Origin of the sequence: Pseudomonas sp. NFPP07 (assembly GCF_900115645.1) — a bacterium.
Lineage (GTDB): Bacteria > Pseudomonadota > Gammaproteobacteria > Pseudomonadales > Pseudomonadaceae > Aquipseudomonas > Aquipseudomonas chlororaphis.
Genome location: NZ_FOXG01000006.1, coordinates 399,268 through 456,469 on the forward strand (window position 1 = coordinate 399,268; position 57,202 = coordinate 456,469).

51 protein-coding genes, 2 tRNA genes and 1 riboswitch (2 of these 54 running past the window's edge) are annotated in these 57,202 nt (G+C 62.8%); of the genes, 37 read left to right on the top strand and 16 right to left on the bottom strand.

The features are described from left to right. The 4 genes from BM019_RS17700 to BM019_RS17715 all read right to left on the bottom strand — a co-directional run. Nucleotides 1-752: the 5' portion of a hypothetical protein gene (locus tag BM019_RS17700; RefSeq protein ID WP_009041879.1), read on the bottom strand. It extends 220 nt beyond the left edge of the window; only the first 752 of its 972 coding nucleotides appear in the window; the start codon lies at nt 750-752; the stop codon falls past the left edge of the window. Between the two features lie 41 nt (nt 753-793). Beyond that, nucleotides 794-1,606 carry an aldo/keto reductase gene (locus BM019_RS17705; protein WP_009041880.1) on the bottom strand — a complete coding sequence of 271 codons (813 nt, stop codon included), beginning with the start codon at nt 1,604-1,606 and terminating at the stop codon, nt 794-796. Further along, nucleotides 1,603-2,778 (bottom strand): NAD(P)/FAD-dependent oxidoreductase, encoded by a 1,176-nt coding sequence (locus BM019_RS17710; RefSeq protein ID WP_009041881.1) that lies wholly within the window; start codon nt 2,776-2,778, stop codon nt 1,603-1,605. Before BM019_RS17710 ends, BM019_RS17705 begins: the two co-directional genes overlap by 4 nt. Before the next feature lie 180 nt (nt 2,779-2,958). Then, nucleotides 2,959-3,291, bottom strand: coding sequence for a DMT family transporter (locus BM019_RS17715; RefSeq protein ID WP_007921448.1), 333 nt, complete (start codon nt 3,289-3,291; stop codon nt 2,959-2,961). Nucleotides 3,292-3,400: 109 nt separating this feature from the next. Here BM019_RS17715 and BM019_RS17720 point away from each other — a divergent pair, with 109 nt between their 5' ends. After that, nucleotides 3,401-4,285 carry a LysR family transcriptional regulator gene (locus tag BM019_RS17720; RefSeq protein ID WP_162235116.1) on the top strand — a complete coding sequence of 295 codons (885 nt, stop codon included), beginning with the start codon at nt 3,401-3,403 and terminating at the stop codon, nt 4,283-4,285. Between the two features lie 23 nt (nt 4,286-4,308). Further along, nucleotides 4,309-5,580 carry a lipid IV(A) 3-deoxy-D-manno-octulosonic acid transferase gene (gene waaA / locus BM019_RS17725; protein ID WP_092419075.1) on the top strand — a complete coding sequence of 424 codons (1,272 nt, stop codon included), beginning with the start codon at nt 4,309-4,311 and terminating at the stop codon, nt 5,578-5,580. A 124-nt stretch (nt 5,581-5,704) separates the two neighbouring features. Here the strand turns inward: waaA and BM019_RS17730 are convergent, their stop codons facing one another. Next, nucleotides 5,705-7,144 (bottom strand): TolC family outer membrane protein, encoded by a 1,440-nt coding sequence (locus BM019_RS17730; RefSeq protein WP_062823857.1) that lies wholly within the window; start codon nt 7,142-7,144, stop codon nt 5,705-5,707. A gap of 197 nt (nt 7,145-7,341) precedes the next feature. Continuing rightward, nucleotides 7,342-7,446: riboswitch (TPP riboswitch) on the top strand. Between the two features lie 175 nt (nt 7,447-7,621). Here BM019_RS17730 and thiC point away from each other — a divergent pair. Beyond that, nucleotides 7,622-9,511 carry a phosphomethylpyrimidine synthase ThiC gene (gene thiC / locus BM019_RS17735; RefSeq protein ID WP_087089871.1) on the top strand — a complete coding sequence of 630 codons (1,890 nt, stop codon included), beginning with the start codon at nt 7,622-7,624 and terminating at the stop codon, nt 9,509-9,511. A 96-nt stretch (nt 9,512-9,607) separates the two neighbouring features. Beyond that, nucleotides 9,608-10,897, top strand: a complete 1,290-nt coding sequence (cytX, locus tag BM019_RS17740; RefSeq protein ID WP_092419163.1) for a putative hydroxymethylpyrimidine transporter CytX — start codon at nt 9,608-9,610, stop codon at nt 10,895-10,897. Here cytX and BM019_RS17745 read toward each other — a convergent pair. Continuing rightward, nucleotides 10,866-11,612 (bottom strand): RsiV family protein, encoded by a 747-nt coding sequence (locus BM019_RS17745; RefSeq protein WP_009041886.1) that lies wholly within the window; start codon nt 11,610-11,612, stop codon nt 10,866-10,868. The genes cytX and BM019_RS17745 overlap by 32 nt on opposite strands. Nucleotides 11,613-11,835: 223 nt before the next feature. Between BM019_RS17745 and BM019_RS17750 the strand changes: the two genes are divergently transcribed. The 9 genes from BM019_RS17750 to BM019_RS17790 all read left to right on the top strand — a co-directional run bounded on the left by BM019_RS17750 (nt 11,836) and on the right by BM019_RS17790 (nt 21,149). Beyond that, nucleotides 11,836-12,453: an NUDIX domain-containing protein gene (locus tag BM019_RS17750; RefSeq protein ID WP_007921427.1), complete on the top strand. Its 618-nt coding sequence runs from the start codon at nt 11,836-11,838 to the stop codon at nt 12,451-12,453. Further along, nucleotides 12,444-12,896, top strand: a complete 453-nt coding sequence (locus tag BM019_RS17755) for a DUF1249 domain-containing protein (RefSeq protein WP_009041887.1) — start codon at nt 12,444-12,446, stop codon at nt 12,894-12,896. The genes BM019_RS17750 and BM019_RS17755 overlap by 10 nt, the downstream gene beginning before the upstream one ends. A 99-nt stretch (nt 12,897-12,995) precedes the next feature. Continuing rightward, complete coding sequence (cpdA, locus tag BM019_RS17760) at nt 12,996-13,811, top strand: 3',5'-cyclic-AMP phosphodiesterase (protein WP_053259410.1); 816 nt, start codon at nt 12,996-12,998, stop codon at nt 13,809-13,811. 116 nt (nt 13,812-13,927) lie between these two features. After that, nucleotides 13,928-14,536, top strand: a complete 609-nt coding sequence (locus BM019_RS17765) for a YqiA/YcfP family alpha/beta fold hydrolase (protein WP_092419078.1) — start codon at nt 13,928-13,930, stop codon at nt 14,534-14,536. Nucleotides 14,537-14,578: 42 nt separating this feature from the next. Beyond that, entirely contained in the window at nt 14,579-16,486 is a 1,908-nt protein-coding gene (gene parE, locus BM019_RS17770) for a DNA topoisomerase IV subunit B (protein ID WP_009041889.1), read from the top strand. Further along, the gene (locus BM019_RS17775; RefSeq protein WP_092419080.1) at nt 16,486-17,469 is read left to right on the top strand and encodes an esterase-like activity of phytase family protein; all 984 of its coding nucleotides are present in this window, start codon (nt 16,486-16,488) and stop codon (nt 17,467-17,469) included. Before parE ends, BM019_RS17775 begins: the two co-directional genes overlap by 1 nt. Further along, on the top strand, nt 17,466-17,987 hold the full coding sequence (locus BM019_RS17780) for a retropepsin-like aspartic protease family protein (protein ID WP_062823852.1): 522 nt from the start codon (nt 17,466-17,468) through the stop codon (nt 17,985-17,987). Before BM019_RS17775 ends, BM019_RS17780 begins: the two co-directional genes overlap by 4 nt. 10 nt (nt 17,988-17,997) lie before the next feature. Further along, nucleotides 17,998-20,256 carry a DNA topoisomerase IV subunit A gene (gene parC / locus BM019_RS17785; RefSeq protein ID WP_009041892.1) on the top strand — a complete coding sequence of 753 codons (2,259 nt, stop codon included), beginning with the start codon at nt 17,998-18,000 and terminating at the stop codon, nt 20,254-20,256. Between the two features lie 179 nt (nt 20,257-20,435). Beyond that, on the top strand, nt 20,436-21,149 hold the full coding sequence (locus BM019_RS17790; RefSeq protein WP_007921414.1) for a PqiC family protein: 714 nt from the start codon (nt 20,436-20,438) through the stop codon (nt 21,147-21,149). A 206-nt stretch (nt 21,150-21,355) separates the two neighbouring features. Here the strand turns inward: BM019_RS17790 and BM019_RS17795 are convergent, their stop codons facing one another. Beyond that, entirely contained in the window at nt 21,356-22,900 is a 1,545-nt protein-coding gene (locus BM019_RS17795; protein WP_092419082.1) for an AhpA/YtjB family protein, read from the bottom strand. A 134-nt stretch (nt 22,901-23,034) separates the two neighbouring features. Between BM019_RS17795 and serB the strand changes: the two genes are divergently transcribed. Beyond that, a complete protein-coding gene (serB, locus tag BM019_RS17800; protein ID WP_009041895.1) occupies nt 23,035-24,249 on the top strand; it encodes a phosphoserine phosphatase SerB in 1,215 nt (404 codons plus the stop codon). Between the two features lie 71 nt (nt 24,250-24,320). On the opposite strand, the gene asd is transcribed toward serB, so the two are convergent. The 3 genes from asd to BM019_RS17815 are packed head-to-tail and all read right to left on the bottom strand — an operon-like array spanning nt 24,321 to nt 27,596. After that, entirely contained in the window at nt 24,321-25,181 is an 861-nt protein-coding gene (asd, locus tag BM019_RS17805) for an archaetidylserine decarboxylase (protein ID WP_092419084.1), read from the bottom strand. Nucleotides 25,182-25,198: 17 nt separating this feature from the next. After that, the gene (gene rhdA, locus BM019_RS17810; RefSeq protein WP_009041897.1) at nt 25,199-26,014 is read right to left on the bottom strand and encodes a thiosulfate sulfurtransferase; all 816 of its coding nucleotides are present in this window, start codon (nt 26,012-26,014) and stop codon (nt 25,199-25,201) included. 43 nt (nt 26,015-26,057) lie between these two features. Beyond that, nucleotides 26,058-27,596, bottom strand: coding sequence for an HDOD domain-containing protein (locus tag BM019_RS17815; RefSeq protein ID WP_092419086.1), 1,539 nt, complete (start codon nt 27,594-27,596; stop codon nt 26,058-26,060). 166 nt (nt 27,597-27,762) lie between these two features. Between BM019_RS17815 and motA the strand changes: the two genes are divergently transcribed. Both motA and motB read left to right on the top strand, forming a co-directional pair. After that, nucleotides 27,763-28,614 carry a flagellar motor stator protein MotA gene (gene motA / locus BM019_RS17820; protein WP_007921402.1) on the top strand — a complete coding sequence of 284 codons (852 nt, stop codon included), beginning with the start codon at nt 27,763-27,765 and terminating at the stop codon, nt 28,612-28,614. Between the two features lie 3 nt (nt 28,615-28,617). After that, nucleotides 28,618-29,658 carry a flagellar motor protein MotB gene (motB, locus tag BM019_RS17825; protein ID WP_009041899.1) on the top strand — a complete coding sequence of 347 codons (1,041 nt, stop codon included), beginning with the start codon at nt 28,618-28,620 and terminating at the stop codon, nt 29,656-29,658. 87 nt (nt 29,659-29,745) lie between these two features. On the opposite strand, the gene rsgA is transcribed toward motB, so the two are convergent. Then, entirely contained in the window at nt 29,746-30,777 is a 1,032-nt protein-coding gene (gene rsgA / locus BM019_RS17830; RefSeq protein ID WP_007921400.1) for a small ribosomal subunit biogenesis GTPase RsgA, read from the bottom strand. A 107-nt stretch (nt 30,778-30,884) separates the two neighbouring features. Here rsgA and orn point away from each other — a divergent pair, with 107 nt between their 5' ends. Beyond that, nucleotides 30,885-31,427, top strand: a complete 543-nt coding sequence (gene orn / locus BM019_RS17835; RefSeq protein ID WP_009041900.1) for an oligoribonuclease — start codon at nt 30,885-30,887, stop codon at nt 31,425-31,427. Nucleotides 31,428-31,597: 170 nt separating this feature from the next. After that, nucleotides 31,598-32,212 (top strand): trimeric intracellular cation channel family protein, encoded by a 615-nt coding sequence (locus BM019_RS17840; protein WP_169915460.1) that lies wholly within the window; start codon nt 31,598-31,600, stop codon nt 32,210-32,212. Here the strand turns inward: BM019_RS17840 and queG are convergent. Beyond that, the gene (gene queG / locus BM019_RS17845; protein WP_007921396.1) at nt 32,194-33,273 is read right to left on the bottom strand and encodes a tRNA epoxyqueuosine(34) reductase QueG; all 1,080 of its coding nucleotides are present in this window, start codon (nt 33,271-33,273) and stop codon (nt 32,194-32,196) included. The two genes, BM019_RS17840 and queG, sit on opposite strands and share 19 nt — an antisense overlap. Nucleotides 33,274-33,336: 63 nt before the next feature. Between queG and BM019_RS17850 the strand changes: the two genes are divergently transcribed. The 12 genes from BM019_RS17850 (at nt 33,337) to BM019_RS17905 (ending at nt 47,690) form a co-directional block, all read left to right on the top strand. Then, nucleotides 33,337-34,197 carry an NAD(P)H-hydrate dehydratase gene (locus BM019_RS17850; protein WP_092419088.1) on the top strand — a complete coding sequence of 287 codons (861 nt, stop codon included), beginning with the start codon at nt 33,337-33,339 and terminating at the stop codon, nt 34,195-34,197. Next, a complete protein-coding gene (gene tsaE / locus BM019_RS17855) occupies nt 34,185-34,655 on the top strand; it encodes a tRNA (adenosine(37)-N6)-threonylcarbamoyltransferase complex ATPase subunit type 1 TsaE (protein WP_009041903.1) in 471 nt (156 codons plus the stop codon). The genes BM019_RS17850 and tsaE overlap by 13 nt, the downstream gene beginning before the upstream one ends. A gap of 3 nt (nt 34,656-34,658) precedes the next feature. Beyond that, nucleotides 34,659-36,086 (top strand): N-acetylmuramoyl-L-alanine amidase, encoded by a 1,428-nt coding sequence (locus BM019_RS17860; RefSeq protein ID WP_202949036.1) that lies wholly within the window; start codon nt 34,659-34,661, stop codon nt 36,084-36,086. Then, nucleotides 36,083-37,993 (top strand): DNA mismatch repair endonuclease MutL, encoded by a 1,911-nt coding sequence (gene mutL, locus BM019_RS17865; protein WP_085533622.1) that lies wholly within the window; start codon nt 36,083-36,085, stop codon nt 37,991-37,993. The genes BM019_RS17860 and mutL overlap by 4 nt, the downstream gene beginning before the upstream one ends. After that, entirely contained in the window at nt 37,993-38,964 is a 972-nt protein-coding gene (gene miaA / locus BM019_RS17870) for a tRNA (adenosine(37)-N6)-dimethylallyltransferase MiaA (RefSeq protein ID WP_053259423.1), read from the top strand. The genes mutL and miaA overlap by 1 nt, the downstream gene beginning before the upstream one ends. 93 nt (nt 38,965-39,057) lie before the next feature. Next, complete coding sequence (gene hfq, locus BM019_RS17875; protein WP_007921378.1) at nt 39,058-39,318, top strand: RNA chaperone Hfq; 261 nt, start codon at nt 39,058-39,060, stop codon at nt 39,316-39,318. Between the two features lie 12 nt (nt 39,319-39,330). Next, the gene (gene hflX / locus BM019_RS17880) at nt 39,331-40,632 is read left to right on the top strand and encodes a ribosome rescue GTPase HflX (RefSeq protein ID WP_007921372.1); all 1,302 of its coding nucleotides are present in this window, start codon (nt 39,331-39,333) and stop codon (nt 40,630-40,632) included. A 96-nt stretch (nt 40,633-40,728) separates the two neighbouring features. Next, a complete protein-coding gene (gene hflK, locus BM019_RS17885; protein WP_007921369.1) occupies nt 40,729-41,898 on the top strand; it encodes an FtsH protease activity modulator HflK in 1,170 nt (389 codons plus the stop codon). Next, nucleotides 41,898-42,767 carry a protease modulator HflC gene (gene hflC, locus BM019_RS17890; RefSeq protein ID WP_007921367.1) on the top strand — a complete coding sequence of 290 codons (870 nt, stop codon included), beginning with the start codon at nt 41,898-41,900 and terminating at the stop codon, nt 42,765-42,767. Before hflK ends, hflC begins: the two co-directional genes overlap by 1 nt. A 315-nt stretch (nt 42,768-43,082) precedes the next feature. Next, entirely contained in the window at nt 43,083-44,270 is a 1,188-nt protein-coding gene (locus BM019_RS17895; RefSeq protein WP_009046692.1) for an ATP phosphoribosyltransferase regulatory subunit, read from the top strand. Between the two features lie 54 nt (nt 44,271-44,324). Next, complete coding sequence (locus BM019_RS17900; protein ID WP_009041907.1) at nt 44,325-45,617, top strand: adenylosuccinate synthase; 1,293 nt, start codon at nt 44,325-44,327, stop codon at nt 45,615-45,617. A gap of 138 nt (nt 45,618-45,755) precedes the next feature. After that, nucleotides 45,756-47,690, top strand: coding sequence for a methyl-accepting chemotaxis protein (locus tag BM019_RS17905; protein WP_009041908.1), 1,935 nt, complete (start codon nt 45,756-45,758; stop codon nt 47,688-47,690). 64 nt (nt 47,691-47,754) lie between these two features. On the opposite strand, the gene BM019_RS17910 is transcribed toward BM019_RS17905, so the two are convergent. The 4 genes from BM019_RS17910 to BM019_RS17925 all read right to left on the bottom strand — a co-directional run bounded on the left by BM019_RS17910 (nt 47,755) and on the right by BM019_RS17925 (nt 50,891). Then, entirely contained in the window at nt 47,755-49,320 is a 1,566-nt protein-coding gene (locus BM019_RS17910; protein ID WP_092419090.1) for an ABC transporter permease, read from the bottom strand. Beyond that, nucleotides 49,320-50,345 (bottom strand): extracellular solute-binding protein, encoded by a 1,026-nt coding sequence (locus BM019_RS17915; protein WP_092419092.1) that lies wholly within the window; start codon nt 50,343-50,345, stop codon nt 49,320-49,322. The genes BM019_RS17910 and BM019_RS17915 overlap by 1 nt, the downstream gene beginning before the upstream one ends. Nucleotides 50,346-50,547: 202 nt before the next feature. Beyond that, nucleotides 50,548-50,634 (bottom strand) — tRNA-Leu (locus BM019_RS17920). 170 nt (nt 50,635-50,804) lie between these two features. Continuing rightward, a tRNA-Leu gene (locus BM019_RS17925) sits at nt 50,805-50,891 on the bottom strand. A gap of 224 nt (nt 50,892-51,115) precedes the next feature. Here BM019_RS17925 and rnr point away from each other — a divergent pair. The 7 genes from rnr to dnaB all read left to right on the top strand — a co-directional run. Then, nucleotides 51,116-53,722, top strand: a complete 2,607-nt coding sequence (gene rnr, locus BM019_RS17930) for a ribonuclease R (RefSeq protein ID WP_009041911.1) — start codon at nt 51,116-51,118, stop codon at nt 53,720-53,722. Next, nucleotides 53,719-54,486 (top strand): 23S rRNA (guanosine(2251)-2'-O)-methyltransferase RlmB, encoded by a 768-nt coding sequence (rlmB, locus tag BM019_RS17935; RefSeq protein ID WP_023970226.1) that lies wholly within the window; start codon nt 53,719-53,721, stop codon nt 54,484-54,486. The genes rnr and rlmB overlap by 4 nt, the downstream gene beginning before the upstream one ends. A 282-nt stretch (nt 54,487-54,768) precedes the next feature. Further along, complete coding sequence (rpsF, locus tag BM019_RS17940) at nt 54,769-55,194, top strand: 30S ribosomal protein S6 (RefSeq protein WP_007921481.1); 426 nt, start codon at nt 54,769-54,771, stop codon at nt 55,192-55,194. 28 nt (nt 55,195-55,222) lie between these two features. Then, nucleotides 55,223-55,453 (top strand): 30S ribosomal protein S18, encoded by a 231-nt coding sequence (gene rpsR / locus BM019_RS17945; RefSeq protein WP_002551829.1) that lies wholly within the window; start codon nt 55,223-55,225, stop codon nt 55,451-55,453. Nucleotides 55,454-55,489: 36 nt separating this feature from the next. Further along, nucleotides 55,490-56,389: a hypothetical protein gene (locus tag BM019_RS17950; protein WP_009041913.1), complete on the top strand. Its 900-nt coding sequence runs from the start codon at nt 55,490-55,492 to the stop codon at nt 56,387-56,389. A gap of 21 nt (nt 56,390-56,410) precedes the next feature. Beyond that, nucleotides 56,411-56,857, top strand: a complete 447-nt coding sequence (gene rplI / locus BM019_RS17955) for a 50S ribosomal protein L9 (protein ID WP_007921484.1) — start codon at nt 56,411-56,413, stop codon at nt 56,855-56,857. Between the two features lie 134 nt (nt 56,858-56,991). Next, nucleotides 56,992-57,202, top strand: the 5' end (the start) of a protein-coding gene (gene dnaB, locus BM019_RS17960; protein WP_007921486.1) for a replicative DNA helicase. The gene runs 1,187 nt beyond the window's last position; only the first 211 of its 1,398 coding nucleotides appear in the window; the start codon lies at nt 56,992-56,994; its stop codon lies beyond the right edge, outside the window.

Below are 57,202 nucleotides of genomic sequence, written 5' to 3' on the forward strand. Positions count from 1 at the left end.
TCCTTCTTCAACGTATAGAGCTCGGCGCAGGGCTGACCGTCCTTGAGTGGCATCAGGTACAGGTCCGGGCGCTTGCGATCCAGGCGCGCCACCAGTTGGTCGCCTTCCAGGCGTTCGTCGACATGGAACAGGCTCAGGGACTTGGCCTCTTTCGGCACGTCCAGGCGCAGGTCATAGATCAGTTGCAGTGAAGCGGTGGGCAGGTGCACATAGGCCCGCGGCCGTTCCAGCAATTGCAGGTTGGCGCAGCGCACCGGGCGTGCCGCGCCCGACAGCGGCGTCAGGCGAAAGGGCAGGGCCTCGCGATAATGTAGGGCCGCCGAGTAGGGCGCGGGCAGCCAGGTGTCGTTGAAGCGCCCGCCAAGCCAGCCTTCCGGGGTTTCCAGCAGGCATTCTTCGGCGATTTCCTGGATGGCGGTATGCAGCGGCAGGTTCAGCTCGTGGGCCGGGACGTAGCCGGAAATCAGCTTGAGCACCACGTCGCCGCGGTCCTGCCGGCGCTGGCGCACCAGCACCCAATAGTCGCGGTTCTGCCAATGCAGGGTCAGGCGTACCGAGACGCCGAGGTTGGCCAGCTCCAGGGCGAAGCGCTCGGTGTCGGCCACCGCGACCGGGCGCCGGCGCTGCAGGGTCTGGGCAAAGTTCAGCGGCATGCCGACGCTCTGGTAGCTGAGGCCTTCGGGCGTCGCTTCGACGAACAGCGGCAGGGTCTTGAAGTTGCTGGGGTTCTTTCTTATGAGCGTACGCGGCATGTCGGCTCCTTCTTGCGTCGGGGTCGGCCGCGTGGGCGGCATCAGTTCTTGCGCAACACCTGCGCGACAGTGGCGACATTATGGGCCAGGTGCAACGGATTGATGGTCCCGACAATAGCACTGGCGACGCCCGGTTGATCGAACAGCAGTTCGAAGCTGGCGCGCACCGGGTCGACACCGGGGCTCAGGCACACATGGCCGCTGGCCAGGGCTTTTTTCACCAGAATGCCCTTGCCGTGGGCTGCGGCGTAATCGATGACGGCTCGCTCGTTCTGTTCGTTCAGATTGTAGGTGACCATGGCACAGTCGCCTTGTTCCAGGGCCTTGAGGCCACCCTCGACGGTTTTCCCGGAGAAGCCGAAGCCACGGATCTTGCCTTCCTGCTTGAGCTCGGCCAGCGTCTGGTAGACCTCGCACTGCTCGAGGATGTGCAGGTCATTGCCGTCGGAATGCACCAGCACCAGGTCGATGAAGTCGGTTTCCAGGCGCTGCAGGCTGCGTTCCACCGACAAGCGGGTATGCGCGGCGCTGAAATCATGGCGCGACAGGCCGTTTTCGAACTCTTCGCCCACCTTGCTGACAATCACCCAGTCCTGGCGTTGCCCGCGCAGCAGCGGGCCCAGGCGCTCCTCGCTGCGGCCATAGGCCGGCGCGGTGTCGATCAGGTTGATGCCCAGGTCGCGGGTCAGCTTGAGCAGCATGCGGGCTTCAGCGTCATCCGGAATCTGGAAGCCGTTGGGGTACTTCACCCCTTGGTCGCGCCCGAGCTTCACAGTGCCCAGGCCCAGTGGGGAGACCAGCAGCCCGGTGCTGCCGAAGGGGCGATGCAGGTCGTGCAGGGTTGCTTGGCTCATGGCAGCAGTTGCTCCCACGCCGGTTGCGCGATGGCGGGTTTCGGCAGCGTCGGCAACGGAGTCGCGGGGCCCGGCTTGATACCGTCGCGCTCGAGGGCGGCGAACACCCGGTCGGCGAAGTCCGGGGCCAGGGCCAGCTTGGTCGGCCAGCCGACCAGCAGGCGGTCCTGTTCGGCGAGAAAGGCATTGTCCGGACGGGTCAGGCCCGACTGCGCGGGCTCGGCGCGGTCCACCCGCAGGGTGGCCCATTGCGCCTGGCTGAGATCGACCCATGGCAACAGGTTGCCGAGTTCTTTCTGGGCGGCCGCGATCTGCGCCGCCGGCTCGCGCGCCACGCCTTCGGCTTCGGCGATGTCGCCGCCGAGGTACCAGACCCACTGGCCGTCGGCCGCCGGGTGGGTGGTCACGGTGATCCGTGGCTTCGGCCCGCCGCCCAGGCAGTGGGCGTACAGCGGTTTCAGGCTCGGGCCCTTGACGATCACCATGTGCAACGGCCGGCGTTGCATGGCCGGCTGGCTCAGGCCGAGGCTGCTCAGCAACTCGGCATTGCCGGCGCCGGCGCTGAGCACGATGCGTTGCGCGCGGATTTCCCGCTCATCGACCCGCAGGCCCAGCAATTGCCCGTTTTCCAGCAGGGGTTCGATCTTCTGCCCGGCCAGCAGGCTATCGCCGCCCAGCTCGGCCAGGCGCCCGATCAGGCTCGGCACGTCCACCACCAGCTCGGCCAGGCGATACACCTTGCCCTTGAAGCGGCGGTCCTGCAGGGCCGGCGGCAACTGGTCGCCCTTGACCTGATCGACACGGCCCCGCACAGCCTTGCTGGCGAAAAAGCTGGTGAGGTTGCCGGCCAGGGTGCCGGGGGACCACAGGTAATGGGCCTCGGACAGCAGGCGCACACCGGACAGGTCCAGCTCGCCGTTGCCGGCCAGGGCCTCGCGCCAGCGGCGCGGCATGTCGGCGATGGCTTCCGAGGCGCCGGTCAGGGCGCCGTGCAGGGCATATTTGGCGCCGCCGTGAATGATTCCCTGAGACTTGACGCTTTGTCCGCCGCCGAGGCTGGCGCTCTCCACCAGCACGGTGGAAAAGCCCTGGCGACGCAGGCGGGCGTTCAGCCAGAGGCCGGCGACTCCGGCGCCGACAATCAGCACGTCGGTGGAAATAACGGATGGCATGCAGCGACCTCAGTGTTCAAGACTAGGGGCGCAGTATACAGGCTCGAGCCGCACAGGCTTTGTTGGCGATCAAACTGGCAGGGGCGCGCTTGGCGAAGCGCTTTGTGTAGCCGCTGCCGAAGGCTGCGATCGAGCGCGAAGCGGTCGCGCTCTTGAAGGGCCTGCGGCAGCGGTCATGGATCAGTGCCCGGCGGTCTTGGAAAACAGCTGGATCACCACCACGCCCAGGACGATCAGGGCCATGCCGAGCATTGCCGGGATATCCAGCTTCTGCCCGTAGAGGAACAGCGCGGCCACGCTGACCATGACAATGCCCATGCCGGCCCAGACCGCGTAAGCCACGCCCACCGGCACGGTGCGCACCACCAGGGTCAGCATCCAGAAGGCCACGCCGTAACCGACGATGATCAACAGCAGCGGCAGTGGAGTGCTCAGGCCTTTGACCGCTTTCATCGAAACAGTGGCGATCACTTCGGCGCAGATGGCGATGGCCAGGTAGGTGTAAGCGTTCATGGGAGAGTCCTCGTGTTTGGGCTTGCTTGATGAGGTCGGCATTCTAGAGATTGTGCAGATGGGGTAAAGTCATTACCTATCTGTTTTGAAGATGGGTTGCCCTATGAATGTGCAGTGGAATCTGGAGCAGATGCGGCTGTTCGTCAGCGTCGCCGAGCAACGTTCGTTTTCCGCGGTGGCCCGTGACCAGCACAAGGCGCAATCGGCGGTCAGCAGCGCGATTGCGCTGCTCGAGGCCGATCTCGGCGTGCTCTTGTTCGAGCGCAGCAGCGGTCGCCAACCGAAACTCACCGAGGCGGGTCGTGCCTTGCTTGCAGAGGCGCGGGAAGTGCTGCGCCAATGCGAGCGCTTGAACGGGCGGGCGCTGGCGTTGATGCGGGGTGAGGAGGCGCGCTTGCGGCTGGCCCTGGACGAGGCGATGCCTTTCCAGCCGGTGCTCGATAGCCTTGAGGCGTTGTCCGAGCGTTTCCCCAGTCTTGAGGTTCAACTGGCCAGCAGCGCCCAGGGTGATGTGGCGCGCAAGCTGCTGGAGCGTCGGGCCGACCTCGGTTTGCTGTTTCACCATGAACAGATGTCCGAGGCCCTTGAGCGACGGGCCCTGGGCAGCGTCGAGATGGTCACGGTGTGCGCGGTCGGGCACCCGTTGGCCGGCGAGAAACAGGTGGATCGCCAGCAACTGGGGCGGCATCGACAGTTGTTGATTTCCCCGCAGTTGAGCACTTACCCCAGTGGCGAGCAGGTCAGCCCGCAAGTCTGGCGCGCCGACAGTTTCTACGCGATGGCCGAGCTGCTGATGCGCGGCCTGGGCTGGGCCTGGCTGCCGCGGCATGTGGTGCAGTACCCGGCCTATCAGAACCAGATGGTCGAGTTGGCCAGTGAGTGGACGCCGCCGGCACTGGTGGTGGAACTGGTCTGGCGCCGCGATGAACCCCTGGGGCCGGCGGCGCATTGGCTGGCGGAGCGTTTTGCCGTGCACTTGCGGGCGATTGGCTGAAAAAGCCGATAAACTCCGCCGCCATGAATAGAACTCTCTACACCGCGCTGTTTTACCTGGGGCTGCCATTGGTGGCGATTCGTCTGTGGCTGCGGGCGCGCAAGGCGCCGGCCTATGCCAGGCGGATTGGCGAACGTTTTTCCTGGGGGCTGCCGGCGATGCAGCCGGGCGGAATCTGGGTGCACGCGGTGTCGGTGGGCGAGAGCATCGCCGCCGCGCCGATGATCCGTGCCTTGCTGGCGCGTTATCCACAGCTGCCGATCACGGTCACCTGCATGACCCCCACGGGCTCGGAACGTATCCAGGCGCTGTTCGCCAACGAGCCGCGCATCCAGCACTGCTACCTGCCTTACGACTTGCCTTGCGCCGCCGCGCGTTTTCTCGATCGGGTCCGGCCGAAGCTGGCGGTGATCATGGAAACCGAGCTGTGGCCCAACCACATTCACCAGTGCGCCAAGCGCGGGATTCCGGTAGCGCTGGCCAATGGGCGGTTGTCGGAGCGCTCGGCCCGGGGTTATGGGCGTTTTGCCAAGCTGACCGCACCGATGCTCGCTGAAATGAGCCTGTTCGCGGTGCAGACCGAGGCCGAGGCCGAGCGTTTTCGCCAGTTGGGCGCGCGCTCGGAAACAGTCGAGGTGACGGGCTCGATCAAGTTCGACCTGAGCATCGACCCACAACTGCTGGTGCGCGCCAGCGAGCTGCGCGAGCAATGGCAAGCCGGTGAGCGCCCGGTGTGGATCGCCGCCAGTACCCATGAAGGCGAAGACACCGTGGTGCTGGATGCCCATCGCCAACTGCTGGCCAACCACCCGGATGCCTTGCTGATCCTGGTGCCGCGTCATCCGGAGCGCTTCAATCCGGTGTTCGAGCTGTGCCGGCAGCAGGGCTTTGAGACCATTCGCCGCTCGAGCGCCGAGCCGGTCACCGCCAGCACCTCGGTGCTGCTGGGCGACACCATGGGCGAGCTGCTGTTTCTCTATGCCCTGGCGGACAGCGCCTTTGTCGGTGGCAGCCTGGTGCCCAATGGCGGGCACAACCTGCTGGAGCCGGCGGCCCTGGCCAAGCCGGTGCTGAGCGGGCCGCACCTGTTCAACTTCCTGGAGATTGCGGCGATGCTGCGCGAGGCGGGCGCCCTGCAGGAAGTGGACGATGCCCATGGCCTGGCGGTGGCGGTGCAGCGCCTGTTCGAGTTGCCTCGGGATGCGCAGAAGATGGCCGATGCCGGACTGCGGGTGATGCGTAGCAATCAGGGCGCCCTGCAGCGCCTGCTCGACGGGTTGGATCGCTTGCTGTAGCCGCTGCCGCAGGCTGCGATCGACCGGAACGGTCGTAAAAAAGGCCACCGCCATTCAATTGAATCGCGGTGGCCTTTTTGCGTGTCCTGCGGACAGGATCACAGCCTGCGGCAGCGGCTACAGGTTACTGCCCCGGCCGGGCCTTGAGCTGTTCCGCCGCGGCCTTGGCCAGGTCCGGCGGGAGGAAGTCGCGGTCCGGGTTGTAGTCGGCTTTCAGGTAGCGCGACAGGTCCTGCAGATCGCCCGGATTGAGGGTGCCGGCGGCTTGCTTGAGGCGCAGGTTGTCGAGGATGTAGTCGTAGCGGCTGTTGTTGTAGTTGCGCACCGAGGTGTACAGCTGGCGCTGGGCATCGAGCACGTCGACGATATTGCGCGTGCCGACCTGGTAGCCGATTTCCGTGGCTTCCACGGCGCTCTGGTTGGAGATGATCGACTGGCGCCGGGCCTGGACCTGCTCGACATCGGTGTTCACCGCGCGGTGCAGGTTGCGGGTGTTTTCCACCACCTGGCGGCGCAGGGCTTCACGGCGCTGCTCGCTCTGGGTCAGGCGCGAGTAGGACTCGCGGACCTGGGAGCTGGTCAGGCCGCCGCTGTAGATCGGAATGCTCAGTTGCAGGCCGATGCTGCGTTGTTCGACGTCACTGCCGTAACGCTGGCCCAGTGGTGCCGGGTTGCTGAAGCCGAGGGCGTCGTTGTCGCCTTTCTTGTATTGCGCCACGGCGTCGAGGGTCGGGGCGTGGCCGGCCTTGCGCTGCTTGAGGGTTTCCTCGGCGGCGCTGACTGCGTAGTTGCTGGCCAGCAGGTTGAGGTTCTGCTTGGCCGCGGTATCGACCCAGGCCTTGGCATCATTCGGGGCCGGCGCCAGCACCGGCAGGCTGTGGACGATGCCCTGGATCGCGTTGTACTGACGGTTGGTCAGGGTGATCAGGGCTTCGAAGGCGTCATCGACCTGGCGCTGGGCGAGGATCCGGTTGGCCCGCGCGGTGTCGTAGCTGGCCTGGGATTGCAGGACGTCGGTCTTGTCCGACAGGCCGACGTCGAAGCGTTCGTTGGACTGGTCGAGCTGACGCTTGAAGGCGGCCTCTTCGGCCTTGGTCGAGGCCAGGTTGTCCTGGGCGCGCAGGACCGAGAAGTAGCTCTCGGCGCTTTGCAGGATCAGGTTCTGCTCGGTGGCCGAGAGTTCCAGCGCGGCTTGTTCGTTGACGTCCTTGGCCGCCTGCAGCTGGAACCAGCGGTCGGCGCGGAAAATCGGCTGGGCCAGGGTCGCCTGGTACACGGTGCCGCTGCGGGTGGCGGTCATCGACGGCTCGTCGAACTTGGTCCGGGTGTTGTTCAGGTCGGCACCGGCCGAGAGGTTGGGCAAGAGCCCGGCGCGAGCCTGCGGCACCACTTCCTTGCGTGCGTCGTAATCGGCGCGGGCGGCGGCGAGGTCGGCGTTGTTGTCTACCGCCTCCTGGTAGACGCTGACCAGGTCGGTTTTGGTGGTCAGGGGCGCTTCTACTGCCCAGGCCATTCCATTGGACGCACAAGACACGGCGATGGCCAGTGAGAGTTTGCGCAGCATTCGGCGATCCCTAGAGTTGATATTACGAGGATAATTCTGGCGCCAAGGCTAAGTCTCGGCCTGTGCAGCGTCAAGGTTCGACGCAACCTGAGCGAGTGTAGATGCGCCTGCGAAGGGCAACAATCCTGCATTTACGCCATTCATCACGCTGTTTGCCGTGGGGTTGGCGTTCTGCACCGGCTTTGTCTAGACTGGCCGGGTTCTTGTCGGGGTGCCTTGCTATGAGGCTGAGATCGGATAATCCGGATCCCGTTGAACCTGATCAGGTTAGCGCCTGCGTAGGGAACAAGATTTCTCGTCACCCGGCGAGTCCTCTTGTGCTTCGTCCGGGATGTTGTTCGACAATCGAACACCCCTCGAGCACCAAGCACTGCACCAGCTGGTTTTCGCCTCTGGCTCCAGCCATGGTTGCGTCCGTTCGTTACAGGTTCGCTCCGACAAAAATCCACTGCCTGGATGCTGTCTGGAGAGCCCGTGATGACTACAAAATTAAAAAACGCTACCCACCTTAGTGAATCGGCCAAGGTCGATGAGCAGTCGGTTCAGCCCTTTACCCGCTCGCAAAAAATCTATGTCCAGGGTTCGCGCCCGGACATTCGCGTGCCGATGCGCGAAATCAGCCTCGACGTGACCCCGACCGACTTCGGCGGCGAGATCAACGCGCCAGTCACCGTCTATGACACCTCCGGCCCGTACACCGACCCCAACGTGGTGATCGACGTGCGCAAAGGCCTGGGCGATGTACGCTCGGCCTGGATCGACGACCGTGGCGACACCGAGCGCCTGCCCGGCCTGAGCTCCAACTTCGGCCAGGAGCGCCTCGCCGATCCCGAGCTGACCAAGCTGCGCTTCGCCCACGTCAATAACCCGCGCCGGGCCAAGGCCGGGGCCAACGTCAGCCAGATGCATTACGCGCGCAAGGGCATCATCACCGCCGAGATGGAATACGTCGCCATCCGCGAAAACATGAAGCTGCAAGAGGCTCGCGCCGCGGGCCTGCTCGATCAGCAGCACGCCGGCCACAGCTTCGGCGCCAGCATCCCGAAAGAAATCACCCCCGAGTTCGTCCGTGAGGAAATCGCCCGCGGTCGCGCGATCATTCCGGCCAACATCAACCACGTCGAACTGGAACCGATGATCATCGGCCGCAACTTCCTGGTGAAGATCAACGGCAACATCGGCAACAGCGCCCTGGGCTCGTCCATCGAAGAAGAAGTGGCGAAACTGACCTGGGGCATCCGCTGGGGTTCGGACACGGTCATGGACCTGTCCACTGGCAAGCACATCCACGAAACCCGCGAGTGGATCATCCGCAACTCGCCAGTGCCGATCGGTACCGTGCCGATCTACCAGGCGCTGGAGAAGGTCAACGGCGTGGCCGAAGACCTGACCTGGGAGCTGTTCCGCGACACCCTGATCGAGCAGGCGGAGCAGGGCGTCGACTACTTCACCATCCACGCCGGCGTGCTGCTGCGCTATGTGCCGCTGACCGCCAAGCGCGTGACCGGCATCGTCTCCCGCGGCGGTTCGATCATGGCCAAGTGGTGCCTGGCGCATCACAAGGAAAACTTCCTCTACACCCATTTCGACGAAATCTGCGAAATCATGAAGGCCTACGACGTCAGCTTCTCGCTGGGCGACGGCCTGCGTCCGGGCTCGATCGCCGACGCCAACGACGAAGCGCAGTTCGGCGAGCTGGAAACCCTCGGCGAACTGACCAAGATCGCCTGGAAGCATGACGTGCAGTGCATGATCGAAGGCCCCGGCCACGTGCCGATGCAACTGATCAAAGAGAACATGGACAAGCAGTTGGAGTGCTGCGACGAGGCGCCGTTCTACACCCTCGGTCCGCTGACCACCGACATCGCCCCGGGCTACGACCACATCACTTCCGGTATCGGCGCGGCGATGATCGGCTGGTTCGGCTGCGCCATGCTCTGCTACGTGACACCGAAGGAACACCTGGGCCTGCCGAACAAGGATGACGTGAAGACCGGGATCATCACCTACAAGATCGCCGCCCATGCTGCGGATCTCGCAAAAGGCCACCCGGGCGCACAGATCCGTGACAACGCACTGTCCAAGGCGCGCTTCGAGTTCCGCTGGGAAGACCAGTTCAACCTCGGCCTTGACCCGGACACCGCGCGCGCCTACCACGACGAGACCCTGCCCAAGGATTCGGCCAAGGTCGCGCACTTCTGCTCCATGTGCGGGCCGAAGTTCTGCTCGATGAAAATCACCCAGGAGGTCCGTGAGTACGCGGCTAACCAGCGCATCGAAGCGGTGGACGTGGATGTCGCCAAGGGGCTGGCGGAGCAGGCCGAGCGCTTCAAGCAGGAAGGTAGCCAGCTGTACAAGAAGGTTTAAGCGACAAGTTGCAAGCTGCAAGTTAAAGGCAAAAGTGCTCCTGCTTTTTCTTGCAGCTTGGGGCTTGCAGCTAACGCGCCCTTTTCTTGCCCCGAGATAACCGTCTTGAACACTTATTCACCAGACACTGCGGTCCCCGCCGACAGGCGCGTATTCGGCGCGCGCGATCTGTTTTCCCTGTGGTTTTCCCTCGGCATCGGCCTGATGGTGTTGCAGACCGGCGCGCTGCTGGCGCCAGGCCTGGGCCTGTCCGGTGCCTTGCTGGCGATCTTTCTCGGTACGGCGGTCGGTGTCTTGCTGCTTGCGGCGGTCGGGGTGATCGGCAGCGATACTGGCCTGTCGTCCATGGCGGCGCTCAAGCTCAGCCTCGGTACGTACGGCGCGAGCCTGCCGGCGTTGCTCAACCTGTTGCAACTGGTGGGCTGGGGCTCGTTCGAGATCATCGTGATGCGCGATGCCGCCAGCCTATTGGGTACTCGTGCGTTCAGCGAGGGCAGCCTGCTGGCCAGCCCTTTGCTCTGGACCCTGTTTTTCGGCGCGCTGGCGACTTTGCTCGCGGTCAGCGGGCCGCTGACCTTCGTGCGCAAGATCCTGCGCAGGTGGGGCATCTGGCTGCTGTTGGCGGCCTGCCTGTGGCTGACCTGGAACCTGTTCGCCAAGGCCGATCTTGCCGCGCTCTGGGCCCAGGCCGGCGACGGCTCCATGCCGCTCGGCGTGGGCTTCGATATCGCGATCGCCATGCCGCTGTCGTGGCTGCCGCTGATCGCCGACTACTCAAGGTTCGGCAAGCGTGCGCGCAATGTCTTTGGCGGTACGGCGCTGGGCTTCTTTATCGGCAATTTGTGGCTGATGAGCCTGGGCGTGGCCTACACCCTGGCCTTTGCGCCGAATGGTGAAGTCAATGCTCTGTTGTTGGCCCTGGCTGGCGCGGGCCTGGGGATTCCGCTGTTGCTGATCTTGCTGGACGAGTCGGAAAACGCCTTTGCCGATATCCATTCGGCCGCAGTCTCCAGCGGCATTCTGCTGCGCCTGAAAGTCGAGCACCTGGCTTTGGCCATTGGCGTGTTCTGCACCCTGATCGCCTGCCTGGCGCCATTGGCTCAGTATCAGAACTTCCTGCTGCTGATCGGCTCGGTGTTCGCGCCGCTGTTTGGCGTGGTCCTGGTGGATCACTTCATCCTGCGCAAGCGCAGTGCCCAGGTGCCGTCCGTGGGCTTGCGCTGGCCGGCGTTGCTGGCTTGGCTGGGCGGGGTCAGCACCTATCACCTGCTGGCCAACTTCTATTCGGATGTTGGCGCAACCCTGCCGTCACTGGTGCTGGCAGGGCTGCTGCAAGGGCTGCTGGGACGAGCCTTCAGTTACGGCCAGGAAACAGCTCGGGTTTGAGAATGCCGTTCAGGCGGTTGTAAGGGATCTTCAGTTCGATGTGGCCCAGCGCGTAAGGCGCGATCACCGACACGTTGTACTTGAGGATCACGCCGCCGTAGGTCAGCGCCACGTTCGGGGTTTTCTGGAACGGCCAGCTCTTGATGAACTCCGGCTCCTGGTCCAGCTTGGTGCTGATCAGCCAGCTGTTGTGAGCCACCTGGGCGGCCTTCCAGAACGCGGCTTCCTGGCCCGGGCGCAGCATGTCGGACAGGGTCAGCTCCTTGTGCAGCTCACGGGAGTAGTTGATGAAGCCGCGACCGGGCGTGCCGTGGGCGCCGCCGGTGTCCAGGTAGCTGGCCAGTTCGATGATCACCAGGCCGTCATGCTGTTCGCGTACCTTGGCTTGCAGGTACATGCTGTTGCGGCTGTCGGCCTCGCGCAGGAACTTCTCCCGATAGGCGCTCAGCGTCGCTGGCACGGCCTGGTCCGCGGTGGTGCGGGTCATCTGTAGCAGGCGCTTTTCAATCAGCGCATCCAGCTGCGGCTCGTCGGCGAAGTGCACGGTGTCGATGTTCACCAGCGGGCAATCCTGATTGCTGCAGCCAGGCTTGATCTGTTCCGACTTGTCGCTGGTGCTTTGCAGGGGCTTTTGATAGCTGGGTTGGAACAGGCTTTGGCAGGCGCCCAGGGTCAGGGCCAGGCAAGCCACGGAGGCGATTTTAAGAAGCGACATGTGCGTCCTTGATAAACCAGAGGTAGGCAAAAGTTACCGGCTTCGACTGCCTGCGGGGCAATCAGTTCGCCACTAAGCTCAATAGAGGCAATTAGATTAGGTTTGCCCCCTTGCCGTCTATCCCGCTGATGGCAAAGGGGCTGCATCATCGGTCAGCAGCGCGTTAGGATGGCGCGATATCGAGGGGGAGCCTCGAATCGGACAGCAGGATACGAGGATTGCTATGACGGACTTTGCCAACACCACGCCGACCACTGTCGATATCGTTCGGCGCGAGAAATGCTTCCAGGGTTTTTATCAGCTCGACCGTGTGCACCTGCGCCACGAACTGTTTGCCGGTGGCATGGGGCGCGAGATCAGTCGTGAAATCTTTGTCCGTCATGATGCTGTCTGCGTGCTGCCGTACGATCCGCAACGCGATGAAGTGGTGTTGATCGAGCAGTTTCGCGTCGGCGCCATGGGAAAAACCGCGACTCCCTGGTTGATCGAGCTGGTCGCCGGTCTGATCGACAAGGACGAGCAGCCGGAAGAAGTTGCTCACCGCGAGGCGCAGGAGGAAGCTGGACTGACATTCTCCGCGCTGTGGCCGATGATCCAGTATTTCCCGTCGCCGGGGGGCAGCACCGAGTTCGTGCATCTGTACCTGGGGCGCTGCGACAGCAGCGGTGCCGGTGGCCTGCACGGACTGGAGGAAGAGGCGGAGGATATCCGTGTGTCGGTCTGGGCTTTCGAAGACGCACTGCAGGCGGTAAGGGATGGGCGGATTTCCAACGCGGCGAGCATTATTGCCTTGCAATGGCTGGCTTTGAACCGCGTTGAAGTGAGGGGGTTATGGTCGTAAACAAAGTACGCGATCGCTATCGGGTCGATCTCGTGGGGCTGCAAGCGTCCTGCGAGGCGAACTATGCCCGGCTGATGCGCCTGTTGCCCGACATGCGCAACCAGCCGGTGGCGCGGCGGATCGCGGTGACCCAGGGCGACCAGATGCTGGGCGTTCTGGCGCTGGAAGTGCTGCTGGCCTGCCCCTATACCACCACCCTGCAGGTGCGTCAGGAGCACAGCCTGCCCTGGCTGCCGGTGCCGCAGCTGGAGGTCCAGGTCTACCACGACGCGCGCATGGCCGAGGTCGTCAGTGCCGAGCACGCTCGGCGCTTTCGTGGCATCTATCCGTATCCGAATGCCTTCATGCACCAGCCGGACGAGAAGGCCCAGCTCAATGTGTTTCTCGGTGAATGGCTGAGCCACTGCCTGGCTTGCGGTCATGAGTTCGAGGCCGTGCGGTAGATGTGAACTGCGTCCGGTTCGCCGGTTTCCTCTTTTGAATTTCCCCCAGCATAATTGCTCCCATTCCTCACTTCCCGTGACACGCCCTGGGAGGCCGCCTTGCCGAGCGTATCCACTCTGACCACCGACGATCCCGTGTTGCTGGTGCAGTTGTCCGACAGTCATCTGTTCGCCGAAGCGGACGGCACGCTGTTGGGCATGAATACCCGCGACAGCCTGCAGCGGGTGATCGACCTGGTGCTGGAACAGCAACCGCGGATCGACCTGATGCTGGCGACGGGCGACTTGTCCCAGGACGGTACGCTGCAGTCCTATCAGCTGTTTCGTGACATGACCCGGCAGATTCCGGCGCCGGCGCGCTGGATTCCCGGCAACCACGACGAGCCACAAATCATGGCGCAGGCGGCGACCCAGAGTTCGTTGCTGGCACCGGTGGTGGACATCGGCAACTGGCGGATCACCCTGCTCGACTCGGCCGTACCCGGTTCGGTGCCGGGCTATCTGCAGGACGATCAATTGCAGCTGCTCGCCAGTGCTCTGAGCGAAGCCCCCGAACGCCATCACCTGGTATGCCTGCACCATCATCCGGTCTCCATCGGGTGCGCCTGGATGGAGCCCATCGGGCTGCGCAATCCGCACGCGTTGTTCGCCGTGCTGGAGCGTTTTCCGCAGGCGCGCGCGGTGCTCTGGGGTCATGTGCATCAGGAAATCGACCGCCAGCAAGGGCCTTTGCGCCTGCTGGCGTCGCCCTCGACCTGCATCCAGTTCGAGCCTGGCAGCGAGGATTTCAAGGTCGGCGAGACCGCGCCGGGTTATCGCTGGCTGCGCCTGCTGCCCGACGGGCGCCTGGAAACCGGTGTCGAGCGGGTCACCGGCTTCGACTTCGAGGTCGATTACGGCAGCGACGGCTACTGATTCCGGCCCGGAGCCGCAGTCTGCGGCAGCAGGACAAAGGGATACACCTGAACACAAGTCAAGCGGCGATACACCCTGTAAACTGCGCCTTTTTGCACGATGCAAAGGGAGTGCGCATGTCCGGTTCGATCCTGTATATCCAAGGCTTCAACAGCGCGCCGGCGTCGAAGAAAGCCAGCCAGCTGATCGCTGTCATGGAGGCGATTGGCCGCGGTGAGCAGCTGCGGGTGCCGGCCTTGCATCATCATCCACGCGAGGCCATTGGCCAGTTGGAGCAGGCGATTGCCGAACTCGGACGGCCGCTGCTGGTCGGCAGCTCTCTCGGCGGCTACTATGCGACTCACCTTGCCGAGCGTCACGGCCTGAAAGCCCTGCTGATCAACCCCGCGGTCAGTCCGCACCGGATGTTCGACGGCTTTCTGGGCACGCAGACCAACCTCTATACCGGGGAAACCTGGGAATTGACCCACGACCACGTGACGGCCCTGGCCGAGCTGGAAGTGCCGGCGCCCCAGGACCCGCAGCGGTTCCAGGTCTGGCTGCAGACAGGTGACGAGACGCTGGACTATCGCAGCGCCCAGCTGTATTACCGAGCCTGTGCCTTGCGCATCCAGGCCGGCGGCGACCATAGTTTCCAGGGTTTTGCCGGACAATTGCCGGCGTTGTTGAATTTTGCCGGCATCGGCCCGGATCAGTACCAGGCGATCGATTTCACCTCGCTGTGAACCCTCGCTTCTATTTCATTGAACGACTAACGACGAGACCCCATGGCCACTCCCAGCGCTAGCTCTTATAACGCAGACGCCATCGAAGTCCTCTCGGGCCTCGACCCGGTGCGCAAACGCCCGGGCATGTACACCGATACCACCCGGCCGAACCACCTCGCCCAGGAAGTCATCGACAACAGTGTCGACGAAGCCCTGGCGGGGCACGCGAAGTCGATCCAGGTCATCCTGCATGCCGACCATTCCCTGGAAGTGTCCGATGACGGTCGCGGCATGCCAGTGGACATTCACCCCGAAGAGGGCGTGTCCGGCGTCGAGCTGATCCTCACCAAGCTCCATGCGGGCGGCAAGTTCTCCAACAAGAACTACCAGTTCTCCGGCGGTCTGCACGGGGTGGGTATTTCCGTGGTCAACGCCTTGTCGACCCAGGTGCGGGTGCGGGTCAAGCGTGATGGCAACGAATACCAGATGACTTTCGCCGACGGCTTCAAGGCCACTGAACTGGAAGTGGTCGGCAGCGTCGGCAAGCGCAATACCGGGACCAGCGTGTATTTCGCCCCGGATCCGAAATACTTCGATTCGCCGAAATTCTCCGTCAGCCGCCTCAAGCATGTGCTCAAGGCCAAGGCCGTGTTGTGCCCGGGGTTGCTGGTCAGCTTCGAAGACAAAGGCACCGGCGAGAAGGTCGAGTGGCATTACGAAGACGGCCTGCGCTCCTATCTGGTGGACGCGGTCAGCGAATTCGAACGCCTGCCGGCCGAACCTTTCTGCGGCAGCCTGGCCGGTAACAAGGAAGCGGTGGACTGGGCCCTGCTGTGGTTGCCGGAAGGCGGCGACAGCGTGCAGGAAAGCTACGTCAACCTGATCCCGACCGCCCAGGGCGGTACCCACGTCAACGGTCTGCGCCAGGGCCTGCTGGACGCCATGCGCGAGTTCTGCGAATTCCGCAACCTGCTGCCGCGTGGCCTGAAGCTGGCACCGGAAGATGTCTGGGAGCGCATTGCCTTCGTTCTGTCGATGAAGATGCAGGACGCGCAGTTCTCCGGCCAGACCAAGGAACGCCTGTCGTCCCGCGAGGCGGCCGCCTTCGTTTCGGGCGTGGTCAAGGACGCGTTCAGCCTGTGGCTCAACGCCAACCCTGAGCTGGGCATGCAACTGGCGGAGCTGGCCATCAGCAACGCCGGCCGTCGCCTCAAGGCCAGCAAGAAGGTCGAGCGCAAGCGCATTACCCAGGGCCCGGCATTGCCAGGCAAGCTGGCGGATTGCGCCGGCCAGGACCCGATGCGTTCCGAGCTGTTCCTGGTGGAAGGTGATTCCGCCGGTGGTTCGGCCAAGCAGGCGCGGGACAAGGAATTCCAGGCGATCCTGCCGCTGCGCGGCAAGATCCTCAACACCTGGGAAGTCGACGGCAGCGAAGTCCTGGCCAGCCAGGAAGTGCACAACATCGCCGTGGCCATCGGGGTCGACCCGGGCGCCGAGGACATGAGCCAGCTGCGCTACGGAAAGATCTGCATCCTCGCCGACGCCGACTCCGACGGCTTGCACATCGCGACGCTGCTCTGCGCGCTGTTCGTCCAGCATTTCCGCCCGCTGGTGGATGCCGGTCACGTCTACGTGGCGATGCCGCCGCTGTACCGCATCGACCTGGGCAAGGAGATCTATTACGCCCTCGACGAAGCCGAGCGCGATGGCATTCTCGATCGCCTGGTGGCCGAGAAGAAGCGTGGCAAGCCGCAGGTCACCCGATTCAAAGGCCTGGGTGAAATGAACCCGCCGCAACTGCGCGAAACCACCATGGACCCGAACACCCGGCGCCTGGTGCAGTTGACCCTCGGTGAAGACTTCGCCGCGACCTCGGAAATGATGGACATGCTGCTGGCGAAGAAACGCGCCGGCGATCGCAAGAGCTGGCTGGAGTCCAAGGGCAACCTGGCCGAGGTTCTGGCCTGATGCGCAGAGGCTTTGCCCTGGCATTACTGCTATTGGCAACCTCGGCGATGGCCGACCCTTTGCCCGAGTTGAGGCTGCTGGCCGAGCATCCGGTGGACGGCATGCGTGGCGGCAACCTGTCGGGGCTGGCGTTGTGCGGCAAGGAGCTGTGGACGGTCTCCGACCGCGACGATGACCAGATCTATCGGCTCGATACCAGCGACCGCGTCTGGCAGGCCGAAACCGTGCGCATCGACGTACCGCCGGTGCCGGACAGCGGTTTGCCCTGGGGCTTGAGCTCGCGCACCTGGGTCGCATCGTTCGTGCGCGGCGGCGACCTGGATTTCGAGGGTATTGCTTGCGACAGCGCCGGCAACAAGTATGTGGTCAGCGAGTCCCACGCGGCGGTGTTGCAGCTGCCGCCGACGGGGTCGGCCGCCTGGCTGAAGATTTCGCCGATCATGGTGCGCGAGGCGCGGGCCAGCGGTATGTTGCTGCACTTCAATGCCTTGTTCGAAGGCCTGGCGGTCAACCCGGCCGGCGACCGGATCTGGCTGGCCGCCGAGCGCGAGCGCCGCGGGCTGCTGTTGATCAAGCGCCAGCAGAGTGTCTGGGACTGCGACGGTGGCTGTGTGCTGCTCAGCGAGGCCGGGCTGGAAATGCAGCCGCCGCAGATGCCCAAGGCCAAGGCGGTGTCCCGGGATTTCGCCGACCTGTCGCTGTTCGAGGGCAAGTTGTTCACCCTCGAGCGCAATGCGTTCCAGGTCTGTCGTCGTGATGCGTCGACGGCCAAGGTCGAGCGTTGCTGGTCGTTTGCCGCCGAGGCGTTGCAGGAAAGCCGGCGTTATCCACAGGCCTATGGCCTGACCGAGGCCCTGGTGGTGGATGCCGACGGCGCCTGGATCGGTGTGGATAACAACACCGGAGCCCGTGCCGACGGTGAAAAACGCCCGATCGTCTGGCGCTTCGCCGCGCCCGAGGGCGGTTGGAGTGCCAAGTCGTGAGCCAGCAGCCACCGGGTAAACGTGCCGGGCGCGTGCTGCTGGTGCTGGCCTGGGGCGCCGGGCTGTTCCTGGCGACACGGTTTTTTGGCGAGTGGGAACAGCGTCAGGAGAACCCCAATGCTGTCGTCACTTCGCAACAACATGAGGGTTACATCGAAGTGAAACTGGTCGGCAACGGCCAGGGGCATTTCGTCGCCAGCGGCCAGATCAACGGCCAGCCGGTGAATTTCATGCTCGATACCGGAGCGACCGATGTGTCGATCCCGTCCGGGCTGGCCGAGCGTCTTGGCCTGGAGAAGGGCGCACCGGTGACCCTGAGTACCGCCAACGGTCGTAGCGAGGGTTATCGAACCCGCCTCGACCGCCTGCAACTGGGCGATATCGTCCTGCGCGATGTCCGTGCGCTGGTCGCGCCGGGCCTGGGTGGCGAGCAGGTGTTGCTGGGCATGAGCGCTTTGAAAAAACTTGAATTTACCCAGCGCGGCGGCACTTTGCTGCTGCGCCAGACAACGAACTGATGAGGCCCGCATGAGCGACTCCCTGGATCTCAGCCTGGATGGCGTAGAACGCCGATCGCTGGCTGACTTCACCGAAAATGCCTACCTCAACTACTCCATGTACGTGATCATGGACCGTGCTTTGCCGCATATCGGCGACGGCCTGAAACCGGTACAGCGGCGTATCGTCTACGCCATGAGTGAGCTGGGGCTGGATGCCGATTCCAAGCACAAGAAGTCCGCCCGTACGGTCGGTGACGTGCTGGGTAAGTTCCACCCCCACGGCGACTCGGCCTGCTACGAAGCCATGGTGCTGATGGCGCAGCCTTTCAGCTATCGCTACACGCTGGTGGACGGCCAGGGTAACTGGGGTGCGCCGGACGATCCCAAGTCCTTCGCCGCCATGCGTTATACCGAAGCGCGCCTGTCGCGTTACTCCGAAGTGCTGCTCAGCGAGCTGGGCCAGGGCACTGCGGACTGGGGGCCGAACTTCGACGGTACCCTGCAGGAGCCCCTGGTATTGCCGGCACGTTTGCCGAACATCCTGCTCAATGGCACCACCGGTATCGCCGTGGGCATGGCCACTGACGTGCCGCCGCACAACCTGCGCGAAGTCGCCACCGCTTGCGTGCGCCTGCTGGATGAGCCCAAGGCCACAGTCGAACAGCTTTGCGAGCACATTCAGGGCCCGGACTATCCGACCGAAGCGGAAATCATCACGCCGCGCGCCGACCTGCTGAAAATCTATGAAACCGGTCGCGGTTCGGTGCGCATGCGTGCCGTCTATCGCATCGAGGATGGCGACATCATCGTCACCGCGCTGCCGCACCAGGTGTCCGGCGCCAAGGTGCTGGAACAGATCGCCGCGCAGATGCAGGCCAAGAAGCTGCCGATGGTTGCCGACCTGCGCGACGAGTCGGACCACGAGCACCCATGCCGGATCGTGATCATTCCGCGTTCCAACCGGGTCGATCCCGACGAGCTGATGCAGCATCTGTTTGCGACCACCGAGCTGGAATCCAGCTACCGGGTCAACGTCAACATCATCGGCCTGGACGGCAAGCCGCAACTGAAGAACCTGCGCGCCCTGCTGGTGGAATGGCTGGAGTTCCGCGTACTGACGGTGCGCCGCCGCCTGCAGTTCCGCCTGGACAAGGTCGAGCGCCGCCTGCACCTGTTGGACGGCTTGCTGATCGCCTACCTCAACTTGGATGAAGTGATCCACATCATTCGTACCGAGGACCAGCCGCGAGCCAAATTAATCGAGCGTTTCGCCCTGAGCGAAGTGCAGGCCGACTACATCCTCGATACCCGCCTGCGTCAGTTGGCGCGGCTGGAAGAGATGAAGCTGCGCGCCGAGCAGGACGAACTGCTCAAGGAGCAGGCCAAGCTGCAAGCCTTGCTCAACAGCGAAGCCAAGCTGAAGAAGCTGGTGCGCACCGAATTGCTGCAGGACGCCGAAACCTACGGCGACGACCGTCGTTCGCCGATCGTCGAGCGCGCCGAGGCCAAGGCTCTGTCGGAAAACGAGCTGATGCCGACCGAGCCGGTCACCATCGTTCTGTCGGAAAAAGGTTGGGTACGCTGCGCCAAAGGGCATGATATCGACGCCACGGGGCTGTCCTACAAGGCTGGCGACGGCTTCAAGACCTCGGCCATCGGGCGCTCCAACCAGTTCGCGGTGTTTATCGACTCCACCGGGCGCAGTTATTCGGTGGCGGCGCATACGCTGCCATCGGCCCGTGGCCAGGGCGAGCCGCTGACCGGACGCCTGACGCCGCCGCCTGGGGCCAGTTTCGAATGCGTACTGCTGCCGGACGACGAGGCGCTGTACGTGATCGCCTCCGACGCGGGTTACGGCTTCGTGGTCAAGGGCGAGGATCTGCAAGCCAAGAACAAGGCCGGCAAGGCGTTGTTGAGCCTGCCGAACAACGCCAAGGTGCTGTTGCCGCGGCCAGTGAGCGATCGTGAACAGAACTGGCTGGCTTCGGTGACCACCGAAGGGCGTTTGCTGGTGTTCAAGATCAGCGACCTGCCGCAGTTGGGCAAAGGCAAGGGCAACAAGATCATCGGGATTCCGGGTGAGCGAGTGGCCAGCCGCGAGGAGTACGTGACCGATATCGCGGTACTGCCGGAAGGCGCGACACTGGTGCTGCAGGCCGGAAAACGTACCCTGTCGCTCAAGGCCGATGACCTCGAACATTACAAGGGCGAGCGCGGTCGCCGGGGGAACAAACTGCCACGGGGCTTCCAGCGAGTGGATGCGTTGTTGGTAGAAACTCTCAATTGATGCGGGTTAGAGCGTTCGATCTGCGATTTAACCGGTAGATCGGCGCTACAACACTGGAGTCATGGCGCATATTCACGGATGATATGCGCTTTCAAGCGCCGGCGTGGCTGAGCGTTATTCAGGGTTATTTTGAGTATTTACACTGTGGCTAGCCTTGTGGCCGCCACCTGGATGGGATGATGACTGCTCTGCGCCTTCCTCTTGTTTTCTTGCTCGCTGGCGTTCTTGGCCTGGCGGGTTGCAGCGTACACCAGCCGGTGTCGCTGTATCAGCTGGACAGCGGAAGTCCAGCTCAACCGGCACAAAGCGCCGGTATGGCCGTATTGCTGGGGCCGGTACTGGTTGCCGACTACCTGCAACGTGAAACCTTGCTGCAACGTCAGAACGACGGCAGCCTGCAGGCTTCGACCGACGGTCGCTGGGCCGGCAGTCTGTCTTCCGATATCGATCAGTTGCTGTTGCGTCAGGTCGCCGGCCAGCTGGACAGCCAGCGTGTAGTGCTGGCGCCGGCGAGCACCGGTTTCACTCCGGATGTGCAGGTGTTGCTGTCGATCACTCGCCTGGATTCGGGCGCCTCGCAACCGGCGGTTCTCGATGCGCAATGGCGCCTGATCGATCGCCGTGGGCAGGTTCGCGACAACCGTATCGTTCATCTGCAGGAGCAGCATGCGGGTACCACCGCGTCCCAGGTCCAGGCCCAGGGCGTATTGCTGCAACGCCTGGCCGAGCAGCTCTCGGGTGCCCTCAAGCCGCTGGCCAACCAGCCTACGGTAGCCGAGGTACCCCGCAAGGCGGCGCCTGCGCCGGCGGCAAAGCCGGCCGAGCAGGAGAAGCAGCCGAAGATTCCAATGGCCACGCCTATCCGCACGGATATGGAAGTGTTCCGCTTCTGAGTGTTGCGGTTCCAGGACAAAGCCCGCTGATCAGCGGGCTTTGTCGTTTCTGGGGGGGCAGGTTGAGCCTGAGGTAATGGTGCGCCCTTGATGGAGTATCGCGAGCAAGCTCGCTCCTACAGAGAGGCGACTGGCTTGCTCGCGACGACTGTGCCGCAGCCACAAAAAAGCCCGCATCGCTGCGGGCTTTTTGTTGGGCGGCTGGCTTACAGCTTGGCGCGAGTCTCGTGCATCCGCGCCAGTTGCCGTTCCAGCATCGATGGGTAGGGCTCCATCAGGCGTTCGACGCAGCAGGCGCCTTCCGGGCTGGCGATCGGACGGATGCGCGCGCGCTGACGAATCAGGGCGTCATCGTTGATCTTGCGCTCGACCAGCAGCAGGTTGCGGCTGTGCTGGGACAGCGCCAGGGCGTCCTGGGCGGTCTCGGTCAACAGCAGGTCGATCTGGCTCAGGCCGAACAGCTCTTCGCCAAGGGTCAGGCCCAGTTGCAGCTGCAGGGTGATGCCGCTGTCGGCCACTTCGATTTGCAGGGCATGCCCCAGGGCACGCAGCAACTCGCCACAGCAGATGGCGTTGGTCAGGTAGTCGTCGCCGCTGTCTTCGCTGTGGAACAGCATCAGCGTGCTGCCGTCGTTCAGGGTATGCAGTTCGCTCTGGTACAGCGAGGCGGCCTGGTCGAGGCAGTCGCGATAACGTTCCAGCAATTCCGTCAGGCGGGCGCGGGGCAGGCGGCGCAGTTGCTCCTGGGCGCCCAGTTGCACGGCCAGGACCGCGCTGTGCTGCGGCTGTGCCGGTACCGTGGGTTTCACGATCGGCTTGGCAGCGGTCGCGGTGGACGAGCTGTCGCGAAGGTCGGCGAACGGGTCTTCATCGTCGGCCAGGTCTTCTTCGGCATTGATCACGTGCCGTGGCGCGGGCTTGAGGCCGGCCACCGGAGCACTTTCATCGAAGCTCGGGTCACGCAGGTTGCGCACCTCGAAGGTCGGTTCCGCGTCTTCGCTGTCGTCGTAGTCGGTATCGTCGATCTCGGCTTCCGGTTCGGGTTCCGGCTCGACCTTCTCTGGCGCGAAGCTGGCGTGCAGCTGGCGAGCCAGGTCGCCGATCTCGTCCTGGCGCTGGGTGGCCGGGGTGTTCTCGTCGATATCCCGCAGCCAGACCCGCAGTTGCATCAGCGGTGTGGAGATGTGCCGTCCCAGGCGCAGGCTCAAGGCCAGGGCCAAAGCCAGCAGGATTGCGCTGAGAATGCCCATGCTCTGCAGGCTGATGGTCATCGGCTGCTGGAATTGTTCCATGTCCAGGCTGATGCGCAGGTTGCCCGCGGTCACGTCCTGGAAGGTGATCTTGGTCTGGTAGACGCCTTCGGTTTCACCCAGCAGGCTGCTTTTCGGGCGCTGACCGGCTTCGGCGAGGATGCGGTTGTCCACGCTGTAGATCGCCGCATGGGCAACCAGCGGGTTCTTGGTCAGGTTGTTCAGCAGCACGTTGAGGCTGAGGATGTCGTTGGACACCAACAGCTCGGTGGCCGAGGTCGCAGTCTGGGTAGTCAGGCTCTGACCCAGGGCGTCGGCTTGTTCGTGCATGGCCTGCTTGAACTGCAGGCCCATCACGCAGGCATAGATCACCAGGGCCAGGGCGACCAGGATCACGTTATGGCTGGCAATGCGCAATGCAATCGGTACACGGCGGTGACGCAGTGCACGGAAGATCAGCAGGAAGAAGTTATCGGTTTTAACTGGCGTGGGCCGGTTCACTGAGCTCGGCTCTTTTGTCCGTGAAGTTGAGGCGCAGTATAGCGACAGGCCCTAGACCGGCAAAGCGCTGGCTGTGCCCGATGGTCACTGAAAGTGGGTAGAATGCGGTTTTTTTCCACCTGCGGGGGTGCGCCTTGCGCGAAATCGTCCTGATAAACATCACTGGTGAGGACCGTCCGGGTCTCACTGCGGCCATTACCGGCGTTCTGGCCCAGGGTGGTGTGAACATTCTCGACATCGGTCAGGCGGTGATTCACGACACTCTGTCGTTCGGCATCCTGGTTGAAATTCCGGACAACGAGCAGAGTTCGTCAGTGCTCAAGGACATTCTGTTCACCGCCTATGAGCTGGACCAGCAGGTCCGTTTCACGCCGGTTTCCGAAGAGGATTACCAGCAGTGGGTCGGCGGCCAGGGCAAGAAGCGCCATATCGTCACCTTGCTGACCCGCAAGGTCACGGCCGAGCAGTTGCAGCGCGTCAGTTCGATCACCGCCAAGTACGGCTTGAACATCGACCACATCGATCGCCTCTCCGGGCGCATGCCGCTGGACACCCCGGCCGACAAGGGCAAGGGTTGCATCGAGTTCTCCGTGCGGGGCGAAGCGGCCGATCCGCAGGCATTGCGTGCCGAGTTCCTCAGCGTCGCCCAGGAGCTGAACGTCGATATCGCCTTCCAGGAAGACTCGCTGTTCCGTCGCAACCGCCGCCTGGCGGTGTTCGACATGGACTCGACGCTGATCGAGGCGGAAGTCATCGACGAACTGGCCAAGGCGGCCGGCGTGGGTGACCGCGTGGCGGAAATCACCGAGCGGGCCATGGCCGGCGAGCTGGATTTCCGTGCCAGCTTCAAGGAGCGCCTGGCCTTGCTCCAGGGCCTGGATATCAAGGTGCTGGACTCCATCGGCGCATCGCTGCGCCTGACCGAAGGGGCCGAGACCCTGTTCGCCGAACTCAAGCGCCTGGGCTACAAGACCGCGATCCTCTCGGGTGGCTTCACCTACTTCGCCAAGCAGCTGCAGGCCAAGCTGGGGATCGACTATGTATTCGCCAACGAGCTGGAAGTGGTCGACGGCAAGGTGACCGGTGTCGCGGTCGAGCCGATTGTCGACGCCCAGCGCAAGGCCGATCTGCTGCGCGAGCTGGCCGCCAAAGAAGGTTTGCGCCTGGAGCAGACCATCGCGGTCGGCGACGGCGCCAACGACTTGCCGATGCTGGCGATTGCCGGCCTGGGCGTGGCCTTCCGCGCCAAGCCGTTGGTCAAGCAGTCGGCCAAGCAGGCGATTTCCACCCTGGGCCTGGATGGTGTGCTTTATCTGCTGGGCTTCCGCGATCGCGACGGCCAGCTCTGAGCTGAATCCAGGGCAAAAAAAACGCCGCGATCCGCGGCGTTTTTTTATGTCCGGCTTTTTATGCCCAAGGCTCAGGCCTTGGCCAGGCCGATGCCCTGGCCCATCTGCACCGGCGAGCCGGCCGCCAGTTCTTCGGCCCACTGCACTTGCTCCGGCCCGAACAGCACGATCGCGGTGGAACCCAGCTTGAAACGGCCCAATTCGGCGCCTTTTTTCAGGTGGATCGGCGCGCGGGCGGCTTCGTCGTAGCGCACGGTCTTCAGTTCGCGCTTGGGCGGAGTCACCAGGCCGACCCAGACGGTTTCGATCGAGGCCACGATCATCGCGCCCACCAATACCACGGCCATCGGGCCGCGCTCGGTATCGAAAACGCATACCACGCGCTCATTGCGGGCGAACAGTTCCGGCACGTTTTCCGCGGTGGTCTGGTTGACCGAGAAGATCCGCCCCGGTACGTAGACCATTTCCCGCAGGGTGCCGGCCAGCGGCATGTGCACGCGGTGGTAGTCCTTCGGCGACAGGTAGATGGTGGCGAAATCGCCGCCCATGAACGGGGCTGCCAGGGCCGAGTCGCCACCCAACAGTTCCAGCACGCTGAAGCTGTGGCCCTTGGCCTGGAATACCCGACCGTGCTCGATCGGGCCAAGTTGGCTGACCGCGCCGTCGGCTGGGCTGAGGATCGCTCCCGGGGTCTGGTCCAGCGGGCGGGCGCCGTCTTTCAACGCGCGGGTGAAGAAGGCGTTGAAGTGCTCATAGGCGGTCAGGTCTTCCACCAGCGCTTGAGACATGTCCACCTGATAACGCTTGGCGAACCAGGCGGTGAAGGCATTCTTGAACCAGCGCACGCGGCACTCGGCAATGCAGCCGGCCAGGCGCGACAGCAGGTGGTGAGGCAGCAGGTACTGGCTGAGGATAAACAAACGCTTTTTCATTAACTGTCCTTAAAATCTTAAATCTCTACGGGCGTGTCAGGGTGGTTGCCCCATTCGCCCCAGGAACCGGCATAGCCTTTGACTCGCGGATAACCGAGCGCCTTGGCCACCAGATAGGTGAAGCCAGAGCGATGGTGAGTCTGGCAGTGGGTGATCACTTCTTTGTCTTTGCTGATGCCGAGCTGTTCGAGGATCTGCGGCATGTCGCTGCGGATCCGCAGGTTGCGCGCCGGGTCCATGCCTGCCGTCCACTCGAAGTTGATCGCGCCGGGAATGTGCCCACCCTTGGCGGCGAGGACTTTCTCCCCCGAGTACTCCAGGGGGCCGCGGGCATCCCAGATCGCCAGGTCGGCCGCGCCAAGACGGCTTTGCAGGTATTCGCGGGTGGCGGTCGGCTCGTCGTGCAGGGTCAGGGCGACAGGGCCGCCGACGGCCGCCGGGACTTCGTTCGAGACCGGCAGGCCGTCTGCCAGCCAGGCCAGCAGCCCGCCGTCCAGGTAGTGGTAACGGGAGTGGCCGATGACATCCAGCAGCCAGATGAAGCGCCCGGCCCAGCCGCCGCCTTCGTCGTCATAGACCACGTAGACCGCGTCCGGGTTATGTCCCAGTTCGCCGAACAGGGCCTCAAGGGCTGCCTGTGGCGGCATCAGCCCTGGCGCCGGTGCCTGACCGAGCTGGGTACGCTTGGGGTCGACGAAGTGCGCGCCGGGGATATGGCCCGCGGCATAGCGGGCGGCGCTGGTCAGGTCCACCAGAATCAGTTCGCGGGCGTCGAGGCGAGGGAGCAGGTCGCTCGGCTCGATCACCAGCGGCAAGCCAGAGAAGTCAGGCATGTGAGGTCTCCAGGGCACAAAGGGAGGGATTGTAGCGCAAGCGTCAGCGGCTGCGGTTGGTAAAGCTGTGCAGGGCCTTTTCGATGCACTGCGCGGTTTTGCCGAACGCCTGTACGGAGATTTCCGAGAAGGGTTGGCCGCCCTGGTCGGCGACGATCAGCATGATCACCCGGCCATTGCTGGGCACCGAGCGCATCAGCAGGTGCTCGCCACGAAACAGCGTGCGCAGGCTGGCGGGCAGGCGGGCGGAGAACTGGGCGTTGTTGGTCGGCGTCAGGCGCACTTGCGCCGGAGCGTCCAGCAGCCTTTGCAATACGCTGCTCTGGTTGACCGTCAATGCCAGGTTCATGGCGGGCGCAGGCAGCCCGGCGATCTGATGCACGCGCAACTGGGTCCGCGTGCGGTCGACCATCAGCAGCATTACCCGGCGCATGCCGCACGCCACCAGGGCGTCGCGGGCAAAGGTGGTCAGGTGCATGGCATTGCTGAAGCGGCTGGGCTCCACCAGCAATTCGCTGCATTGCTTGCGCCACTTGGCCAGGTCTTCTGCGGTTGGTGCGGGAACCGGGAGCTCGCCGCGATGCACGCGCCGGGCCTCCCAGGGCCAGAGCAGCGCTTCGGCCGGATGCCACAGGTCGGGCATGCGGTGATGCCGGGCACTCTGCGCGGCTTGCTGGTGCAACTGTTGTTGCAGTTCGTCCATCGGCATCTGCAAATACAGGCTGGTCAGATATTGCCAGCGCATGCAGTGCGGGCCGGTCCAGGACTCTTGCGCCGACAGGGCCAGGGCGTTGGCCAGCAGCACGCTGTTGGCCGGCTGGTTCAGCCAGCGCTGCAGGGCCGGATCGGCATCCAGGCATTGTCGCTGGTGCAGCGGATGGGCGTTGTCCCGGGCGATATGCAGTGCCTTGACCAATTGATCCTGCTCGTCGATCAGCAGGCGGTAGCCTTGCTGTACCCAGATCGGCAAGTGCCAGACCTCGACCAGGGCCTGGCCCAACTGAAGCAGGCCGACGCCGAACAGTTCCTGCTCGACCTCCTGGGCCGGTTCGGCTTTATGGACGACACGCAGCTCCCACTCTTCGAGCAGTTTTGGATAGGCCAGCGCCAAGGGCCACAGCGGCGAGAGAAACAGCAGGCTGCCCCAGTGAATGTCCTGCCAGAGCCTGGCCAGGCGCCCGGCGAAAAAGCCGTTGGCCTGTTGGGTCGCGTGCTGGCTGATCAGTTGCAACTGGCGCAGCCCGACCGGGATCTCCTCCTCGGGCTGGGCGGGCAGGCGGGCGAGCAACTCTTCGGTACGCGCCAGGCCCAGGCGGTTGAGGGCGACCTCAAGGTTCTCGGCCGGCTCGCTCATGCTGCCGTGGGTGTGGCGATTGGCTTCGCGAATCACGCTCAAGGCCAGCGCGGGGCTGTCCTGCATCAGGTCGGCAATGTCGCGCAATGAGCTGCGATTGTCCCTGATGGCTTTGCAGACCCGGTCGTGGCTGGCCTGCGGCACCGGCAGGCGGACCGCATCAAGCAGCTTTATCCAGGATTCGAGGGAGTGGGGGGCGGTAGTTGGGACTGTCGTTTCATTAGACATGGCTGGGCGCAATCATCGTCTGCTGTAAACACGCCCAGAGCGGGCCAAACTGGCTTTTCGCCTTAACGGCCTATAGTCTGGCGCAGTTTTGCCGATAAGTAGAAGAAGAGTTTTAAGAACTTCCGAATATGACCTTGAACCCGACTCAGTAAGTACCTTCCTACCTATGGCTAAAATTATCGGCATCATCGTCGTGTTCGCGAGCGTGCTCGGCGGATACGTGCTTTCTCACGGCAAGATTGCCGCCCTGATCCAGCCTTTCGAGGTCTTGATTATCGGCGGCGCCGCGCTGGGGGCGTTCCTGCAGGCGAACCCCGGCTACATGACCATGCACGTGCTCAAGAAGTCCTTGGGGATGTTCGGTTCGCGTTTTTCCCAGACTTTCTACCTGGAAGTGCTGGGCCTGATCTACGAGATCCTCAACAAGAGCCGCCGCGAAGGCATGATGGCGATCGAGGGCGATATTGAAGACGCCGCCGCCAGCCCGATTTTCGCCAAGTACCCATCCGTGCTCAAAGACGAGCGCATGACCGCGTTCATCTGTGACTACCTGCGCATCATGTCCTCCGGCAACATGGCTCCCCACGAGCTGGAAGGCCTGTTCGACATGGAGCTGTTCAGCCTCAAGGAAGACCTCGAGCATCCGTCCCATGCGGTCAACGGCATCGCCGACGGCATGCCGGGTTTCGGTATCGTCGCGGCGGTACTGGGTATCGTGGTGACTATGGCATCCCTGGGCGATGGCGACCAGAAGTCCATCGGCCTGCACGTAGGTGCGGCGCTGGTCGGTACCTTCTTCGGTATTCTCGCGGCCTATGGATTCTTCGGCCCGCTGGCCCACTCCCTGGCCCACGACGCCAAGGAAGAGCTGAACGTCTACGAAGCCATCAAGGCCTCCCTGGTGGCCTCGGCTTCCGGCATGCCGCCCTCGCTGGCCGTGGAGTTCGGGCGCAAGGTCCTGTACCCGGCGCACCGTCCGAGCTTCGCCGAGCTGGAACAAGCGGTTCGCGGTCGCTAAGCCATGGAAAACAATCAGCCGATTATCATCAAGCGCGTCAAGCGCTTTGCCGGCGGGCATCACGGTGGGGCGTGGAAGATCGCCTTCGCCGACTTTGCCACGGCAATGATGGCGTTCTTCCTGGTGCTGTGGCTGTTGTCCACCGCCACCCCGGAACAGAAGATCGCCATCGCCGGTTACTTCAAGGACCCGATCGGCTTCTCGGAAAGCGGCACGCCCTACATTATCGACCTGGGCGGTTCTCCCGAGCTGGCGCCGGAAAACACGCTCAACCCGGAGATCAAGTCGCAGCCACAGCCGGACAAGGTCACGGTCGACACCGATCAGGTCGAGAGCATGGCCGAGCAGGTGGAAAGAGAGCGTCTGGAACTGTTGCTTCAAGAGCTGCAGAACAAGGTCGAAGAAAACCCGCAATTGCAGAAGTTCAAGGACCAGATCCTGTTCGAGATCACTCCGGACGGCCTGCGTATCCAGATCATCGATTCGGAAAACCGGCCGATGTTCGACTCCGGCAGTGCGCGCCTGAAGCCATACTTCGAGGACATCCTGCTGGCCATGGCCGACACCATCAAAGCGGTGCCGAACAAGATCAGCATCAGCGGTCACACCGATGCCAAGCCTTACTCGGGCACCGGCGATTTCGGCAACTGGGAGCTTTCGGCCAACCGTGCCAACGCCGCGCGTCGGGCGCTGGTGGCGGGCAGCTATCCGGACGGCCAGGTGGCTCGCGTGGTGGGGTATGCCTCGTCGTCGCTGTTCGATCGCAAGGACCCGTTCAACCCGATCAACCGGCGTATCGACATCGTGGTGCTGACCAAAAAGGCCCAGCGCGCGATCGAAGGCGAAGTCGCTCCCGAGGCCCCGGCACCGACCCAGGGCCAGGGCGCCCCGGGCGAAGTGCCGGTCGATCCGAATGCCTTGCCGCCAGAGCAGGAGCCGCTGCCAGCCCATGAACTGCGCGAGCGCCTGAATATCTTCGACGACGCCGCACCGAAGACCGAAGGCGCGGCTGCACCCGCAGCTACGCCTCCAGCCGCGCGGTGATGAGTAACAGCAGGCTCTGTTAAAGAGTGCTCGATAAAAAAGGCCGCGATCATCGCGGCCTTTTTTGTTTCAGCGTGGTGCTACCTATTAATAGCTGCTGTCCGGCAGGCTGGCGATGATCGAGCGATAGCTGTTCATCCGCTGCTGCTGGATCCGGCCGTCTTCCAGGGCCTTGAGCAGGGCGCAGCCCGGTTCGCGGTCGTGCTTGCAGTCGCGGAAACGGCAGGTGCCCAGCAGGTCGTTGAACTCGATGAAGCCCGCTTCGACATCGGCGCGGCTGACGTGGCCCAGGCCGAATTCGCGAATCCCCGGGGAGTCGATCAGTTCGCCGCCGCCCGGGAAGTGGAACAGGCGCGCGGTGGTGGTGGTGTGGGTGCCCTGGCCGGACAGTTCCGACAAAGGCCCGACGCGGGTTTCGACTTCCGGCAGCAGGCTGTTCACCAGCGACGACTTGCCCACACCCGACTGGCCGACGAACACGCTGATCCGTCCGTCCAGCTGCGCTTGCAGCTGTTCCATGCCGTCGCCGTGGTGCGCCGAGACTTCCAGCACCGGGTAGCCCAGCTGACGATAGACCGCCAGCAAGGCATTCAGGGCGGGGGCATTCTGCTCGTCGATCAGGTCGAACTTGTTGAGCAGCAGCAGCGGACGGATGCCGGCATGTTCGGCGGCTACCAGGTAGCGGTCGATCAGGTTGGCATGGGGCTCGGGCAGCGGGGCGAAGACGATCACGATCATGTCGACGTTGGCGGCCACCGGCTTGAGCTGGCCGCGGCTGTCGGGACGGCACAGCTCGGTGTGGCGCGGCAGTTGCGCGACGATCACGCCAATACCCTGGTTGCCCGGACGCCAGACCACCTGATCGCCGGTCACCAGCGCCGGCAGGTTGGCCCGCAAGTGGCAGCGGAACACCTGGCCGGCCAGTTCGCCCTCGCGCGCCTCGACCTCGACCTGCACACCGAAGTGGGCGATCACCAGGCCGGTCTGTTCGGGGCCGAGATCGCCGCCTTCCAGTGCTTCCACGGCAGAGGATTCACGTTTGGCGGCGCGGGCAGCGCGTTCGCCTTGAATCTTTTCGATGCGCCAGTTTTGGCGACGATTGAGCTGGCGTTTGGCCATTGGTGTTCCGTGTCGATAATGCGGCGGTTAGGTAAAACGGCCGCGAGTTTAGCACGCCGGCAGGTCCCTCTAGGCTAAACTGCGCAACTACGCCGAGGAGCCCACACATGCAAAACCCGCAGAATCTGATCTGGATCGATCTGGAAATGACCGGTCTGAACCCTGATACCGACGTCATCATCGAGATGGCGACCATCGTCACCGATAGCAATCTCAATACCTTGGCTGAAGGTCCGGTCATCGCCATCCACCAGAGCGATGAAGTTCTCGCCGGCATGGATGAGTGGAACACCCGCCAGCACGGCGGTTCGGGGCTGACCCAGCGCGTGCGTGAAAGCCGCATCAGCATGGCTGAAGCGGAAGCGCAGACCATCGCCTTCCTGGAGCAGTGGGTGCCCAAGGGCAAGTCGCCGATCTGTGGCAACAGCATCTGCCAGGATCGCCGCTTCCTGTACCGCCATATGAAGGCACTGGAAAGCTACTTCCACTACCGCAACCTCGACGTTTCCACCCTCAAGGAACTGGCGGCCCGCTGGGCGCCGGACGTGCGCGACAGCTTCAAGAAAGGCAGTACCCACCTGGCCCTGGACGACATCCGCGAGTCGATCGCCGAGTTGCAGCATTACCGCAAGCACTTCATCAAGCTCTGATGGTGCGCTGGCATCTGTCTGACGCCATCGCGGGCAAGCCTCGCTCCTACAGGTTCGCGCAAGGCTTGCTCGCGATAGATCGCTCCAGGGGCTCCAGCAATTCCAGGCGGTGCCCCCTTTTGGTGCCGACAGCAACTGAGTAGACTGCGCGCCTTCCTGTAAGGACCGCCATCATGCTGCTGATGCTTTACCTGATTGCCATTACCGCCGAAGCCATGACTGGCGCCTTGTCCGCCGGTCGTCGCGGCATGGATTGGTTCGGGGTGGTGTTGATCGCCTGCGTCACGGCCCTGGGTGGCGGTTCGGTGCGTGACGTGCTGCTGGGGCATTACCCGCTGACCTGGGTCAAGCACCCGGAGTACCTGGTGTTGACCTCGGTTGCGGCCCTGGTGACGATCTTCATCGCGCCCTTGATGCGCCACTTGCGTTCGCTGTTCCTGGTGCTCGACGCCGTGGGGCTGGTGGCGTTCACCCTGATCGGTTGCATGACCGCCCTGGAAATGGGCCACGGCATGGTGGTGGCTTCGGTCAGCGGGGTGATTACCGGGGTGTTCGGCGGCATCCTGCGGGACATCTTCTGCAACGATATTCCGCTGATCTTCCGTCGTGAGTTGTATGCCAGCGTCTCGTTCGCCGCGGCCTGGTGCTACATGCTCTGCATCTATCTGCAATTGCCCGGCGAGCAGTCGATCCTCATCACCCTGTTCGGCGGTTTCCTACTGCGCCTGCTGGCGATCCGTTTTCACTGGGAAATGCCCAAGTTCGTCTACAACGACGAGCAATGACGGCTGGCGTGCTGCTTCAGCGCCCATTCCACGTGTTCGCGCACCAGCTCTGACGGGTAATCCCGCCGGGCTTTCAGGGCTTCCAGCACCGGAATGCTCGACGGCGCGTTACCCAGCCCCACCGCCAGGTTGCGCAGCCAGCGCTCATAGCCGGCGCGGCGCAGCGGCGAGCCTTCGGTGCTGCTGAGAAACTTGTCCTCGTCCCACATGAACAGTTCGGCCAGCTCGGCATTGTCGAGGTTGTGGCGTGGCTTGAAATCGCCTTCGCCGGAAGGGCGGGCGAAGCGGTTCCACGGGCAGACGATCTGGCAATCGTCGCAGCCGAACACCCGGTTGCCGATCAGCGGGCGCAGATCCTCGGGAATGGCGTTTTTCAGTTCGATGGTCAGGTACGAAATGCAGCGCCGGGCGTCCAGTACATAAGGGCCGACGAAGGCCTTGGTCGGGCAGATGTCCAGGCATGCCGTGCAGCGGCCGCAATGCTCGGTGGCGTGTGGCTCGTCCACCGGCAAGGGCAGGTCGACGAACAGTTCGCTGAGGAAAAAATAGCTGCCGGCCTTGCGGTTGAGTACCAGGGTGTTCTTGCCGATCCAGCCGAGCCCGGCTTGTTCGGCGATGGCTTTTTCCAGCACTGGGGCGCTGTCGACGAAGGCGCGATAGCCGAACGGACCGATTTCCTTCTGGATGCGCTCGGCCAGTTGCTGCACGCGCTTGCGGATCAGCTTGTGATAGTCGCGGCCCAGGGCGTAGCGCGAGACATAGGCCTTTTCCGGCTGGGCCAGGCGCTGCGCCATCTGGGTGTCGCCGGGCAGGTAATCCATGCGCAGGGACACCACGCGCAGGGTGCCGGGCACCAGTTCGTCCGGATGGGAGCGTTTGCTGCCGTGGGCGCCCATGTAGTCCATTTCGCCGTGGTAGCCGGCCTCGAGCCAGCGTTCCAGGTGCTGCTCATGCTCGGCCAGGTCCAGGCCGCTGATGCCGACTTGTTGAAAGCCCAGCTCGCGGCCCCAATCCTTGATCGATTGGGCGAGGGCGGGCAGATCGGTGGTAATGGCAGGCATGAGGCGAGAGAAACCGGGGCTGAGGTGCGTATAATTCTGCCAGACATCGGAGCCCGAAGACGCATGCCGCAGACAAAACACCCTTTACCCGACATTCAGCCGTTGACGGCCGACACGCTGCCGCGGCTGGCTGCCCGTTCGCCAAGCGCCCATAAAGGCCAGTTCGGGCACCTGTTGCTGATCGGCGGCGATCGCGGTTTTGGCGGTGCGGCGCTGCTCTGCGCCGAGAGCGCCCTGCGCAGCGGTGCCGGGATGGTTTCTCTGGCGACCCGCAGCGAGCACGTTGCAGCCGCTCTGGCGCGGGTTCCGGAGGTCATGGCCCTGGGCACCGATTCGGCCAACCAGCTGATGGGCATGCTGGAGCAGGCGTCGGTCATCGTGGCGGGCCCCGGGCTGGGGCAGGCGGCCTGGGGGCGTAGCCTTTTATCTGCCGCCGCCAATGCACCGCGGCCCCAGGTCTGGGATGCCGATGCGCTCAATCTGCTGGCCAAGGGCGGTTTGACCTTGCCGTCGGGCAGCGTGATCACCCCGCACCCGGGGGAGGCCGCCCGGCTGCTGGGGATTTCCACCGCGCAGGTGCAGGCGGATCGCCCAGCCGCCGTACGGGCACTGAGCAAAAAATACACAGCTGTCGCCATCCTGAAGGGCGCCGGAAGTCTGGTGGCCAGCCCTGATGGCCACCTGGCCCGTTGCGACCGGGGGCATCCGGCCATGGCCACGGCGGGACTGGGGGATGTGCTGGCCGGTCTGGTCGGGGCGCTGCTGGCCCAGGGGATGCCGGCGTTCGATAGCGCTTGCCTGGCGGTCTGGCTGCATGCCGTCGCGGGCGAGCATCAAGGTAAATTGGGCCGGGGGCTGGCGGCCAGCGATCTGATCCCGGTCATTCGTCAGTTGCTGGAGGAGCAATCACCGTGTCTGAAATAACCCTGTATCTGGCAGACGAAGACGCCATGATCGCCTTTGGCGCGCGCCTGGCGCAGGTCACTCAAGGGGTGGGTGTGATCTTTCTGGAAGGCGATCTGGGGGCGGGGAAAACCACATTGTCCCGGGGCCTTATCCGTGGCCTGGGACATGCCGGCGCGGTGAAAAGCCCGACCTTTACCCTGGTCGAGCCTTACGAGATTGGCGATGTGCGGGCCTTCCACTTCGATCTTTATCGCCTGGTCGATCCGGAAGAGCTGGAGTTTCTCGGCATCCGCGATTATCTCGAGGGCGATGCACTGTGTCTGATCGAGTGGCCCCAGCGTGGTGCGGGCTTTTTGCCAAAGCCGGACCTGACCATTACCATTAGCCCGCATAACAGCGGGCGCTCCCTGCATTTGTTGTCGCAAGGCTCGCGTGGCGAGGCCTGGTGTGCCGCTTTGGCGTTGGAATTCAAATAATTGATGGGGTTAGGTATGCGCATTCGCGCGTTGGTTGCTGTCGTAGGACTGTTGCTTACGGCATTGGCCGTCGACGCTCTGGCCGCTACACAGGTCCGCAGCGTTCGCCTGTGGCGGGCACCGGATAACACTCGACTGGTATTTGACCTGTCAGGGCCGGTCCAGCACAGCGTCTTCACCCTGACGGCCCCTGATCGTCTGGTGATCGATATCAACGGTGCGACCCTCGGCGGGCCGCTGAATGTCTCCACGGCGAATACGCCGATTACCGCCATGCGTTCGGCCCAGCGCACGCCTACCGACCTGCGGGTGGTCATCGACCTGAAAAAGGCCGTCACCCCCAAGAGTTTTACCCTGACGCCCAATGCCCAGTACGGCAATCGCCTGGTGGTCGATCTGTTCGACAACCCGGCCGATGCCGCGCCGACTCCGCCACCCGCGCCGAATGTCGCGACTGTGCCGGCGGTCCCGGTAACGCCGACCAAGCCTGAGATCAAGCTGCCACCGGCCCCGGCCGGCAAGCGCGATATTGTCGTGGTCATCGATGCCGGTCACGGTGGCGAGGACCCGGGTGCCTCCGGCTCGCGCGGCCAGCATGAGAAAGACGTGGTGCTGGCCATCGCCCGTGAACTGCAGCGCCAGATCAATGGCCTCAAGGGCTTCCGTGCCGAGCTGACCCGTACTGGCGACTACTTCATCCCGCTGCGCGGCCGCACCGAGATCGCCCGCAAGAAAGGCGCCGACCTGTTCGTCTCGATCCACGCCGACGCGGCACCGTCCCGCGCGGCCTTCGGGGCCTCGGTGTTCGCGCTCTCCGACCGTGGCGCCACGTCCGAGACGGCCCGCTGGCTGGCGGACAGCGAAAACCGTTCCGACCTGATCGGCGGGGCCGGCAACGTCAGCCTCGATGACAAGGACCGGATGCTCGCCGGCGTATTGCTGGACTTGTCCATGACGGCCTCGCTGACTTCCAGCCTCAACGTCGGCCAGAAAGTGCTCAGCAACATCGGCCGGGTCACCCCGCTGCACAAGCAGCGCGTCGAACAAGCCGGGTTCATGGTGCTCAAGTCTCCGGACATTCCGTCGATCCTGGTGGAAACCGGCTTTATCTCCAATGCCAACGAAGCCTCCAAGCTGGCCACTGTCAGCCACCAGCAGGCATTGGCGCGCTCCATCAGCAGCGGCGTGCGGCAGTTCTTCCAGCAGAATCCACCGCCGGGCACCTACATCGCCTGGCTGCGTGATTCCGGGAAGATTGCCCAGGGACCTCGCGACCACCGCGTGAGCCCGGGCGAAACCCTGGCGATGATCGCCGTGCGTTATCAGGTTTCCGCCGCCACTCTGCGCAGCGCCAACAACCTGAGCAGCGATGAGCTGAAAATCGGTCAGACCCTCACCATCCCGGGTACAGAACTGGCGGCCAAGGAATGAATGACGCAGTCATCAGCAGCGCCCGCATCGAGCTGCTCAGCCCGCGACTGGCGAACCAGATTGCCGCCGGTGAGGTGGTCGAGCGTCCGGCCTCGGTGATCAAGGAGTTGCTGGAAAACAGCCTCGACTCTGGAGCCAAGCGTATCGATGTGGATGTCGAGCAGGCGGGTGTCAAGCTGCTGCGGGTGCGCGACGACGGCAGCGGCATCTCCGCGGACGATCTGCCGCTGGCCCTGGCGCGCCACGCCACCAGCAAGATTCGCAATCTCGAGGACCTGGAACAGGTCATGAGCCTGGGCTTTCGTGGAGAGGCACTGGCTTCCATCAGCTCGGTTGCGCGCTTGACCCTGACTTCCCGCACCCGCGATGCCGATCAGGCCTGGCAGGTGGAAACCGAAGGCCGCGACATGGCCCCGCGTGTGCAGCCGGCGGCCCATCCGGTCGGTACCTCGGTGGAAGTCCGCGACCTGTTCTTCAACACCCCGGCCCGGCGCAAGTTTCTCAAGGCCGAGAAAACCGAGTTCGATCACCTGCAGGAAGTGATCAAACGCCTGGCCCTGGCGCGTTTCGACGTGGCCTTTCACCTGCGCCATAACGGCAAAAGCGTCCTCAGCCTGCATGAAGCCAACGATGATGTGGCGCGCGCGCGGCGAGTGGCGGCAGTGTGCGGTTCGGGTTTTCTCGAGCAGGCGCTGCCGATCGAGGTTGAACGTAATGGCCTGCATCTCTGGGGCTGGGTAGGTCTGCCGACCTTTTCCCGCAGCCAGGCGGATCTGCAGTATTTCTACGTCAACGGTCGCGCGGTGCGCGACAAGCTGGTGGCCCACGCGGTGCGCCAGGCTTACCGTGACGTGCTGTTCAATGGTCGGCATCCGACCTTTGTGCTGTTCTTCGAAGTCGACCCGGCGGTGGTCGACGTCAACGTGCACCCGACCAAGCACGAAGTGCGCTTCCGCGACGGACGCATGGTCCACGACTTCCTGTATGGCACCCTGCACCGCGCCTTGGGCGATGTCCGGCCGGAAGACCATCTGGCGGCGCCGGCCGCGGTCGCCGGCATCGTGCGGCCGAGCGGGATCGAGGCTGGCGAGTTCGGCCCCCAGGGCGAAATGCGCCTGGCGGCGAACATGACGCTGGAGCAGCCGCAGGCCCAGCCGGCGTTCAATCCGCCGGGGTCTGGCTCGGGCGCGGGTTATCAGTATCAGTACACGCCGCGCCCGCAGCCAGTGCTGCCGGCGGCCGAGGCGCAAAGCGCCTATCGTGAGTTCTTCGCGCCACTGCCGGAATCTGGCGCAGCGTCCTTGCCGGATGCTCAGGGCGATATCCCGCCGCTGGGCTATGCGCTGGCGCAGCTCAAAGGCATCTATATCCTCGCGGAAAACGCCCAGGGCCTGGTGCTGGTGGACATGCACGCGGCCCACGAGCGGATCATGTACGAGCGTCTGAAAGTGGCGATGGCCAGCGAAGGCTTGAGTGGTCAGCCACTGCTGGTGCCGGAATCGATCGCTGTCAGCCAGCGCGAAGCCGACTGTGCCGAGGAGCATGTCAGCTGGTTCCAGCGCCTGGGCTTCGAGTTGCAGCGCCTGGGCCCGGAATCGCTGGCGATCCGGCAGATTCCGGCCCTGCTCAAGCAGGCGGAAGCCAACCGCCTGGTGCATGACGTTCTGGCCGACCTGATGGAATACGGCACCAGCGACCGTATCCAGGCGCACCTCAACGAGTTGCTGGGCACTATGGCCTGCCACGGTGCGATCCGTGCCAATCGCCGCCTGGCCCTGCCGGAAATGAACGGCTTGTTGCGCGATATGGAAAACACCGAGCGCAGCGGTCAATGCAACCATGGCCGACCGACCTGGACCCAGCTGGGCCTGGACGATCTGGACAAACTCTTCTTGCGCGGTCGTTGATGAGCCAGCTTCCTCCAGCGATCTTCCTGATGGGCCCGACTGCCGCTGGCAAGACCGACCTGGCCATCGAACTCACCAAGGTTCTGCCTTGCGAACTGATCAGCGTCGATTCGGCGCTGGTCTACCGTGGCATGGACATAGGCACCGCCAAGCCGTCCAAGGAAATCCTGGCCGAGTTTCCACACCGTCTGATCGATATCCTTGACCCGGCCGAGAGCTATTCGGCGGCGGATTTTCGCACCGATGCGCTGGCCGCCATGGCCGATATCACCGCGCGCGGCAAGATTCCGCTGCTGGTGGGCGGTACGATGCTCTATTACAAGGCTTTGCTCGAAGGCCTGGCAGACATGCCGCCAGCCGACCCACAGGTTCGCGCGGAGCTGGAAGAAGAGGCCGCACGCCTTGGCTGGCAAGCCTTGCATGACCAACTGGCGATAATCGACCCCGAATCGGCGGCGCGGATTCATCCCAATGATCCGCAGCGCCTGACCCGGGCGCTGGAAGTCTATCGGGTCAGCGGCCTGAGCATGACCGCCCACAGACTGCGACAATCTGCGCAAAGTACTGAAGCAGCCGCTTCGGGACGGGGACAATTGCCCTATACTGTCGCGAACTTGGCCATTGCCCCGGCAAACCGTCAGGTACTGCATGAGCGTATTGCACAAAGATTCACAATTATGTTGGAACAGGGATTCGTCGACGAGGTCGTAGCTCTGCGTTCTAGAAGTGACCTGCATGCCGGGTTGCCGTCTATACGTGCTGTAGGCTACCGACAGGTCTGGGATCATCTGGATGGCAAGCTGACATTCGCCGAGATGCAGGAGCGCGGCATCATTGCCACGCGCCAATTGGCGAAGCGCCAGTTCACCTGGTTACGCAGCTGGGCTGATTTACACTGGCTGGACAGCCTGGATTGCGACAATCTGCCACGCGCCTTGAAATACCTGGGAACGGTCTCCATATTGAGCTGAGTCCTTGCAATTGCCGTCTATCCTTGGGGGTGGGGCGGTTTTAGCCATCTGTTTTCCGATTTTTTATTATTGATCCTTAAAGGAGTGCGGCACATGTCAAAAGGGCATTCGCTACAAGACCCTTACTTGAATACTTTACGTAAAGAGAAAGTTGGGGTTTCCATCTATCTGGTCAACGGGATCAAGCTGCAAGGTACGATCGAGTCTTTCGACCAGTTCGTCATCCTGCTGAAGAACACCGTCAGCCAAATGGTTTACAAGCACGCTATCTCGACAGTGGTGCCGGTTCGTCCAATTCGCCTGCCTAGCGCATCCGAATCCGAACAGGGTGACGCTGAGCCAGGTAACGCCTGATAGGAGTCTCCTTTGTTCTTTGAGCGCCACGGTGGTGGTGAACGTGCCATTCTCGTTCACTTGGATGGTCAGGACCCTGAGGCGCGCGAAGATCCGCAGGAGTTTCAGGAGTTGGCAATATCGGCCGGCGCCGAGACCGTCGCGTTTGTTAACGTGCCGCGTCATCGGCCAACCGCCAAGTACCTGGTTGGCAGCGGCAAGGTCGAAGAATTACGCGACCTGGTCAAAGCCGAACAGGTCGACCTGGTGATTTTCAATCACATCCTCACACCCAGTCAGGAACGTAACCTCGAACGTGCTTTCGAGTGTCGCGTGATTGACCGCACGGGTCTGATTCTCGATATTTTCGCCCAGCGCGCCCGCACTCACGAAGGCAAGCTCCAGGTAGAACTGGCCCAGCTTGAATATATGAGTACCCGTCTGGTTCGCGGCTGGACTCACCTTGAACGGCAGAAGGGCGGTATCGGCCTGCGTGGTCCGGGTGAAACCCAGCTCGAGACCGACCGGCGTCTTCTGCGGGTTCGCCTGCGGCAGATCAAGGCCCGGCTGGAGAAGGTCCGCAGTCAGCGCGAGCAGGCTCGTCGTGGGCGCAAGCGTGCCGACATTCCTTCGGTATCGTTGGTGGGCTACACCAACGCCGGCAAGTCCACCTTGTTCAACTCCGTGACCGAGTCCGATGTGTTTGCGGCCAACCAACTGTTCGCCACCCTCGATCCGACCTTGCGCCGGCTTGAGCTGGACGATCTTGGTCCGGTCGTGTTGGCCGACACCGTGGGGTTCATTCGTCATCTGCCGCACAAACTGGTCGAGGCGTTTCGGGCTACGCTCGAAGAGTCGAGCAACTCCGACCTGCTGCTGCATGTGATCGATGCTCATGAGCCGGAGCGCATGGCCCAGATCGAACAGGTCATGGTGGTGCTCGGCGAGATCGGGGCCCAGGACTTGCCGATACTGGAGGTCTATAACAAACTCGATTTGCTCGAGGGGGTCGACCCGCAGATCCAGCGCGATGCCGATGGCAAGCCGCAGCGGGTCTGGTTGTCGGCTCGTGAAGGGCAAGGGCTGGACCTGCTCAAGCAGGCCATTGCCGAGTTGCTCGGCGAGGATTTGTTTGTAGGTACCTTGCGCTTGCCGCAGCGTTTTGCTCGACTGCGAGCGCAGTTCTTCGAGTTGGGCGCAGTGCAGAAAGAAGATCACGACGAGGAAGGTGTCAGCCTGCTGGCTGTCCGCTTGCCGCGAGTCGAGCTGAATCGACTGGTAAGCCGCGAAGGCATGCAGCCGCTGGAGTTCATCGAGCAACACACTTTGCAATAAAAGCCTGAGAAAGCGGTTGTGCCGCTGTAGCAGGCATTCTGTAGCATTGGTCGGCGCGCCGTGGGTGCGTCTTTGCTTTATCAGATGGAGAGCGCTATGGCTTGGAATGAGCCGGGTGGCAACTCGAATAATCAGGATCCTTGGGGTGGTAAGCGCCGCAACAATGGCGACCGCAAGGGGCCACCGGATCTCGACGAGGCCTTCCGCAAGCTGCAGGAAAGCCTGAATGGGTTGTTCGGTGGTGGCAAGAAACGTGGTGACGATGGTGGCAGTTCCGGCAAGGGCGGCGGTCTCGGCCTGCTCGGTATCGGTCTGGTCGTGCTGGCGGCCGTGTGGCTGTACAGCGCGGTGTATGTCGTGGACGAGCAGGAGCAGGCCGTGGTGCTGCGCTTCGGCAAGTACTACGAAACCGTCGGCCCGGGCCTGAACATCTACTTCCCGCCGATCGATCGCAAGTACATGGAAAACGTCACGCGCGAGCGTGCCTATACCAAGCAGGGTCAAATGCTGACTGAAGACGAGAATATCGTCGAAGTGCCGCTGACCGTGCAGTACAAGATCAGCAACCTGCAGGACTTCGTGCTGAACGTCGATCAGCCGGAAATCAGCCTGCAGCACGCCACCGACAGTGCGCTGCGCCACGTAGTGGGTTCCACCGCGATGGACCAGGTGCTGACCGAAGGTCGTGAGTTGATGGCCAGCGAAATCAAGGAGCGTCTGCAACGTTTCCTCGATACCTATCGCACCGGTATCACCGTTACCCAGGTGAACGTACAGAGCGCAGCGGCACCGCGTGAAGTGCAGGAGGCCTTCGATGACGTGATCCGCGCCCGTGAAGACGAGCAGCGTTCGCGCAACCAGGCTGAAACCTACGCCAACGGCGTCGTGCCGGAAGCCCGTGGTCAGGCCCAGCGCATCATCGAGGATGCCAACGGTTACCGTGGCGAAGTGGTTTCCCGCGCCAAGGGTGAGGCCGATCGCTTCACCAAACTGGTGGCCGAATACCGCAAGGCGCCTGAAGTGACCCGTGAGCGTCTGTACCTGGACACCATGCAGGAAGTCTTCAGCAATACCAGCAAGGTTCTCGTGACCGGCAACAAGAACGGCCAGAGCAATCTGCTGTACCTGCCGCTGGACAAAATGGTCGAAAGTGGCCGCAGCACCAGTGCTCCGGTGACCGGCGCAGCAGCCAGCAGCAACGAAGCGAATGCGCGTGCGGCAGCTGATCTGCAGCAACAGCAAGCGCGTACCAGGGAGAGTCGCTGATGAGCAATAAATCGCTGATCGCCCTTATCGTTGGCGTCGTCGTGGCGATCGCTGCCTGGAACTGCTTCTACATCGTCGCTCAGACCGAGCGCGCGGTGTTGCTGCAGTTCGGTCGTGTGGTCCAGGCTGACGTTCAGCCGGGCCTGCATGTGAAAGTGCCCTATGTGAACCAGGTGCGTAAGTTCGACGCTCGCCTGATGACCCTGGATGCACCGACCCAGCGTTTCCTGACGCTGGAAAAGAAAGCCGTGATGGTCGATGCCTATGCCAAATGGCGCGTGAAGGATGCGGAGCGTTTCTATACCGCGACTTCCGGCCTCAAGCAGATCGCCGACGAGCGTCTTTCCCGTCGTCTGGAGTCGGGCCTGCGTGACCAGTTCGGCAAGCGCACCCTGCACGAAGTGGTTTCCGGTGAGCGTGATGCGCTGATGGCGGACATCACGGCTTCGCTCAACAAGATGGCCGAGAAAGAGCTGGGCATCGAAGTGGTCGATGTCCGGGTCAAGACCATCGACTTGCCGAAGGAAGTGAACCGCAGCGTCTTCGAGCGTATGAGCACCGAGCGTGAGCGTGAAGCGCGTGAGCATCGCGCCAAGGGTAACGAGCTGGCGGAAGGTATTCGTGCCGACGCCGATCGTCAGCGCCGCGTACTGCTGGCCGAAGCCTATCGTGAGTCGGAAGAGATTCGCGGTGATGGCGACGCCCAGGCTGCGGCCATCTACTCCAAGGCCTACGGTCAGGATCAGGAGTTCTACGGTTTCTACCGTAGCCTGCGTGCCTATCGTGAAAGCTTCGCGAACAAATCCGACGTCATGGTCCTGGACCCAAGCAGCGACTTTTTCCGTTACCTGGAAAAGGCCAAGCCTTGATGCGACGTTGACCTGAATCGCCCCGCCCGGCGGCTAAAGTGTCTGGCGGGGTGATCCTTTGGGAAAACGAGTGTATGATGCGGCAGCCGGGAAATTCCCGGCTTTTTTGCGTCTGCACGTTTGATTGTGGTTGTTGGTGCAAGACGGCGAGTTGAACGACTCGACAGTTTTTTTCGAGGAAAGTGAGTGGCGAAGCCGGTTTCAGGCTTTTCGCCCCGTCGCCCATGCGCGTGGTTTGCACATGGGCCGATCATTTTCTGCTTCACTCAAGGCCCGCCCATAGGCTGGCCGCCTGGATCACAGGGGAATGGCGTAATGGCAACGGTAGACCGCTGGCTGCTGCCAGATGGCATCGAAGAAGTACTGCCACCTGAGGCTGCGCGCATTGAAGTTGCGCGTCGCCAGGTGTTGGATCTGTTCCAGAGCTGGGGTTACGAGTTCGTCGTGACCCCTCATATCGAGTACCTGGAATCCTTGCTGACTGGCGCGGGCCAGGACCTCGATCTGCGTACCTTCAAGGTCATCGACCCGCAATCGGGTCGGCAGATGGGTTTCCGCGCCGACATTACGCCGCAGGTGGCCCGTATCGATGCGCATACCCTGCGTCGCGAAGGCCCGAGCCGCCTGTGTTACGCCGGTAGCGTGCTGCATGCGCAGCCGCGTGCCTTGTCGTCCTCGCGCAGCCCGATCCAGCTGGGTGCCGAGTTGTATGGCGATGCGAGCCCGAGCAGCGACGTGGAAGTCATCAGCCTGATGCTGGCGATGCTGCAACTGGCCGATGTGCCGGATGTGCACATGGATCTGGGGCATGTCGGTATCTACCGTGGCCTGGCCCGCGCGGCCGGCCTCTCCGGCGAAGTGGAACAGCAACTGTTCGATGCCCTGCAACGCAAGGCCATCGACGAAGTCATTACCTTGACCGAAGGCCTGCCGGCCGACCTGTCCGGCATGCTGCGGGCGCTGGTCGACCTGTGCGGCGGCCGTGAAGTGCTGGCTGCAGCCCGCGAACGCCTGGCCAATGCGCCGGCGCCGGTGCTGGCGGCCCTGGACGACCTGCTGGCGATTGCCGAGCGTCTTTCCGTGCGTTTCCCTGAATTGCCGCTGTACTTCGACCTGGGCGAGTTGCGTGGCTACCACTACCACACCGGTGTGGTATTCGCTGTGTTCGTGCCGGGTGTTGGCCAGTCCATTGCCCAGGGCGGTCGTTACGACGACATCGGCGCCGACTTCGGTCGTGCCCGTCCGGCAACCGGCTTCTCTACCGATTTGAAAACCCTGGTGACCCTGGGGCGTGCTGAGATCGAGCTACCGTCTGGCGGTATCTGGATGCCGGACAGTACGGATGCAGCCCTCTGGCAGCAGGTTTGCCAGTTGCGCAGTGAGGGTCAGCGCGTGGTTCAGGCCTTGCCTGGACAACCATTGGCCGCCGCCCGTGAAGCGGACTGCGACCGGCAATTGATTCAGCAGAACGGGCTTTGGCAAGTATTGCCGCTGGCTTCTTGAGTTTTCCCGCCGGCCGTTGCCGGCACCAAGTTTGCGCGAATGAGGACAAGTGTTATGGGTAAGAATGTCGTAGTCCTGGGCACCCAGTGGGGTGATGAGGGCAAAGGCAAGATCGTTGATCTGCTGACCGAACATGCTGCCGCCGTAGTGCGCTACCAAGGTGGCCACAACGCTGGCCACACCCTGGTGATCGACGGCGAGAAAACCGTCTTGCACCTGATCCCTTCGGGTGTGCTGCGCGAAGGCGTCCAGTGCCTGATCGGCAACGGCGTGGTGGTTGCGCCGGACGCCTTGCTGCGTGAAATCGTCAAGCTGGAAGAGAAAGGCGTACCGGTGCGTGAGCGCCTGCGTATCAGCCCATCCTGCCCGCTGATCCTGTCCTACCACGTAGCGCTGGACCAGGCGCGTGAAAAGGCCCGCGGCGAGCAGAAGATCGGTACCACCGGTCGCGGCATCGGCCCCGCCTACGAAGACAAGGTCGCTCGTCGCGGCCTGCGCATCGGCGACCTGTTCCACCGCGAGCGTTTCGCCGCGAAGCTGGGCGAGTTGCTGGACTACCACAACTTCGTACTGGTCAATTACTACAAAGAGCCGGCCATCGACTTCCAGAAGACGCTCGACGAGTGCATGGAATACGCCGAGCTGCTCAAGCCGATGATGCTGGACGTGACCGCCGAGCTGCACCAGCTGCGTCGCGCGGGCAAGGACATCATGTTCGAAGGCGCCCAGGGCTCGCTGCTGGACATCGACCACGGTACCTATCCGTACGTCACCAGCTCCAACACCACTGCCGGCGGCATCGCCACCGGTTCGGGTGTTGGCCCGATGTACCTGGACTACATCCTCGGTATCACCAAGGCTTACACCACTCGTGTAGGTTCGGGTCCGTTCCCGACCGAACTGTTCGATGACGTGGGCGCTTTCCTGGCCAAGCGTGGACATGAGTTCGGTGCAACCACCGGCCGTGCCCGCCGTTGCGGCTGGTTCGATGCCGTCATCCTGCGTCGCGCCATCGACGTCAACAGCATCTCGGGCCTGTGCCTGACCAAGCTGGACGTACTGGACGGCCTGGAAACCATCAACATCTGCGTGGGCTACAAAAACCAGGATGGCGCAGTCATCGACGCGCCAACCGACGCTGACAGCTACATCGGCCTGGAGCCGGTATACGAGCAGATGCCAGGCTGGAGCGAGTCGACCCTGGGGGCCAAGACTCTGGAAGAGCTGCCGGCCGCTGCCCGTGCCTACATCAAGCGTATCGAAGAGCTGGTCGGCGCGCCGATCGACATTATTTCGACAGGCCCGGACCGCAACGAGACCATCGTTCTGCGTCACCCGTTTGCTTGATAAGTCGTTGATGTAAAAAACAAAGGCCCCTCCTCAGGGGCCTTTGTCGTTTCTGCCTGCCAGGCGGCACGACCCTTGCTGTGATTTTTCCTTCCAGAGTGCCATCAATTTGATGGCGTTGAAGTAGAGGGATTTCCTGTGTCGGCCGTTCTCTCACTGTTACAAAGCCGTTTGTTGCGGCCTGTGTTCGTTACCCTTGGTATCGCTCTTTTGGTGCAGGTTCTGGTTGCCGTTGCCCTGACCCGGAGCACGGTGACGGCGCTGGAGGCGGATCTGGCCGTTCGTCTGGGCGTCGATAGCCAGAAGTTGTCCGGCGAACTGGAGCAGGCGGCTCGCGAGGTCACTTCGAGCCTGGAAAGCCTTTCCAGCAGCACCCGGCAACGCTTGACCGCCGGGCTCTCCTCGCGCTTGGAAGAGGAGCAGGCGCAATTGCGCACGACGCTGGAGAAGGATCTCAAGGATTCAGCCAATGATATGGCCCAGCTGCTCGCTTCGGTGGCCCCACGCGCCATGTGGGACAGCGACGTTCCGACCCTCTCCGAGTTCGCCCGGCGCGCCCAGCGCAATCCCAACGTGCTGTTCGTGGTGTACGACGACGCCAATGGCGAGCACCTGACCCGCTATCTGAACCGGGAAAACCCGATCAACAAGGCGCTACTGGAAAAGGGCAAGGGCGACCGAGCCCTGGACAAGGTGCTAGACGCGGCCAAGAACGATCCATCGGTCTACTACCTGGAAGCCTCCATCAGTCCTAACGGCGTGGAGATCGGCAAGGTGCTGATGGGGGTTTCCACGGCGTCGGTCGAGGCGGATGTGGCGGCGCTGGACAAGCGTTTCGAGGCCTTGATCGCCAATAGCGACCAGCTGGTCGGCGATAGCCTCAAGGGCGCTTCGGCGGACAGTTCTGCGGCCATGCGTGCGCGCCTGCAGTCGGCGCAGACCAGCGCTTCGGACATGCAGGCCAACACCGCGGGTACCGTGCAGGACGCGGCGGCCACCCTGCGCTGGCGCATCGGCATGGGCCTGGCGCTGGTCGGCTGCGGGGTCTTGCTGTTGCTGGCGGTGGTGCTGGGGCGGCGAGTGGTCAGCAAGCTGCATCTGCTGATCGCCGCGCTAAACGATCTGGCGGCCGGTGAGGGCGATCTGACCAAGCGGGTCCAGCTCAACAGCAATGACGAGATCGGCGACATGGCCTCGGCGGTCAATCGCTTTGTCGACAAGTTGCAGCCGATCGTGCGTGAGGCCGGCGATGTGGCGCAGCGTACTGGCGTCGAAATCGGCGCGATGAGCCTGCGTAATGCCGGAGCGGATGCCGCGGCCGAGGCTCAGCGTGACGAGGTGGCGGAGAGTTTGCGGGCCCTGTCGCAGATGGCTGACGAAGCCCAGGCGGAAAGCCAGGCAATGCAGGCGGCCTTGCAGCAGGTGGTGGAGATCCGTCAGGCGACCGATGAAAACACCCGGACCTCGGCCCAGGTGGGCGGCCTGATCGAGGCACTGGCGGGGCAGGTCGACACGGGGGCCAAGGTCATCGAACGCCTGGCGCAGCAGAGCGAACAGATCGAGGTGGTGTTGACGGTGATTCATGGGATTGCCGAGCAGACCAACCTGCTGGCCTTGAATGCGGCCATCGAGGCGGCGCGGGCCGGGGAAACCGGGCGCGGCTTTGCGGTGGTGGCCGATGAGGTCAGGGCGCTGGCGAGCAAGACGCAAAGCTCTACCGGCGATATCCAGGCGCATATCGGTGCGCTGCAGCAGGGCGCGCGCGAGGCGGTGGCGGCGATCGGCCAGGCTGGAAGGCAGGCTAGCGAAGGATTGCTGGTGTTGCGCGACAGTGCGCGGCTGCAACAATCGGTGCAGTCGTCGGTGGAGCAGGTGCACGCGGCGATTGGCCTGGCGACCCAGGCGGCCGCCCATCAGGCTCAGGGCGCGCAAGCGGTGCGCGGTCGGGTCGAGACCATCCATGCCCAGGCCGAGCGGGCAGCTCAGGCTGTGGTGGAGACCACGGCCAGCGGCAAGGTACTAGATAGCCTGGCAGCCCAATTGAAGGCCAGTCTGGGGCAGTTCCGGGCTTGAGGTTCTGCGTGGCTGAATGCTTGGGACGGGGGACTCCTACAGAAGATTTTCTGTAGGAGTAGGCTCAGCGGCTCAGATATATCCGTGTCGTCAGCAGATAGACCGGTAGTCCCGATACCAGAATCAACAGCGCCGCATAAGGCGCTGCGGCGGCAAACTCCACATTCGCCGTGTGCGCCCAGACTTCCGTTGCCAGTGTATTCAGTCCGGTCGGGCTGAGCAGCAGGGTAGCCGTCAGTTCCTTCATGGCATCCAGGAATACCAGGGCAAAGGCGGCACCCAATGCCGGGAAAATGATCGGCAGGGTCACGCGGCAGAAGGCCGTGAATGAGGAGGCGCCCAGGGTGCGGGCGGCTTCCTCGAGTTGCGGCGCCGCCTTGTTCAGGGCGGTGCGGATCGGTGCCTGCGCCAGGGGCAGGAACAGCAGGGCGTAGGCGATCAGTAACAGGGCCGAGGTCTGATACAGCGCCGGCACGTAGTGCAGGGCAAAGAACACCAGCGTCAGGGCGATCACCAGGCCTGGCAGGGCGTGCAGCAGGTAAGGCAGGCGCTCGGCCCAGAGTGCCAGACGACCTTTGTGGCGCACTACCAGCAGTCCGACCGGTACCGCCAGCACCAGGCACAGCGCCGCGCCACCCAACGATAGCGCCAGGGAGGAGAGCAGGGCTTCGCTGATGGCGGCCACCGGGAAAGCGGCTGATGAACCGACGGCCAGCCAGTACGCCAGCATGCCTAGCGGAATGCCGCTGCCGATCAGGGTCAGTAGCGCGCAGTACAGTTGCCCGCCAATCGCCCACTTGCCGAGGCGCACCTGCTCGGCATGTCGCGCCGCGCCTTGGCCGGTTCGTACATGGCGGCCTTTGCCGCGAACCCGCAACTCCAGCCACAGCAGGGCCAGGCACAGCGCTAGCAGCACGGCGGAAAGCATCGCCGCGTTGGCATTGCTGAACTCCAGTTCGAACTGCTGATAGATCGCGGTGGTGAAGGTTTGCAGGCCGATAATCGACAGTGCGCCGAACTCCACCAGCATGTGCAGGGCGATCAGTAGCGAGCCGGCCAGCAGCGACGGCCAGAGCAGGGGCAGGGTGATCCGGAAGAACACGCCCCAGCGATTCTGCCCGAGGGTGCGGGCCGATTCCTCCAGGGAGGGATCGAGATTGCGCAAGGTGGCCGCGACGGGCAGGAATACCAGCGGGTACTTGGACAGGCTCATGACCAGGATGGCCCCGCCCAGGCCTTCGAAGCTGGCGCTGAGGGAGACCCAGGTGAAGCTGCTGACAAAGGCCGGTACGGCAAAGGGCAGGCACAGGATCACGCCCCAGAGGCGTCGCCCCGGCAAGTCGCTGCGTTCCAGCAGCCAGGCCAGGGACAGGCCGACGATGGCGCAGGTAACGGTCACGCCAATGAGCAGTAGCAGGGTGTTGCGCAGCAGGCCGAATACATAGGGTCGCCACAGCAGGTGCAGGGCTTCGGCCCAGCCGGCCTGCCAGGCCTTGAGCCCGACATAGAGCAATGGCAGCAGGCTGAGCCCGACCAGCAACAGGACCGGTAGCAGCAGCCAGATCGATGGCCCCTTGCGCCTCGGTATGTAGTTCGTGCGCGAGGCGGGGGCGGGCAGTGATGCGTTCATCAGTTCAGGCCGACTTCGCGTTCCAGTTCCAGGGCTTCTTCGGCGTTGCCGAGGTCGGCCGGGGTGACTTTCGGCGCTTGCAGCTCACTGAACGGCTTGAGGCCTCGATCCGACTCCAGGCCTTTGCGCAGCGGGTATTCTGCGGTGGTCTGGGTGATGACGCGCTGGCCTTCTTCGCTGGCCATATAAGCGAGGAATTGCTGGGCTTCTTTGGGGTGTTTGCTGGACTTGAGTACCGCGGCGCTGGATACGGTGATCAATCCGCCGGCATCGCCGCCGGTGAAATAGTGCAGCTTCGAGTCCAGTTGGCCTTTTTCACGTTGCAGGGCGAACCAGTAGTAGTTGTTCACCAGCACGGTGGCGACTTCGCCGTTTTCCACGGCCTTCAAGGCCACCATATTATTGCTGTAGGTCTTGCCGAAAGCGCGCAGGCCGGTCAGCCATTCTTCGGCGGCGTCCATCCCGTGCAGCTTGATGATTGCCACGGCCTGTTCCTGGAATGCGCCGCTGGTAGGAACGAAGCCTACCTTGCCTTGCCATTGTGGCTGGGAGAACTCCATCACCGATGCAGGCAGGTCTTTTTCGTCGATCAGCTTCGGGTTGAACGCCACCACGCGAACTCGGGCGGTAATGCCAATCCAGGTGCCGTTGCCGGCGACATAGTCCTTGGGCAGGACTTCAAGGGTCGCCGCATCGGTCTTGGCCAGCAAGCCTTGCTCGCCGAGTTTGTTCAAGGGTGGCGATTCTTCGGTATAAATCACATCGGCGGGGGAGCGCTCGCCTTCTTCCGCGATCTGGCTGGCGAGCTGGTTGCTGCTACCTTTACGCACATTGACGTGAATCCCAGTCTTGGCCTCGAAAGCCTTGGCGATGGCGTCGCCGACTTCCTTGTGCTGGCCGTTGTACAGCGTCAGGGAAACCGGATCGGCTGCTTGAGTGAATGGAGATGCCAGGGCCAGGCCCAGCAAAGTGATGGTCAAGCCACGCAGAAGGGATGTTGGAAGGGAGGTGTTTCTAAACATCATTCGCAGGGTTCCTCACTGTGGTGCCGCAAAAACTTGTAACAATCATAAACGATATTGTTTCTCATGTGCGGCTTGGCGGGCTGGATAGCCCTGGAGGAGGGGGCGTTTTGGCGGGGGGAATGATTGTTGTGGGCCAGAAACGCAAAAACCCGCTTTCGCGGGTTTTTGTGAGACTTCACAGCTATGCTGTGAAACTTGAATGTGGTGCCCAGAAGAAGACTCGAACTTCCACGGCCTTGCGGCCACCAGCACCTGAAGCTGGCGTGTCTACCAATTTCACCATCTGGGCAGTATCAGCAGCGTTGCCGCTGTTGATGGGGCGAACTATACGGAGCGCCTTTGAATCTGTAAAGCCCTGTTTTGACTTAGATTCAATAAATCAAACACTTAGAATGCAAAAACCCGCTTTCGCGGGTTTTTGGAGGAGTCTGAAGATTCAAACAATCTGCAGCTCTGAATTGGTGCCCAGAAGAAGACTCGAACTTCCACGGCCTTGCGGCCACCAGCACCTGAAGCTGGCGTGTCTACCAATTTCACCATCTGGGCAGTATCGACAGCGTCTCCGTCGTCGATGGCGCGCACTATACGGACCACCTTTTGGGCTGTAAACCCCTGATCTTGAAAATATTGAAAAAAATTCGCCGACGGCTTTTACAGGATGGTTCTGAAGCCACTAAAGGACTTTTCGGAGCCTGTCTTAGCCTGAAATTTCCCGTTTCAATACGCGTATGCCAAACTAACCCGCATATAGACAAGGTGAAATTTATCTAATGGCCGATTGGCAGTCCCTCGATCCCGAGGCCGCTCGTGAAGCGGAAAAATATGAAAACCCTATCCCTAGCCGCGAACTGATCCTTCAGCACCTTGCTGATCGGGGTTCGCCTGCTAACCGCGAACAGTTGGTCGAAGAGTTTGGTCTGACCACAGAAGACCAGATCGAAGCCCTGCGCCGCCGCCTGCGCGCCATGGAGCGCGATGCCCAACTGATCTACACCCGCCGCGGCACATATGCGCCGGTGGACAAGCTCGACCTGATCCTCGGCCGCATCAGCGGTCACCGTGACGGCTTCGGCTTCCTGGTTCCCGATGATGGCAGCGATGACCTGTTCATGAGCCCGGCGCAGATGCGCCTGGTGTTCGATGGCGACCGTGCACTGGCCCGGGTTTCCGGTCTGGATCGCCGCGGTCGCCGCGAAGGCATGATCGTCGAAGTAGTGTCCCGTGCCCACGAGAGCATCGTCGGCCGTTACTTCGAAGAAGGCGGAATCGGTTTTGTGGTGGCGGACAACCCGAAGATCCAGCAGGAAGTGCTGGTGACCCCGGGTCGCAATGCCGGCGCCAAGATCGGCCAGTTCGTCGAGGTGAAGATCACCCACTGGCCGACTCCGCGCTTCCAGCCGCAAGGCGACGTGGTCGAGGTCGTGGGCAACTACATGGCCCCCGGCATGGAAATCGATGTTGCCTTGCGCACCTACGATATTCCTCACGTCTGGCCCGAGGCGGTGCTGAAGGAAGCCGGCAAGCTCAAGCCGGAAGTCGAGGATAAGGACAAAGAGAAGCGCATCGACCTGCGCGATCTGCCGTTCGTCACCATCGACGGCGAAGACGCTCGCGACTTCGACGACGCGGTCTATTGCGAAGCCAAGCCCGGCAAGCTGCGCCTGTTCGGCGGTGGCTGGAAGCTGTACGTGGCGATCGCCGACGTTTCCAGTTACGTGAAGATCGGTTCGGCGCTGGATAACGAGGCGCAGGTGCGTGGCAACTCGGTGTACTTCCCCGAGCGCGTGGTGCCAATGCTGCCGGAGCAGTTGTCCAATGGCCTGTGCTCGCTGAACCCGAAAGTCGATCGTCTGGCCATGGTGTGCGAGATGACCATCTCCAAATCCGGCGAGATGACCGATTACCAGTTCTACGAAGCGGTGATCCACTCCAAGGCGCGCCTGACCTACAACAAGGTCAGCACTATCCTCGAACAGCCGAAAACCAGCGAGGCCAAGCAACTGCGTGGCGAATACGCCGATGTCGTGCCGCACCTCAAGCAGCTTTATGCGCTGTACAAGGTTCTGCTCGGTGCCCGTCATACCCGTGGCGCCATCGACTTCGAGACCCAGGAAACCCGGATCATCTTCGGTTCCGAGCGCAAGATTGCGGAAATTCGTCCGACTACCCGTAATGATGCGCACAAGCTGATCGAGGAATGCATGCTGGCGGCCAACGTGGCCACCGCCGAATTCCTCAAGAAGCACGAAATCCCCGCGCTCTATCGCGTTCACGACGGCCCGCCGCCAGAGCGCCTGGAAAAACTGCGCGCCTTCCTCGGCGAACTCGGCCTGTCCCTGCATAAAGGCAAGGACGGCCCGACGCCGAAGGACTACCAGGCCTTGCTGGAAAGCATCAAGGATCGTCCGGACTTCCATCTGATCCAGACCGTGATGCTGCGCTCCTTGAGCCAGGCGGTGTACAGCGCTGACAATCAGGGCCACTTTGGCCTGAACTACGAAGCCTATACCCACTTCACCTCGCCGATTCGCCGTTACCCGGACCTGCTGACGCACCGGGCGATTCGCAGTGTCATCCACTCCAAGCAGAACACGCCTCACGTGCGTCGTGCCGGTGCGATGACCATTCCGAAGGCGCGCATCTATCCCTACGACGAGGCGATTCTCGAGCAGCTTGGCGAGCAGTGCTCGATGAGCGAGCGGCGTGCCGACGAAGCGACCCGCGACGTGGTGAACTGGCTCAAGTGCGAATACATGAAAGACCGCGTGGGCGAGGCGTTCCCGGGCGTGATCACTGCGGTGACCGGTTTTGGCCTGTTCGTCGAACTGACCGATATCTATGTCGAAGGTCTGGTGCATGTCACGGCTCTGCCGGGCGACTACTACCACTTCGATCCCGTGCATCACCGCCTCGCCGGTGAGCGCACCGGCCGCAGCTTCCGCCTGGGTGACAGCGTGGAAGTGCGGGTCATGCGCGTCGATCTGGACGAACGCAAGATCGACTTCGAGATGGCGGAAAAAACCATCAGTGCGCCGATCGGTCGCAAAAAGCGTGGCGCTGTCGATGTGCCTCCGGCCAAGACGGCTGCCGAGCCTGCCCCAGCCAAGGCCGGGCGTCGTGGCCCGGCCAAGGAGAAACCGGTCGAGGCCTACCGCTCCAGCGATGCGGCGGCGAAAAACGCCGAAGTGCGCAAGAGCCGTGAAATGAAGCAGGCGCTGTTGGCTGAAGCCAAGAGCGGCGGTAAAGCGGCGTCTGGGGGAAAGTCCGGCAAGCCGGCTTCCAGCAAGCCGAGCAAACATCGTAAAGGTCCGCCGAAAGCGGGCGCAGGTCCTGCGGCGAAAAGCGGCGGGGCGCGTAAACCCAAGGCCAAGTCATGAGTCAGTTGGAAAAGATCTACGGCGTGCACGCTGTAGAAGCATTGCTGCGTCACCACCCCAAGCGCGTCAAGCAGATCTGGCTGGCCGAAGGCCGCAGCGATCCGCGCGTGCAGGTGCTGGTGGACCTGGCCGGGCAGAATCGCGTGGCGGTCGGTCAGGCCGAGCGTCGCGAAATGGACGCCTGGGTCGAAGGCGTTCACCAGGGCGTCGTGGCTGAAGTGAGCCCAAGCCAGGTCTGGGGCGAAGCGATGCTCGATGAGTTGCTCGACCGTACCGAAGGCGCGCCGCTGCTTCTCGTGCTGGACGGCGTGACCGACCCACATAACCTTGGCGCCTGCCTGCGCACTGCCGATGCGGCCGGTGCGCTGGCGGTGCTGGTGCCGAAAGACAAATCGGCGACCCTGACCCCGACCGTGCGTAAAGTGGCGTGCGGCGCCGCGGAAGTGATTCCGCTGGTGGCCGTGACCAACCTCGCGCGCACCCTGGAAAAGCTTCAGCAGCGCGGCCTGTGGGTCGTCGGCACGGCTGGCGAAGCCGAGCAGGAACTGTATGACCAGGACCTGACCGGGCCGACCATCCTGATCATGGGCGCCGAAGGCAAGGGTATGCGTCGCCTCACCCGCGAGCATTGCGATTTCCTGGTGCGCCTGCCGATGGCCGGTAGCGTCAGCAGTCTCAACGTTTCGGTGGCTACCGGTGTGTGCCTGTTCGAGGCCACGCGCCAGCGTGCGGCCAAAGCCAAGAGCGCAGCCAAGAAGGCCTGAGTTTCCTCCCTTCATGCAGGCGCAAGCTTGCTCGCGATAGCGGCCCGACCGAGGTGCTGCAATCGTGAGCGGGCCTGCTTGGCAGGTTTGGCGCGCCCTGGCGCCCAGTTGTTCAAATAATCACCAATTGCCTTGCGCCGCTGTTCCCCCTTCTCTACAATTGCGCCCCTTGCCGTTGCGGCAGGCGCATATGTGCCTATCTCTGAGGCAAGACACACAAGTGTCATTCACTCCTTGTCTGACCGCTTTTGAGCGGCAGGCTACAACCCGTAAGGAGCATTCATGCGTCATTACGAAATCATCTTTCTGGTCCACCCTGACCAGAGCGAGCAAGTCGGCGGCATGGTTGAGCGTTACACCAAGCTGATCGAAGAAGACGGCGGCAAAATCCACCGTCTGGAAGACTGGGGCCGTCGTCAACTGGCCTACGCAATCAACAATGTTCACAAGGCTCACTACGTGATGCTGAACGTTGAGTGCACCGGTAAAGCCCTGGCTGAGCTGGAAGACAACTTCCGTTACAACGATGCTGTGATCCGTAACCTGGTCATCCGTCGCGAAGAAGCCATCACTGGCCAATCCGAGATGCTCAAGGCTGAAGAGAACCGCAGTGAGCGCCGTGAGCGTCGTGACCGTCCTGAGCATTCTGACAGCGCCGATGGCGATGACAGCGATAACAGCGACGCCAGCGATAACGCTGACGAGTAATCCACGGACCTTTTGAGGAGCCAATTACATGGCACGTTTCTTCCGTCGTCGTAAATTCTGCCGCTTCACCGCTGAAGACGTGAAAGAGATCGATTACAAAGATCTCAACACTCTGAAAGCCTACGTATCCGAGACCGGCAAAATCGTTCCAAGCCGTATCACCGGTACCAAAGCTCGTTATCAGCGTCAGCTGGCCACCGCTATCAAGCGCGCCCGCTTCCTGGCCCTGCTGGCCTACACCGACAGCCACGGCCGCTGAGACCGGGCAGTCGACAAGTAGTAAGGGATTGAATGCATGCGCGCCTTAGCTGAGTTCATCATGCGCGGCCGTATGCAGGCCACTCTGGTAGTGGCCGGATGTGCGGCATTGCCGTTGTTGTATTGGTTGGGTGCTGCTGCGGGAAGCCTGGTGCTCCTGCGGCGCGGTTTGAGCGACGCCCTTGGTGTCCTCGCCCTGGGATTGCTGCCGGCATTGTTCTGGTGGCTGTACTCCGACGATCCACGCGCACTCATGGTGTTGCTCGGGTCTTCGGGCCTTGCGTTGGTTTTGCGCGCAAGCGAATCCTGGAACCGTGTGCTGCTGGTCAGCATAGCGCTGGGCCTGGTGTTTGCTGGAGTGCTGGGTGTGGCTTACCGCCCCCAGATCGAGATGCTCTCGCAGGAGTTGGTAAAAATCCTGCCGTTGGCCCTCGGTGATCTCTACCAGCAGCTGTCGGTTGAAGAGCGGGCTCGTCTCGCCTCACTGATTGCACCGGTCCTGACCGGCCTGATTGCGGCTTTGTTGCAGGTCGTCAGTGTGCTGAGCCTGATTGTCGGGCGCTACTGGCAGGCGTTGTTGTACAACCCGGGTGGTTTTGGGCGCGAGTTTCGCGCGATCAAGCTCCCGCTGGGACTGGCGATGTTGCTGCTGGCCTGCATGCTGCTGGGACCGAACCTCGGTCCACAGATGGCGATGCTGACGCCGTTGTGCAGCGTACCGCTGGTGTTCGCCGGGCTGGCCCTGATTCACGGGCTGGTGGCGCAAGGGCGACTGGCCAGGTTCTGGCTGGTGGGGTTGTACGTAACGCTGTTGCTGTTTATGCAGCTGATCTATCCGTTGCTCGTGGTGTTGGCCATAGTCGACAGCCTGATTGATTTTCGCGGTCGTTCGGCGCCGAAAGACGCCGATAACGGTCCTGCGAACGGTGAAGGTTAAAAGTTAAGAGGTTATTACCAAATGGAACTGATCCTGCTGGAAAAAATCGCCAACCTGGGCAACCTGGGCGATAAGGTAAACGTTAAGGCTGGTTACGGCCGTAACTACCTGCTGCCTTTCGGCAAAGCCACCGCTGCTACCGCTGCCAACCTGGCTGCGTTCGAAGCGCGTCGTGCCGAGCTGGAAAAACTGGCTGCAGAGAAAAAGGCTTCTGCCGAAACTCGCGCTGCCCAACTGGCTGAGCTGGAAGTGACTATCACTGCCACCGCTGGTGACGAAGGCAAGCTGTTCGGTTCGATCGGCACCCACGACATCGCTGATGCACTGACCGCCTCCGGCGTTGAAGTTGCAAAAAGCGAAGTTCGTCTGCCGAACGGCACCATCCGCAACGTAGGTGAATTCGACGTAGCCGTGCACCTGCACGCTGAAGTTGAAGCCACCGTACGCGTTGTCGTGGTAGCAGCTTAAGCAGTACTTGTCGGCTGGCACCCTCGGGAGCTAGCCGGTAACATCGGGCACGATCCTGTTTACAGGTCGTGCCCTTTGTCTTTCTGTACCCTCAGTTTTTCAACCCCCTGCTTTTCCTAAAAAACCAAGTGGCCATGAACGATATCTCCGCTCCCGAGCAATACGATCTGCAAACCGCTGCCCTGAAGGTGCCGCCACATTCCATCGAGGCCGAACAGGCCGTGCTCGGTGGTCTGATGCTGGACAACAACGCCTGGGAGCGGGTGCTCGATCAAGTCTCCGACGGCGATTTCTATCGACATGACCACCGCCTGATCTTCCGTGCGATCGCCAAGCTGGCCGATC

Bases quoted from the DNA above. Each gene is read 5' to 3' on its own strand.
- BM019_RS17715 (WP_007921448.1), bottom strand. From the start codon at position 3,291: ATGAACGCTTACACCTACCTGGCCATCGCCATCTGCGCCGAAGTGATC.
- rplI (WP_007921484.1), top strand. From the start codon at position 56,411: ATGGAACTGATCCTGCTGGAAAAAATCGCCAACCTGGGCAACCTGGGC.
- thiC (WP_087089871.1), top strand. From the start codon at position 7,622: ATGACTACAAAATTAAAAAACGCTACCCACCTTAGTGAATCGGCCAAG.
- hflC (WP_007921367.1), top strand. From the start codon at position 41,898: ATGAGCAATAAATCGCTGATCGCCCTTATCGTTGGCGTCGTCGTGGCG.
- BM019_RS17755 (WP_009041887.1), top strand. From the start codon at position 12,444: ATGGTCGTAAACAAAGTACGCGATCGCTATCGGGTCGATCTCGTGGGG.
- mutL (WP_085533622.1), top strand. From the start codon at position 36,083: ATGAATGACGCAGTCATCAGCAGCGCCCGCATCGAGCTGCTCAGCCCG.
- asd (WP_092419084.1), bottom strand. From the start codon at position 25,181: ATGAAAAAGCGTTTGTTTATCCTCAGCCAGTACCTGCTGCCTCACCAC.
- BM019_RS17850 (WP_092419088.1), top strand. From the start codon at position 33,337: ATGCCGCAGACAAAACACCCTTTACCCGACATTCAGCCGTTGACGGCC.
- orn (WP_009041900.1), top strand. From the start codon at position 30,885: ATGCAAAACCCGCAGAATCTGATCTGGATCGATCTGGAAATGACCGGT.
- parC (WP_009041892.1), top strand. From the start codon at position 17,998: ATGAGCGACTCCCTGGATCTCAGCCTGGATGGCGTAGAACGCCGATCG.
- miaA (WP_053259423.1), top strand. From the start codon at position 37,993: ATGAGCCAGCTTCCTCCAGCGATCTTCCTGATGGGCCCGACTGCCGCT.
- motA (WP_007921402.1), top strand. From the start codon at position 27,763: ATGGCTAAAATTATCGGCATCATCGTCGTGTTCGCGAGCGTGCTCGGC.
- hfq (WP_007921378.1), top strand. From the start codon at position 39,058: ATGTCAAAAGGGCATTCGCTACAAGACCCTTACTTGAATACTTTACGT.
- rpsF (WP_007921481.1), top strand. From the start codon at position 54,769: ATGCGTCATTACGAAATCATCTTTCTGGTCCACCCTGACCAGAGCGAG.
- BM019_RS17815 (WP_092419086.1), bottom strand. From the start codon at position 27,596: ATGTCTAATGAAACGACAGTCCCAACTACCGCCCCCCACTCCCTCGAA.
- BM019_RS17910 (WP_092419090.1), bottom strand. From the start codon at position 49,320: ATGAACGCATCACTGCCCGCCCCCGCCTCGCGCACGAACTACATACCG.
- queG (WP_007921396.1), bottom strand. From the start codon at position 33,273: ATGCCTGCCATTACCACCGATCTGCCCGCCCTCGCCCAATCGATCAAG.
- waaA (WP_092419075.1), top strand. From the start codon at position 4,309: ATGAATAGAACTCTCTACACCGCGCTGTTTTACCTGGGGCTGCCATTG.
- parE (WP_009041889.1), top strand. From the start codon at position 14,579: ATGGCCACTCCCAGCGCTAGCTCTTATAACGCAGACGCCATCGAAGTC.
- BM019_RS17745 (WP_009041886.1), bottom strand. From the start codon at position 11,612: ATGTCGCTTCTTAAAATCGCCTCCGTGGCTTGCCTGGCCCTGACCCTG.
- rhdA (WP_009041897.1), bottom strand. From the start codon at position 26,014: ATGCCTGACTTCTCTGGCTTGCCGCTGGTGATCGAGCCGAGCGACCTG.
- BM019_RS17900 (WP_009041907.1), top strand. From the start codon at position 44,325: ATGGGTAAGAATGTCGTAGTCCTGGGCACCCAGTGGGGTGATGAGGGC.
- rlmB (WP_023970226.1), top strand. From the start codon at position 53,719: ATGAGTCAGTTGGAAAAGATCTACGGCGTGCACGCTGTAGAAGCATTG.
- rnr (WP_009041911.1), top strand. From the start codon at position 51,116: ATGGCCGATTGGCAGTCCCTCGATCCCGAGGCCGCTCGTGAAGCGGAA.
- BM019_RS17895 (WP_009046692.1), top strand. From the start codon at position 43,083: ATGGCAACGGTAGACCGCTGGCTGCTGCCAGATGGCATCGAAGAAGTA.
- hflK (WP_007921369.1), top strand. From the start codon at position 40,729: ATGGCTTGGAATGAGCCGGGTGGCAACTCGAATAATCAGGATCCTTGG.
- BM019_RS17765 (WP_092419078.1), top strand. From the start codon at position 13,928: ATGTCCGGTTCGATCCTGTATATCCAAGGCTTCAACAGCGCGCCGGCG.
- BM019_RS17790 (WP_007921414.1), top strand. From the start codon at position 20,436: ATGACTGCTCTGCGCCTTCCTCTTGTTTTCTTGCTCGCTGGCGTTCTT.
- rsgA (WP_007921400.1), bottom strand. From the start codon at position 30,777: ATGGCCAAACGCCAGCTCAATCGTCGCCAAAACTGGCGCATCGAAAAG.
- BM019_RS17915 (WP_092419092.1), bottom strand. From the start codon at position 50,345: ATGATGTTTAGAAACACCTCCCTTCCAACATCCCTTCTGCGTGGCTTG.
- BM019_RS17950 (WP_009041913.1), top strand. From the start codon at position 55,490: ATGCGCGCCTTAGCTGAGTTCATCATGCGCGGCCGTATGCAGGCCACT.
- rpsR (WP_002551829.1), top strand. From the start codon at position 55,223: ATGGCACGTTTCTTCCGTCGTCGTAAATTCTGCCGCTTCACCGCTGAA.
- BM019_RS17750 (WP_007921427.1), top strand. From the start codon at position 11,836: ATGACGGACTTTGCCAACACCACGCCGACCACTGTCGATATCGTTCGG.
- BM019_RS17705 (WP_009041880.1), bottom strand. From the start codon at position 1,606: ATGAGCCAAGCAACCCTGCACGACCTGCATCGCCCCTTCGGCAGCACC.
- BM019_RS17860 (WP_202949036.1), top strand. From the start codon at position 34,659: ATGGGGTTAGGTATGCGCATTCGCGCGTTGGTTGCTGTCGTAGGACTG.
- motB (WP_009041899.1), top strand. From the start codon at position 28,618: ATGGAAAACAATCAGCCGATTATCATCAAGCGCGTCAAGCGCTTTGCC.
- BM019_RS17730 (WP_062823857.1), bottom strand. From the start codon at position 7,144: ATGCTGCGCAAACTCTCACTGGCCATCGCCGTGTCTTGTGCGTCCAAT.
- BM019_RS17710 (WP_009041881.1), bottom strand. From the start codon at position 2,778: ATGCCATCCGTTATTTCCACCGACGTGCTGATTGTCGGCGCCGGAGTC.
- BM019_RS17775 (WP_092419080.1), top strand. From the start codon at position 16,486: ATGCGCAGAGGCTTTGCCCTGGCATTACTGCTATTGGCAACCTCGGCG.